The sequence below is a fragment of the Pseudomonas sp. NPDC087804 genome (genome assembly GCF_044742965.1).
Classification (GTDB): Bacteria; Pseudomonadota; Gammaproteobacteria; order Pseudomonadales; family Pseudomonadaceae; genus Aquipseudomonas; species Aquipseudomonas rustica.
On sequence record NZ_JBIUVN010000009.1, the window covers coordinates 1 to 57,671 of the forward strand.

At 55.9% G+C, this 57,671-nt stretch carries 49 protein-coding genes and 2 pseudogenes (1 of these 51 running past the window's edge); 30 read left to right on the forward strand and 21 right to left on the reverse strand.

Annotated features, from left to right (window positions below):
- The 10 genes and pseudogenes from ACIOMO_RS14415 to ACIOMO_RS14460 form a co-directional block, all read left to right on the forward strand.
- A pseudogene (locus ACIOMO_RS14415) lies at positions 1–377 on the forward strand (S1 RNA-binding domain-containing protein); the annotation flags it as partial.
- A 197-nt stretch (positions 378–574) separates the two neighbouring features.
- Positions 575–853: a hypothetical protein gene (locus ACIOMO_RS14420; RefSeq protein WP_212543750.1), complete on the forward strand. Its 279-nt coding sequence runs from the start codon at positions 575–577 to the stop codon at positions 851–853.
- Between the two features lie 145 nt (positions 854–998).
- Positions 999–1,295 carry an integration host factor subunit beta gene (gene ihfB / locus ACIOMO_RS14425; protein ID WP_003189779.1) on the forward strand — a complete coding sequence of 99 codons (297 nt, stop codon included), beginning with the start codon at positions 999–1,001 and terminating at the stop codon, positions 1,293–1,295.
- Positions 1,296–1,325: 30 nt separating this feature from the next.
- Positions 1,326–1,565 carry a LapA family protein gene (locus ACIOMO_RS14430; protein WP_401241503.1) on the forward strand — a complete coding sequence of 80 codons (240 nt, stop codon included), beginning with the start codon at positions 1,326–1,328 and terminating at the stop codon, positions 1,563–1,565.
- A 223-nt stretch (positions 1,566–1,788) separates the two neighbouring features.
- On the forward strand, positions 1,789–2,865 hold the full coding sequence (gene rfbB, locus ACIOMO_RS14435) for a dTDP-glucose 4,6-dehydratase (protein WP_401241702.1): 1,077 nt from the start codon (positions 1,789–1,791) through the stop codon (positions 2,863–2,865).
- Positions 2,862–3,755, forward strand: coding sequence for a dTDP-4-dehydrorhamnose reductase (gene rfbD / locus ACIOMO_RS14440; RefSeq protein ID WP_401241506.1), 894 nt, complete (start codon positions 2,862–2,864; stop codon positions 3,753–3,755). The genes rfbB and rfbD overlap by 4 nt, the downstream gene beginning before the upstream one ends.
- Complete coding sequence (gene rfbA, locus ACIOMO_RS14445) at positions 3,752–4,642, forward strand: glucose-1-phosphate thymidylyltransferase RfbA (RefSeq protein ID WP_401241508.1); 891 nt, start codon at positions 3,752–3,754, stop codon at positions 4,640–4,642. Before rfbD ends, rfbA begins: the two co-directional genes overlap by 4 nt.
- 55 nt (positions 4,643–4,697) lie before the next feature.
- Positions 4,698–5,621 carry a glycosyltransferase gene (locus ACIOMO_RS14450; protein WP_401241511.1) on the forward strand — a complete coding sequence of 308 codons (924 nt, stop codon included), beginning with the start codon at positions 4,698–4,700 and terminating at the stop codon, positions 5,619–5,621.
- A complete protein-coding gene (locus ACIOMO_RS14455) occupies positions 5,618–6,580 on the forward strand; it encodes a UDP-glucose 4-epimerase family protein (RefSeq protein WP_401241513.1) in 963 nt (320 codons plus the stop codon). The genes ACIOMO_RS14450 and ACIOMO_RS14455 overlap by 4 nt, the downstream gene beginning before the upstream one ends.
- Positions 6,577–7,575 carry a glycosyltransferase family 4 protein gene (locus ACIOMO_RS14460; RefSeq protein ID WP_401241705.1) on the forward strand — a complete coding sequence of 333 codons (999 nt, stop codon included), beginning with the start codon at positions 6,577–6,579 and terminating at the stop codon, positions 7,573–7,575. The genes ACIOMO_RS14455 and ACIOMO_RS14460 overlap by 4 nt, the downstream gene beginning before the upstream one ends.
- Positions 7,576–7,676: 101 nt before the next feature.
- Here ACIOMO_RS14460 and ACIOMO_RS14465 read toward each other — a convergent pair whose 3' ends face one another.
- The 10 genes from ACIOMO_RS14465 to ACIOMO_RS14510 all read right to left on the reverse strand — a co-directional run bounded on the left by ACIOMO_RS14465 (position 7,677) and on the right by ACIOMO_RS14510 (position 22,766).
- Positions 7,677–9,731, reverse strand: a complete 2,055-nt coding sequence (locus ACIOMO_RS14465) for a glycosyltransferase (RefSeq protein ID WP_401241516.1) — start codon at positions 9,729–9,731, stop codon at positions 7,677–7,679.
- Between the two features lie 13 nt (positions 9,732–9,744).
- Entirely contained in the window at positions 9,745–10,167 is a 423-nt protein-coding gene (locus tag ACIOMO_RS14470; protein WP_401241518.1) for a hypothetical protein, read from the reverse strand.
- A 74-nt stretch (positions 10,168–10,241) separates the two neighbouring features.
- Entirely contained in the window at positions 10,242–12,752 is a 2,511-nt protein-coding gene (locus tag ACIOMO_RS14475; protein ID WP_401241519.1) for a hypothetical protein, read from the reverse strand.
- A gap of 32 nt (positions 12,753–12,784) precedes the next feature.
- Positions 12,785–13,123 (reverse strand): EamA family transporter, encoded by a 339-nt coding sequence (locus tag ACIOMO_RS14480; RefSeq protein ID WP_401241522.1) that lies wholly within the window; start codon positions 13,121–13,123, stop codon positions 12,785–12,787.
- Entirely contained in the window at positions 13,120–14,112 is a 993-nt protein-coding gene (locus ACIOMO_RS14485; RefSeq protein WP_401241524.1) for a glycosyltransferase family 2 protein, read from the reverse strand. Before ACIOMO_RS14485 ends, ACIOMO_RS14480 begins: the two co-directional genes overlap by 4 nt.
- A gap of 59 nt (positions 14,113–14,171) precedes the next feature.
- Positions 14,172–18,509, reverse strand: a complete 4,338-nt coding sequence (locus tag ACIOMO_RS14490) for a glycosyltransferase (RefSeq protein ID WP_401241527.1) — start codon at positions 18,507–18,509, stop codon at positions 14,172–14,174.
- Positions 18,502–19,854 (reverse strand): ABC transporter ATP-binding protein, encoded by a 1,353-nt coding sequence (locus tag ACIOMO_RS14495; RefSeq protein WP_401241529.1) that lies wholly within the window; start codon positions 19,852–19,854, stop codon positions 18,502–18,504. The genes ACIOMO_RS14490 and ACIOMO_RS14495 overlap by 8 nt, the downstream gene beginning before the upstream one ends.
- The gene (locus ACIOMO_RS14500) at positions 19,844–20,671 is read right to left on the reverse strand and encodes an ABC transporter permease (protein ID WP_401241531.1); all 828 of its coding nucleotides are present in this window, start codon (positions 20,669–20,671) and stop codon (positions 19,844–19,846) included. Before ACIOMO_RS14500 ends, ACIOMO_RS14495 begins: the two co-directional genes overlap by 11 nt.
- Positions 20,671–21,168 (reverse strand): dTDP-4-dehydrorhamnose 3,5-epimerase, encoded by a 498-nt coding sequence (rfbC, locus tag ACIOMO_RS14505; RefSeq protein ID WP_401241707.1) that lies wholly within the window; start codon positions 21,166–21,168, stop codon positions 20,671–20,673. Before rfbC ends, ACIOMO_RS14500 begins: the two co-directional genes overlap by 1 nt.
- A gap of 611 nt (positions 21,169–21,779) precedes the next feature.
- The gene (locus tag ACIOMO_RS14510; protein WP_401241534.1) at positions 21,780–22,766 is read right to left on the reverse strand and encodes a glycosyltransferase family 2 protein; all 987 of its coding nucleotides are present in this window, start codon (positions 22,764–22,766) and stop codon (positions 21,780–21,782) included.
- 632 nt (positions 22,767–23,398) lie between these two features.
- Here ACIOMO_RS14510 and ACIOMO_RS14515 point away from each other — a divergent pair.
- From ACIOMO_RS14515 to fabF, 4 genes and pseudogenes are all read left to right on the forward strand, one after another.
- Positions 23,399–25,261 carry a polysaccharide biosynthesis protein gene (locus ACIOMO_RS14515; protein WP_401241709.1) on the forward strand — a complete coding sequence of 621 codons (1,863 nt, stop codon included), beginning with the start codon at positions 23,399–23,401 and terminating at the stop codon, positions 25,259–25,261.
- Positions 25,262–25,373: 112 nt separating this feature from the next.
- Positions 25,374–25,708, forward strand: a pseudogene (locus tag ACIOMO_RS14520) (ComEA family DNA-binding protein).
- A gap of 200 nt (positions 25,709–25,908) precedes the next feature.
- Entirely contained in the window at positions 25,909–26,703 is a 795-nt protein-coding gene (locus tag ACIOMO_RS14525; protein ID WP_400648852.1) for an SDR family NAD(P)-dependent oxidoreductase, read from the forward strand.
- A gap of 33 nt (positions 26,704–26,736) precedes the next feature.
- On the forward strand, positions 26,737–28,011 hold the full coding sequence (gene fabF, locus ACIOMO_RS14530; protein WP_401241536.1) for a beta-ketoacyl-ACP synthase II: 1,275 nt from the start codon (positions 26,737–26,739) through the stop codon (positions 28,009–28,011).
- Here the strand turns inward: fabF and ACIOMO_RS14535 are convergent.
- From ACIOMO_RS14535 to eat, 3 genes are all read right to left on the reverse strand, one after another.
- Positions 28,008–28,565 carry a TetR/AcrR family transcriptional regulator gene (locus ACIOMO_RS14535; RefSeq protein WP_212543728.1) on the reverse strand — a complete coding sequence of 186 codons (558 nt, stop codon included), beginning with the start codon at positions 28,563–28,565 and terminating at the stop codon, positions 28,008–28,010. The two genes, fabF and ACIOMO_RS14535, sit on opposite strands and share 4 nt — an antisense overlap.
- Positions 28,566–28,704: 139 nt before the next feature.
- Positions 28,705–28,872 (reverse strand): DUF2897 family protein, encoded by a 168-nt coding sequence (locus ACIOMO_RS14540; protein ID WP_080896048.1) that lies wholly within the window; start codon positions 28,870–28,872, stop codon positions 28,705–28,707.
- A gap of 222 nt (positions 28,873–29,094) precedes the next feature.
- The gene (gene eat, locus ACIOMO_RS14545) at positions 29,095–30,459 is read right to left on the reverse strand and encodes an ethanolamine permease (RefSeq protein WP_053122419.1); all 1,365 of its coding nucleotides are present in this window, start codon (positions 30,457–30,459) and stop codon (positions 29,095–29,097) included.
- A gap of 416 nt (positions 30,460–30,875) precedes the next feature.
- On the opposite strand from eat, the gene kdpF reads away from it, so the two are divergent.
- The 6 genes from kdpF (at position 30,876) to ACIOMO_RS14575 (ending at position 39,059) form a co-directional block, all read left to right on the forward strand.
- Positions 30,876–30,965, forward strand: a complete 90-nt coding sequence (kdpF, locus tag ACIOMO_RS14550) for a K(+)-transporting ATPase subunit F (RefSeq protein WP_007899818.1) — start codon at positions 30,876–30,878, stop codon at positions 30,963–30,965.
- Positions 30,966–30,973: 8 nt separating this feature from the next.
- Entirely contained in the window at positions 30,974–32,668 is a 1,695-nt protein-coding gene (kdpA, locus tag ACIOMO_RS14555; RefSeq protein WP_401241540.1) for a potassium-transporting ATPase subunit KdpA, read from the forward strand.
- Between the two features lie 10 nt (positions 32,669–32,678).
- The gene (gene kdpB, locus ACIOMO_RS14560) at positions 32,679–34,736 is read left to right on the forward strand and encodes a potassium-transporting ATPase subunit KdpB (RefSeq protein ID WP_212543727.1); all 2,058 of its coding nucleotides are present in this window, start codon (positions 32,679–32,681) and stop codon (positions 34,734–34,736) included.
- A gap of 230 nt (positions 34,737–34,966) precedes the next feature.
- A complete protein-coding gene (kdpC, locus tag ACIOMO_RS14565; protein WP_401241543.1) occupies positions 34,967–35,512 on the forward strand; it encodes a potassium-transporting ATPase subunit KdpC in 546 nt (181 codons plus the stop codon).
- A 151-nt stretch (positions 35,513–35,663) separates the two neighbouring features.
- Complete coding sequence (locus ACIOMO_RS14570; RefSeq protein WP_401241546.1) at positions 35,664–38,315, forward strand: DUF4118 domain-containing protein; 2,652 nt, start codon at positions 35,664–35,666, stop codon at positions 38,313–38,315.
- 48 nt (positions 38,316–38,363) lie between these two features.
- Positions 38,364–39,059, forward strand: coding sequence for a response regulator (locus ACIOMO_RS14575; RefSeq protein ID WP_053122408.1), 696 nt, complete (start codon positions 38,364–38,366; stop codon positions 39,057–39,059).
- Positions 39,060–39,142: 83 nt separating this feature from the next.
- On the opposite strand, the gene ACIOMO_RS14580 is transcribed toward ACIOMO_RS14575, so the two are convergent.
- On the reverse strand, positions 39,143–40,183 hold the full coding sequence (locus ACIOMO_RS14580; RefSeq protein ID WP_159811562.1) for a patatin-like phospholipase family protein: 1,041 nt from the start codon (positions 40,181–40,183) through the stop codon (positions 39,143–39,145).
- A gap of 217 nt (positions 40,184–40,400) precedes the next feature.
- Between ACIOMO_RS14580 and ACIOMO_RS14585 the strand changes: the two genes are divergently transcribed.
- From ACIOMO_RS14585 to ACIOMO_RS14595, 3 genes are all read left to right on the forward strand, one after another.
- Positions 40,401–40,679, forward strand: coding sequence for a hypothetical protein (locus tag ACIOMO_RS14585; RefSeq protein WP_053122404.1), 279 nt, complete (start codon positions 40,401–40,403; stop codon positions 40,677–40,679).
- 76 nt (positions 40,680–40,755) lie between these two features.
- Positions 40,756–41,523, forward strand: a complete 768-nt coding sequence (locus ACIOMO_RS14590) for a CHAD domain-containing protein (protein WP_282352601.1) — start codon at positions 40,756–40,758, stop codon at positions 41,521–41,523.
- A 202-nt stretch (positions 41,524–41,725) separates the two neighbouring features.
- Positions 41,726–42,520, forward strand: a complete 795-nt coding sequence (locus ACIOMO_RS14595; RefSeq protein WP_053122383.1) for an acyl-CoA thioesterase II — start codon at positions 41,726–41,728, stop codon at positions 42,518–42,520.
- Between the two features lies 1 nt (position 42,521).
- On the opposite strand, the gene ACIOMO_RS14600 is transcribed toward ACIOMO_RS14595, so the two are convergent.
- The 3 genes from ACIOMO_RS14600 to ACIOMO_RS14610 form a co-directional block, all read right to left on the reverse strand.
- On the reverse strand, positions 42,522–42,887 hold the full coding sequence (locus ACIOMO_RS14600) for an Mpo1-like protein (protein ID WP_053122382.1): 366 nt from the start codon (positions 42,885–42,887) through the stop codon (positions 42,522–42,524).
- A gap of 189 nt (positions 42,888–43,076) precedes the next feature.
- Entirely contained in the window at positions 43,077–44,558 is a 1,482-nt protein-coding gene (locus tag ACIOMO_RS14605; protein WP_053122380.1) for a methyl-accepting chemotaxis protein, read from the reverse strand.
- A gap of 209 nt (positions 44,559–44,767) precedes the next feature.
- On the reverse strand, positions 44,768–45,574 hold the full coding sequence (locus ACIOMO_RS14610) for a TatD family hydrolase (RefSeq protein ID WP_212543721.1): 807 nt from the start codon (positions 45,572–45,574) through the stop codon (positions 44,768–44,770).
- Positions 45,575–45,810: 236 nt separating this feature from the next.
- Between ACIOMO_RS14610 and ACIOMO_RS14615 the strand changes: the two genes are divergently transcribed.
- Positions 45,811–47,232, forward strand: a complete 1,422-nt coding sequence (locus tag ACIOMO_RS14615; protein WP_400648868.1) for a transglycosylase SLT domain-containing protein — start codon at positions 45,811–45,813, stop codon at positions 47,230–47,232.
- A gap of 109 nt (positions 47,233–47,341) precedes the next feature.
- Positions 47,342–47,776, forward strand: a complete 435-nt coding sequence (locus tag ACIOMO_RS14620; protein ID WP_053122374.1) for a DoxX family protein — start codon at positions 47,342–47,344, stop codon at positions 47,774–47,776.
- Between the two features lie 84 nt (positions 47,777–47,860).
- Here the strand turns inward: ACIOMO_RS14620 and htpX are convergent, their stop codons facing one another.
- Together htpX and ACIOMO_RS14630 are read right to left on the reverse strand one after the other, a co-directional pair.
- Complete coding sequence (gene htpX, locus ACIOMO_RS14625; protein ID WP_053122372.1) at positions 47,861–48,748, reverse strand: protease HtpX; 888 nt, start codon at positions 48,746–48,748, stop codon at positions 47,861–47,863.
- A 305-nt stretch (positions 48,749–49,053) separates the two neighbouring features.
- Entirely contained in the window at positions 49,054–50,265 is a 1,212-nt protein-coding gene (locus tag ACIOMO_RS14630; RefSeq protein ID WP_016770856.1) for a pyridoxal phosphate-dependent aminotransferase, read from the reverse strand.
- 226 nt (positions 50,266–50,491) lie between these two features.
- On the opposite strand from ACIOMO_RS14630, the gene msrB reads away from it, so the two are divergent.
- The 3 genes from msrB (at position 50,492) to ACIOMO_RS14645 (ending at position 52,014) form a co-directional block, all read left to right on the forward strand.
- Positions 50,492–50,887, forward strand: a complete 396-nt coding sequence (msrB, locus tag ACIOMO_RS14635; RefSeq protein ID WP_212549033.1) for a peptide-methionine (R)-S-oxide reductase MsrB — start codon at positions 50,492–50,494, stop codon at positions 50,885–50,887.
- A gap of 183 nt (positions 50,888–51,070) precedes the next feature.
- The gene (locus tag ACIOMO_RS14640) at positions 51,071–51,556 is read left to right on the forward strand and encodes a glutathione peroxidase (protein ID WP_053122369.1); all 486 of its coding nucleotides are present in this window, start codon (positions 51,071–51,073) and stop codon (positions 51,554–51,556) included.
- The gene (locus ACIOMO_RS14645; protein ID WP_401241556.1) at positions 51,553–52,014 is read left to right on the forward strand and encodes a MarR family winged helix-turn-helix transcriptional regulator; all 462 of its coding nucleotides are present in this window, start codon (positions 51,553–51,555) and stop codon (positions 52,012–52,014) included. The genes ACIOMO_RS14640 and ACIOMO_RS14645 overlap by 4 nt, the downstream gene beginning before the upstream one ends.
- Here the strand turns inward: ACIOMO_RS14645 and ACIOMO_RS14650 are convergent.
- Complete coding sequence (locus tag ACIOMO_RS14650) at positions 51,998–54,319, reverse strand: response regulator (RefSeq protein WP_400751747.1); 2,322 nt, start codon at positions 54,317–54,319, stop codon at positions 51,998–52,000. The genes ACIOMO_RS14645 and ACIOMO_RS14650 overlap by 17 nt on opposite strands.
- 166 nt (positions 54,320–54,485) lie before the next feature.
- Here ACIOMO_RS14650 and ACIOMO_RS14655 point away from each other — a divergent pair, with 166 nt between their 5' ends.
- Positions 54,486–55,376, forward strand: coding sequence for an ATP-binding protein (locus ACIOMO_RS14655; protein WP_159811570.1), 891 nt, complete (start codon positions 54,486–54,488; stop codon positions 55,374–55,376).
- The gene (locus tag ACIOMO_RS14660; RefSeq protein ID WP_159811571.1) at positions 55,373–55,855 is read left to right on the forward strand and encodes a GAF domain-containing protein; all 483 of its coding nucleotides are present in this window, start codon (positions 55,373–55,375) and stop codon (positions 55,853–55,855) included. The genes ACIOMO_RS14655 and ACIOMO_RS14660 overlap by 4 nt, the downstream gene beginning before the upstream one ends.
- Here ACIOMO_RS14660 and ACIOMO_RS14665 read toward each other — a convergent pair whose 3' ends face one another.
- Positions 55,856–57,671: the 3' portion of an HD domain-containing phosphohydrolase gene (locus ACIOMO_RS14665; RefSeq protein ID WP_401241560.1), read on the reverse strand. Its footprint extends 1,130 nt past the window's final position; only the last 1,816 of its 2,946 coding nucleotides appear in the window; its start codon lies off the right edge, out of view; the stop codon is at positions 55,856–55,858. It abuts the gene before it with no gap.

Below are 57,671 nucleotides of genomic sequence, written 5' to 3' on the forward strand. Positions count from 1 at the left end.
AGCAAGTGGAAAGCTATCGTTTATCCGAGTACGTTAAATTTAACGAAAATGGCGCCATCTTTAATGGCACTTTTAATTATTTTGACGCAAAAGGCGCAATAATGGTTCTGGCCTAATTTATCTAAGCGACTCTGAAAGCCTCCGAAATCAGCCGTGACCGCGTTGAAGACGCGCGCAACGTTCTGAAAGAAGGCCAAGAAGTAGAAGCCAAGATCATCAGCGTTGATCGCAAGAGCCGCGTAATCCAGCTCTCCATCAAGTCGAAAGACGATGCTGAAGAGAAAGAAGCTATCCAAAGCCTGAAAGCTGAAGAAGCTCCTACTGGCGACACCACCATGGCGGCACTGCTGCGCCAGGCAATGGCCAAACAGAACTAAGTTCTGCTTGATCATTAAAAAGGGCGACTTCGGTCGCCCTTTTTTGTGCCTGCGATTTGGTGGAGAGGCACCTCTCGCGTGAAACCAATCTTGTTACTCAATTGTCTGTTTCTTTATTCGGATCAATCGTCTATTCGCGACTAGGCTTAGGCTGAAGATCGCAGTAGTCGGGCAGATTGCCTGGCATAAGGAAGTGAATGAACAAGTTTATCGTGTTGGTCGGTGTGCTGATGTTGGCGGGCTGCGCCACGAGCGCCAAGACGCATGTGGTGCGCGGCGTCAGCGGCATCGAGGTCGATTGCTCGGGATTGGGCTCGAGTTGGGAGAAGTGTCAAAAGCGCGCCACAAAAGAATGCAAAGGCGCAGGCTACAAGGTCATTACCAGATCCGATGATGCCAAGGATGATGATCAGTATCCTTTTGGCTTCAATCCTGCGGGCTACCTGACGCGCACGATGTTGGTGATGTGTCGATAGGGTGGGCGTTTATAGAGCTTGTGCCCTGAAAACGGGCGTTTCAATGCGCAGGAAGATATGTCAATCCCTGGGCTGTTCAAAATCTTCCGGGCGTGCTAAAACCTTTCAAGCGCTGATCTAGCTGCTTGAAAAAGAAGGGAAAAATATGACGAAGTCGGAGTTGATCGAACGAATTGTCACCCATCAAGGGCTGCTCTCATCCAAGGATGTAGAGCTGGCCATCAAGACCATGCTTGAACAAATGTCTCAATGTCTGGCCACCGGTGATCGAATCGAGATCCGCGGTTTTGGCAGCTTCTCCTTGCACTATCGCGCGCCGCGCGTTGGGCGCAATCCTAAAACCGGTCAGTCGGTGAGTCTGGACGGAAAATTCGTTCCGCATTTCAAACCGGGCAAGGAATTGCGTGATCGGGTGAATGAGGAAGAGGAGGAGGGGGTTTGATCTTCGCTATTTCTATTCAAGGGGGCGCCAATGCGTAATCTTAAGCGTGTACTGCTTGGCGTTTTTGTTCTCTTGCTGGTGTTGGCTATCCTGGCTTTTATTCTCGAAAACCAGCAATCGGTTTCTCTGTTGTTTTTAGGGTGGGCTGGGCCAGAACTGCCAGTTTCCCTGCTTGTTGTGGCAGCGCTTCTCGTCGGTATGTTGATAGGGCCTATGCTCGCTTGGCTGCTTGGGCGTTCATCCAGAGCGGCGCGCAAACGCCTCGTCTAGCAAGCGGGGCTGTTACGTCCATCGAGTCGCCTCACTGCTTGTCTATATCCATTAGTAAAACGTTCATTAAGCTGTAAAATGCAGCCCTTGTTCGATAATGGAAAATTCCCAAAATCGATTCAGACTGACTCTGACAAATGCCCCATGTTAGGCGGCTTTTGCATCCATGGATCAGACGGTGCTCGTTGGTGACACTGTCAGCAACTCAAGGGTATGGTTTCGCGTGAAAATTTTAGTTACCGGCGGCGCCGGGTTTATCGGCTCGGCAGTCATCCGTCACATCATTTCCAATACTACTGACTCTGTCGTGAACGTCGACAAGTTGACTTATGCCGGTAACCTAGAGTCCTTGGCTGAAGTCAGTCCTGATCCGCGTTATGCGTTCGAGCGCGTTGATATCTGCGACCGTGAACAAATTGATCGCGTCCTGCGTGAGCACCAACCGGATGCAATCATGCATCTGGCTGCCGAATCGCACGTTGACCGTTCTATTACTGGCCCGTCCGAGTTCATCCAGACCAATATTATTGGTACCTACACCCTGCTGGAGGCCTCGCGCCACTATTGGGCTGCCATGGATGATGCACGCAAGGCCAATTTCCGCTTCCACCATATTTCCACTGACGAAGTTTATGGTGATCTCGAAGGCCCAGAAGATCTCTTCACTGAAACCACTCCGTATCAACCAAGCTCGCCGTATTCGGCGAGTAAGGCGAGTTCCGACCACTTGGTTCGTGCCTGGGCGCGCACTTACGGTCTGCCGACTTTGGTCACCAACTGCTCGAATAACTATGGCCCGTGCCACTTCCCTGAGAAATTGATTCCACTGATCATTCTTAATGCGCTGGAAGGCAAGCCGCTGCCGGTTTACGGGAAGGGCGATCAGATTCGCGACTGGTTGTATGTTGAAGATCACGCACGTGCTTTGTACAAAGTCGTCACCGAGGGTGTTCTGGGTGAGACCTACAACATTGGCGGTCATAACGAAAAGCAAAACATCGAGGTTGTGCACACACTTTGCGCGCTGCTGGATGAGTTGCGTCCTGATTCGGCTCACCGTCCACACGCAAGTTTGATCACTTACGTGCAAGATCGTCCAGGTCACGACCTGCGTTATGCGATCGACGCAAGCAAGATCGAGCGTGAGCTCGGATGGACGCCGGAAGAGACTTTCGAAACCGGTATTCGCAAGACAGTTGAGTGGTATCTGACCAACACTGAGTGGGTAGATCACGTGAAGAGCGGTAGCTACCAGCAGTGGATCGACCAGAATTACGCCGGTCGTTCGAATAAAGCATGAAAATTCTTCTTCTTGGAAAAAACGGCCAAGTAGGTTGGGAGTTACAACGCGCGCTCGCACCGCTCGGTGATCTAGTTGCACTGGATCGCCATTCGGCCAATGGTTTGAGCGGAGATTTGTCTGATCCTGAAGCATTGCGTGCTTCTATTCGTCAGATTAAACCTGACGTTATAGTCAATGCTGCTGCTTATACAGCGGTCGATAAGGCTGAGTCAGAAACCGAGCTGGCTGACCGTGTCAACGGCCTGGCCAGTCAGGTTATGGCTGAAGAGGCGCTAGCACTGGACGCGTGGCTGATTCACTACTCCACTGATTACGTTTTCAATGGAGAGGGGCAAACCCCTTGGCTTGAAACAGCTGCGGTGTCTCCGGTCAATCACTATGGTGCAAGCAAACTGGCGGGCGAGCAGGCTATCATTGCTTCGAGCTGTAAGTACCTGATCTTCAGAACTAGCTGGGTCTATGGCGCACGAGGTAATAACTTCGCCAAGACGATGCTACGCCTGGCGAAGGATCGCGAAACGCTGAGCGTTATCGCAGATCAAATCGGGGCGCCAACAGGGGCTGATCTGATCGCCGATGTCACCGCCTTGGCCATTCAGCGAGTTCAGCGTCAACCCGAACTGGCCGGCCTTTATCACTTGGCTGCGGCGGGTGAGGTGTCTTGGCACGGTTACGCCACCTATGTGATCGATTTTGCCAAGGCCAATGATGAGGAACTCGCTGTTACGGCGATCAACCCAATTGATACGTCAGCATATCCTACCCCTGCACGCCGCCCTCTCAATTCGCGATTGAGTACTCAAAAGCTCCGCGATAATTTTTCTCTACACTTGCCGGATTGGCAAAGTGGTGTAACCCGAATGCTTAGGGAAGTCCTGAACAAATGACCACGACAAATCGTAAAGGCATCATCCTCGCAGGTGGGTCGGGCACGCGCCTGCATCCGTTGACCCTTGGCGTGTCCAAGCAGATGTTGCCGATCTACGACAAGCCGATGATCTTTTATCCGCTGTCGGTATTGATGCTGGCAGGGATGCGCGAGATTCTTATCATCTCCACTCCAGAAGACCTGCCGCTGTTTCGCAAGTTGTTGGGCGATGGCAGTTTGTATGGCATTAAATTGACTTATGCAGAGCAGCCAACTCCGGATGGCTTGGCCCAGGCCTTCATTATCGGTGAGGAATTTATTGGTCAAGATCCGTGCTGTCTGATCCTCGGCGACAACATTTTCTACGGTCAGCATTTTTCTGACAACCTGCGTTCGGCCACTGAACAGAAAAGCGGCGCGACAGTGTTTGGCTATCACGTATCCGATCCAGAGCGTTTCGGTGTTGTAGAGTTCGACGCTTCGGGTCGAGCACTTAGCATCGAAGAGAAACCGGCCAAGCCGAAGTCTAATTACGCAGTCACTGGGTTGTACTTCTACGATAATGAAGTGGTTGAAATAGCCAAAAATATCAAACCTTCACAGCGGGGCGAGTTGGAAATTACGGATGTAAACCGTGTTTATCTTGAGCGCAAGTCACTTAATGTCGAGATGTTGGGCCGTGGCTTTGCGTGGCTCGATACTGGTACTCACGATTCGTTGCTTGAAGCCAGTCACTTCGTGCATACCATTGAGCAGCGTCAAGGCTTGAAAGTGGCTTGCTTGGAAGAGATCGCTTACCACAATGGCTGGATAACTGCCGAGCAGCTTGGCGCTCAAGCTGACGCTCTGAAGAAGACTGGGTACGGTCAGTACTTGCAGAAGTTGCTGGACTCGCCTTCTCACTGATTCAGAGGCTCAATCCTTCGAACAGCAGCGTTTAACCGGTTCAAGCAGGAATGGCATGTCAGTAAAACATCCCAAGGTTGCGGTTTTGCTGGCTGCCTACAATGGCATGCAATGGATCGAGGAGCAGTTGACCTCGATTCTCCATCAGTCAGCTGTTGACGTAACCGTCTATATCAGTGTTGACCCCTCAACCGACGGGACTGAGTCTTGGTGCTTGGTTTACGCCGATCAGCATCCAAGCGTCATTGTGCTGCCTGCCGCCGGATCCTTCGGTGGCGCGTCGCGCAATTTTTTTAGACTCATCCGTGATGTTGAATTCGAAGGTTACGATCTGGTTGCCTTCGCCGATCAGGATGACGTCTGGCACACGGATAAGCTCCAGCGTGCGGCCCATGCGATTCAAAGTCGTCAGGTCGATGCCTACTCCAGTAACGTCACGGCTTTCTGGCCAGACGGCAAAACCCATTTGCTGGATAAGGCGCAGCCTCAGGTCGAGTGGGATTATCTGTTCGAGGCGGCCGGGCCGGGCTGTACCTATGTGATGAGCAAAAGTCTCGTGGATGAGCTTAAGTCTTCGATGCTTGCCAATTGGCCGAAATTGCAGGAAGTCAGCCTGCACGACTGGTACTGCTACGCTTTTGCCCGTCGTCATGGTTACCGCTGGTACATCGACCCTGAGACATCCATGAATTATCGTCAGCACGAGCGTAATCAGGTAGGTGCCAACAAAGGTTTGAGTCCACTTATTGCCCGCTACAAAATCATTCATGACGGATGGTGGTTCAATCAGGTTCGATTAATTGCGCGCTTGGTGGGGCAGGGTGCAGATCCCTTCGTGCGGGCATGGCTGAGTTTACGCCGTATACAACTCATCAAACTTTCCTTCAGTGCTTGGCGTTGTCGAAGGCGGGTACGGGATAAAGTGTTTTTCTTTTGTATTTGCTGGGCGACCGCATTGATAGGAAGGAAAGCTAAATGACCGCCTCGAAGGTATTAGTGACGGGGGCTAGCGGTTTCGTTGGAGAGGCGTTGGTTTTTAGGTTGTTGGTCGATAAGCAGTTCTGCCCAATTGCGGCGGCACGCGGCGCAACCCGGCTGCGTGGATTGTGTCGCGTGGTGCCATTCGATCTCACCCACCCCAAGATCCAGCTTGTACTCGATGATGTTCAAGTAGTCGTTCATGCCGCTGCCCGAGTGCATGTCATGAATGAAGCCGCTGCGGATGCATTGGCAGAGTATCGCCAAATAAACGTAGAAGGGACGCTCAAACTAGCTCAGTGCGCTGCGGCGTCAGGGGTAAAGCGTTTTATATTCATAAGCTCGATCAAGGTGAACGGCGAAAGTACCCTCGCGGGTAAACCATTCAAAGCCGATGATCAGCCAAATCCGCTGGATTCTTATGGTGTGTCCAAGTACGAAGCGGAAGAAGCGCTGAAGCAACTAGGACGCGACACCGGCATGGAAGTGGTAATCATCCGTCCATCACTGGTCTACGGTCCTGGCGTGAAAGCCAACTTTCTGAGCATGCTGAGTTGGCTCAATAAAGGAATTCCTTTGCCACTTGGCTTGATTCGGAATCAGCGTAGCCTGGTAGCAATCGGAAATTTGGTGAGCCTTATAGTTACTTGCATTGATCATCCCGCCGCAGCCAATCAGATTTTTCTGGCGAGTGACGGCGAAGACCTGTCCACAACTCAACTGCTGCGTCGTCTATCCAACGCGTTAGGCAAACCTGTCCGACTCTTGCCTCTACCTGAGTGGCTGTTGAAACTCGTAGCCTCAACACTGGGCAAACAAGCTGTCGCTCAGCGCATATGTGGCTCGTTGAAAGTCGATATCAGCAAAAATCACGAATTATTGGGATGGATGCCTCCCATCAACCTGGACACAGCTATGCGTCAAACCGCTGGCCATTATCTGGAAAAGAAAACGAAATGACTGTTTGGTGGCTGCTGGTCGCGGTATTCGCTGTTTCTTGGGTGCTGACGTTTATTCTGCGTCGTTATGCCTTGATTAAGAGTTTGATGGATATACCTAACGCCCGTAGTTCGCACTCTGTTCCTACTCCGCGGGGGGGGGGGGTGGCCATAGTTGTCGCCTTTCTACTAGCGCTGCCAGTCTTGGCCGGCATGAAGATGTTAAGTCCCGCGGCACTGTATGGGCTGTTTGGCGCGGGACTGCTTGTTGCCGTTATCGGGTTTGCCGATGACCATAAGCATATTGCTGCCAGATGGCGGTTGCTAGGGCATTTCATCGTTGCGGCTTGGGCACTGTTCTGGCTGAACGGTCTTCCGTCTGTTGAGCTGTTCGGTATTAATATTGATTTGGGATGGTTCGGTAATGTCCTGGCGTTGGTTTATCTGGTCTGGATGCTCAATCTCTATAACTTCATGGACGGTATAGATGGATTGGCGAGTGCGGAGGCGATTAGTGTTTGCCTGGGGATGTGTCTTGTTTATTGGTTAAGTGGGAATCTTGAGCTGATCTGGGCTCCGTTGATTCTGACGGCGGCAGTGGCAGGGTTTCTTTGTTGGAATTTTCCACCTGCGCGTATTTTCATGGGGGATGCAGGCAGCGGATTTCTGGGAATTATCCTCGCCATTCTCGCTCTTTCATCGGCCGCCTACGGGGCCAATCTGCTTTGGTCCTGGCTGATCATGCTCGGCGTGTTCATTGTCGATGCTACTTTGACCTTGGTAATCCGTGCGCTGAAAGGCGAACGTCTTCATCAGGCACATAATCAACATGCTTATCAGCAGGCTGCGAGGCGATATGAAAGTCACTTGTTCATTTCTGGCTGGGTTGTATGCATCAATGTAGCTTGGTTGATGCCCATGGCCATTCTCGCCGGTTTGGGGATCTTGCCGGGGGCAGTGGCACTCGTAATATCGTATGCACTCTTGATTATTGTTGCTACGAAGGTAAAAATCTGAATTGGGTGCCACCGATGAGCCCGCAGCGTCATCTTTGTGAGCCGCTGTTCAGCGAGGGATGCTTGGTTTCAAGCAGCCCTTGTATTGAAAAGGCTCAGTGATTAATAGTTCTCACTTGTTCTCGGCGGAAAACCCAGAGAAAAGTCCTCGGCGGAAAGCGTCAGGTTTGGATTGTAAAATGGATCGTGCTTAATAACTTTACTCCAACGATTGACCATATAGCTTACTTCACTTTCAAATCTTTTTATTTTTTCCGGTGTGTCTTCGTAGCCTCGAGTTGCAGATTCATGATGATAAAGATCTGCATTCGGGGTCCAGATATTTTGATAACCTGCCTCCATAATCTTCAAGCATAAATCTATATCATTAAATGCGATTTTCAGTTGCGTCTCATTGAGCCCTTCCACCTCTTCGAAAATCGACTTTTTGACTATAAGACATGCTGCGGTGACGGCAGATAGTCCCTGAATAAGCGAGGCCCTGCCAAAGTACCCATGATGGCCCCTAGTTAGCATTTTGTGTGCATGTCCTGCTAGACCTAACGGCCCCATGATGACGCCACCGTGTTGCAAGCGATCGTCTGGGTACCATAGCCGAGCGCCGATCGCCCCTGCGTTGGGTTGAACGGCAAGCGAAACCATTTCATTGAGCCATTCTGGACTGATAACTTCGATATCGTTGTTTATTAATCCGATGTACTCCCCGTTCGCAAGCTTCACAGCCTTGTTATTAAGAGCCGAGTAGTTGAACTCCCCGTCATCACGAATAACGCGGATGCCTTCGATTCTAGATAGTGCTTCGAAGTATTCGAGCGATTGTTTATCGTCAGAGCCGTTATCGATCAGTATGATTTCGTAATTTTTGTAAATTGTTTTATGGTGGATGCTTTCAATGCATTGTTTTACTAGGTGGTGTGCATTGCGGGTGGGGATTATCAAGCTGACGAGAGGTTCGTTTTTTGGAAGATCGTAGTGTATGCGATACATGCCAAAATCGAGAAGCTCTGCATGACCGGCTATTCCAGATCGATGCAGGTGTTCATCAAGCGCTCTCTTACCGGCCGTTTGTGCATAAGGCTTTTCACTGCTAGACATTGCAGTACTGCCTGCATGCATGCGCCAATGATAGAGTACACGCGGAATGTGAATGATTTGGGTGGCGTCAACCTGCTCGATGCATCTTAGCGCCAAGTCGTAATCCTGAGAGCCCTCCATTCCAATTCTGAATCGTCCCACATTGTCGACCAGTTCTTTCCGGTAAACGCCTAAATGGCTGATCATATTGTGCGAGCGGAATAGATATGGGTTCCAGTCGGATTTGAAATACGGTGCAGACCTGTTGCCAAGCTCGTCTATCTTGTCCTCGTCCGAGTAAAGGATGGCAACGTTAGGATGAGCGTTGATTGTCTTTGCAACCCAAAATAAAGCATGCTCGGCAATTATATCGTCATTGTCCATGAGGACAATGAATTCGCCTGTAGCAATGTCAAGTGCTGAATTTGTGGCTTGGGATATATGGCCGTTTTCCTCGCGATAAATAACTTTTATTCTATGGTCGGATTCGACACTGTGCTCCAGAAAGCGTCTGACTCTATGGTCAGTCGATGAGTCGTCAGCAATGCAGAGTTCCCAGTTTGTATAAGTTTGAAATTTTATGCTGTCGATGGCTTCCCGCAACATGTCTATGGGGGGATTATAAACGGGCATTACTATGGAAAGGAGCGGCCTAGACCTCCACGTTCCAGCTTCCTCATGCATGCAAAGGCGGTCGACGTCATTGAGCGTGTCAAACTTATGAATCCACTGCGTGTAGGAGTTGTGTTCCAGATGGACTTCGCTGGTTATATCGTGGGACGGTTCTAGGCGTAAATTATCCTGCGTCACGATGGGTTGCACTTGATAAGTGCCTTTGGAACTACCAGTTACGATACGTTTTATAGCGCTCACTATTTTTCTGAGCGGGGAAGTGATTTTCCAACTCGTCGAGCCTTGAATTTCCCTGATTGTGAGATTCAAGTTGTGGATGTGTGTATCTCGTTGAGTGAGATCGTTCCTGTGGGCTTCTTCGTTGTCTTTAAGTTGTTTCTGAAGTCTGTCTATGACCTCTGATGACTCGTTTTTCTGGCGATAATTTTCTTGGCGTAAGCGCTTAATCATGATTCATAATCCTTCAGTTTCCAAAAACTCTTGCAGAATAAATACTATCCATTCCTAGGCAGTAGTTGCTCGCAACATTACTGACCTGACCGATATTACTCAGCGATGCGTTCGTAGCTTCGCGGCAAGCAAAATGATTAGCGTTGCTCGCCGAGGTATCGACCCTTGTAAAATTTATAGAATTGGTTTGTTGTCCGGCGTTCATCAGACGTGTTGGGACAGACCAGCGTACGCGGGGAATATCTAAATAATCGTCTGCAGATGTGTGAGTGAGGCAGCGCGTGACGAGGTTTTGATTTTCACAGTGAGTGCTCTGCACACTCCGGTAAAAGACTGCACGTTTGGCGAAGCGAGCGACTTGTTCAAGGCAGCGAGGTTTCATACTTGTCAACCGGTGCAGGCGCGTCATGTCGCCAGAATTACGCCATACTTCCATGTCGTTGTGTTCGCTCAATGTATACAGCTTGAAAATGCCAGTCAACATTGTTGACTGGCATTAGCTGTGGGGGGCTATTTCTCGGTGATATCGAACCAGCTCCATCCATCTGCGGTTCTTATGAAAGATAAGCTTGAGTTCCTATCTAGTGCCGATCGATCCGCGACAGGAGCGGCAACCGTGGTAGCACCGCTAAGCTTGAAGTCGAATTTTTCAAGATCCACTCTTATGACTACTACATCGGGTCTTGGTGTCTCAATGATATAAGTATCGTTACCGTTCAATTGCCCAGATAGGTACGTAAGGTGCTGGTAGCGATTGTAGGTGTTCGATTCTGTTCCCTTGATGTCTAGGCGTTTCCATAGCGACGACTGTGGATAATAATATATCCCGTTGGCAAGAGCGTTGCCACTTGCTACCAAATACATGGCTGGTGTCATATTTTCGAGCACAAGTATTCGTGAAGGCCGAGCCTCAGAAGTTTTCAAGGGGATGAACTTATTATTCAGCGCCTCAGGGGCAATATTTATGGGGTTGAAGGTGAGAGTGGTAGATATCGTGAGTCCCAAGCTGAGAGCGATGAAGTTTTTGAATTGTGTGACGGCGAGAAAGTAACCTGTTGCAAGGGTTACTAGCATGGTTGCAATTTGTACGTTTGGAGAAAAAGTAGCGAGGATTGAATCGTCGAGACTGTTAACCGCGCGGTAGATGATGTACGTCCATACTGCCGCAAACAACAAAGACAGCCCTCTGTGAAGATTGCTCGCGCTGACTTTATGTTTAAACAATAACCCTGTCAGGATAATACAGGAAAGCCCAAGCGCGAGATCCGCACGATTGGCTGGAACTCTTCCCCAAAAAGAATACTTGGCCAGCGCCGTCGGAACCCCCCAAAACATGAACACCAAGATAAAGACGATTGCCAGCGCTAGCGCACACTCTAGTGCATTGAGACTACGGCGGTAGGCATTGACCGCGAAAAGAAATGCCAAGGGCAGTAGGAGGTAGTAAAAAGAAGCGATTTCGCTTTCGTTGCTATACGGGCTCACAATGCCCTGCATTGTGGCCAGGTTCGTGAAGCCTCGCAACAAAGTGGAAAGCGACATGGTTCCACCAACCACTGTTGTCCGTTGGCCTGGATAAACAGTGTTTTCCATGGCTTGGATAGCGGTACGGGCATCCAGCCACCACGGTATGATTATGGCAGCTGACACGACGAGCGAAATAATAATACAGGCTATTACGGGCTTGTCGAAGTTCCTATACAGTTTCTCTTTGATCAAGAGGCCAATTATCAAAGCCAGGTAAATATACCCAAGTGAGACCTGCCAAGGTGGGTAAAGTACAAATACAAATCCGCTAAAAGCGATACCCATCAATACCGCTGCCGCTAGTTTGCCTGAGAGCGGGTTGTGGCGAATTATGTAGTTCGCACAGAGAAATACCACGGAGGGAAAAAAGACCGCGTAGGCCGGCCAGTTGGACCAGGCCACTACATAAGGCGATGTCGAAAACAGAAGTGAAAGCAGGAAGTTGGCGCGCCACTGGCCAGGTATCAGCACACACAGGACGGCCCACAGTGCAATCAGGCAGGAAAATACCGGAAATAACCAGTTCCAGGACAGCGCGCGTTTCAGGTCGAAAACGAAATAGCCCCATGTGGCGGGTTTGGCAATGGCCGATATGTGTGCAACCGGGACGCCGGCCATGCCCACGATCAACATGTTTTGCCCGTCTTCACCGTGGTTACTGTTTACCACCGGGTTGGCGGGCTGATGGTTGTACTGGGCGATTGCCAAAGGCGTGAGCACGAGCCACTCATCGCTGCGAATTCCACGATCTTGTCCAGCGATATTGAGAATTTTCGCCTCAACTGTCGGAGCTTGAGCAAGACCAAAGTTCAGTGAGGATCCCGTTATGCCTATCCCTACCAGACCGATGAAGGCCAGAATTAGGCTAAACCCGAACAGCTGGGGGGCTGTCACAACGCCCGACAACCTTGCTGTTAGTTTGGCAGAAAGATAATCGACTTTGATAAAGGTGATAACAAGCGTTAAAAATATCGAGAGCAGAAGCAATTTAACCAGCCGAACACTGGTTTTATCTTTATTGAAGTCCCTGGGGATGATAATGGATCGGGTCGACTCGTTTCCGGTAATCAGTTGATTTTTGCCAGTATCGAGTTTTGCAACAACCTTGATGGTGTGGGAGCCTGGCTCAATATCATCAGGGATTTTTATGTTCACTCGCCAACCTGAGCGGAGCCAATCGGCACGCGAAGTCGCTTGCACAACATCCGGCCGTTCGAAACGCTCAAAGGGACCTTCGGATATTTTCTGCTCATCTATCCAGACGGCAAGGGAGACGATCTGGATAGATGACTGGGTGGCACCTATCCATCCTTGGGCCGCAATGTGTTCATCCTTGATCACGAGCGCATCGATGAACCCCTCTGCATCGTTATGGGGTGCCGCTTGCGCAGCAGTAGCCCCAGCGATAAATAAATTAAAAATTAATACAATGAACAAAAAAAGCCGAAATGGGGCTTTTGAACTGTTGGTGAAAGTAGGCGGTAGATGAATCATAAGTACATCGGGCTCGTCATGGATTGTTGGTGTTATGCTTTTACCGCCAAGACGATGCCTGCCATTATCATGGCGACACCAACGAAGTACTGCGGCTGAAAGCGTTCGCCAAAAAAGAAATGGCTGCCTATTGGTACCAGTACAAAGGCCATCGCCATGAGCGGATAGACCTTGCCCAGTTCAATCTTTTGCAGAACCCATACCCAGGCGATGGTGGTAATGCCATACAGGGCGAATGCAAAAAATAAGGTTGTCAATGTGGAGAGGTCGAAGAGACTCCCGCTTTTCTGTAATGAGGTTGCACTCAGTTTGAACAGAATCTGACCAGCCGCAATACCCAGTACACAGATCAAGGCAATAAAATAGATCATGAGTTCACCGTAGGCTTGCTGGAGATTGTTCGTTGTTTGAGGTGAAAGGCTCGCTTGGGAACGGACTGCACATCATGGCCGATGAAGGCGAGCACAAATTGAGTTCCCAAAATAACCGGTAATGCCGAAAGCATGACCGTGCCGGCGGATGTCGCCACGCCCGATTGCATCGAACCTATCCAATGAGAAAGACCAAATAGACCACCAACGACGATCATCGAAATCCCGATCGGGAGCTCCAGAGAGGCCAGGGACATATCGCGCAGATAATAGTTATAGAAGATTCGCTTGCAGGTGTTGCGCATGTGTTTGATGAAAAACTCGCCGATGATTTTTGAAATCTTTAGGTTGCTTTCTTCGTCTGCATACTTGGCGTCCATGGGGATATCGACGACCACGGCGCGCAGCGTGTTCAAGCGAAAGAGCATGTCCGTTTCGAAGAAATAGCGTTTACTGATCTTCTCCATGGGCAAGTGCCGGGCCACGTCTCTATGTATAGCCGTATAACCATTAGTGGGATCGAAAAGATCCCAGTAACCGGACGACAATTTCGTCAGAAAAGACAGTGCAGCATTCCCGAACAAACGCATCTTCGGCATCTGTCGAATCTCTTCCAGATCGAAGAAACGGTTACCTTTGGCATAGTCGGCATCACCGTTGAGTATGGGCGATACAAAAGCCGGGATCAGGGTCGGGTCCATCTGCCCATCGCCGTCGACCTTGACGATGACTGTCATATCATCAGCAATTGCCTGACGATAGCCAGTCATCACTGCACCGCCTACACCCTGGTTGCTGGCACAGCGCAGCACCATCACTCGTGGGTCGGTACAGTGTGCCTCGACATGATCGCCCGATTTGTCCGGGCAGCAATCGTCCACTACGTAAATCTTGTCTATTTCCTCTGGCATCTCCGCAATTACCTGGAGAATATGCCGTACTACCTTAAAGGAGGGTATGACGACGGCAATATGTTGATTTGCGATCATAAATTTCTTTCCATTGATGTCTTGAAAGGCGATCGGCGCTGGACAAACCTTGGTTCGCCTCAGAATTCAACTCTGGGCGGCCAAGCCAGACTGAAGTCTTCATAGTTCAGGGTCAGGTTCGGACTGTAAGCCCGGTCATTTTGTATATCAGGCCAGCGGGACTTCATGTAATTCACCTCTTTCATGAATCGCTCTTGTTTCTGAGGTGTATTTTCCAAGCCACGAGTGGCTGACTCGTGGTGATACAGTTCGGCAAATGGCGTCCAAACGTTCTTGTAGCCGGCCTCCTGTACTCGCAGACAGAAATCCACATCGTTGAAGGCGACCTTCAGATTGACTTCGTCCAGACCGCCCACTTCATCAAATATCGATTTTTTAATGATCAGGCAGGCGGCGGTGACCGCCGAGAATTCCTGAATCAGCGCCGCGCGGCAGAAGTACCCCAAGTCACCTTTCGGCAGGTATTTATGGGAGTGGCCGGCCACTCCCCCAAGGCCGACCAGTACACCACCGTGCTGGAGGCGATCGTCCGGATACCATAATCGTGCGCCGACGGCACCCACGCTTGGCTGCAGTGCAATCGCAACCATCTCTTCAAGCCACTCCGGCGTGATGACTTCGATGTCGTTGTTGATCAAGCCGATCAGCTCGCCACGTGCCTCTCGGACAGCGCGGTTGTTCAGAGCTGAATAATTGAATGGTCCGTCATCGTGCAAAACAGTGATGTTGGGTTCGTTGCCCAGCTCCGAGAAATAGGCCAGAGACTCCGGATCATCCGATCCATTGTCGATCAGTATTATTTCGAAATTCCTATAGCTGGACAGCGTCTTGATACTGTCAATGCATTGCTTCACTAGCGCGTAGGCGTTCCGGGTCGGGATAATCAGGCTGACAAGAGGAAGCTGCGCCGGCAACGCGTAGTGGGTACGGTACATTCCCCTTGGCAGTAACTCTGTCTTGCCAATATTGCCTTTGCGTTGCAGGTGCTCGTCGAGGGCCTTGACCCCCGCGAGCGCCGCGTAGGGCTTTTCATCCCCCGCCATGGCGGTACTGCCGACGTGGATTCGCCAGTGATACAAGACTCTCGGGATATGAACAATCTGGTTTTCAGCAAGCTGCTCGGAGCACCGGAGCGCAAGATCGTAGTCTTGTGCGCCTTCAAATCCGACTCGAAATCCACCGACCTGTTCAATGAGATCGCGGCGGTAAACGCCAAGATGACAGATCATATTCTGTGAGCGGAACAGGAATTCGTTCCATTCAGACTTGAAATAGGGACTACTGCGTGTTCCCTGGTTGTCGATCTTGTCTTCATCGGAGTAGATCAGCCCAGCCCCCGGGTTTTCGATGATCGCCCGGGCTACCCAATACAGTGCATGCTCGGGTAGCAGGTCGTCGTTGTCCATGAGTGCGATGTAGCTGCCTAGGGCAGATTCCAATGCTGTGCTACTGGCTTGGGAAATGTGGCCGTTTTCCGAGCGCATTGTCACGTTGATCCGTTCGTCCTCGCTGGAGAGAGACTCCAAGTATTCGATGACTTGGGGATCGGTCGATGCATCGTCGGCGATACAGAGCTGCCAATTGGGATACAGCTGGGCAAGTACGCTCGTTACAGCCTCCTGAAGTAGTTCCAGGGGCGGGTTGTAGACCGGCATGATTATTGAAATAAGAGGCGCTTGGTTCCATGTTCTGATGTCTTCCTTGATACGCTCACGGCAATTATCATCCAGTGTGTCGTAGTATTTGACCCAGGTCAGATAATCATTCCGATCGGTAACTTCACGGGTTTCCTGTCCAACGAATTCGAATTGGCTGGATCTATTCAGCCAGCGCAAGCGTTCAATAAGTCCCCGGGTTCCTTGTTCACGCCATACGGCCATTGTTTTTTTAACCGTGCTCTTAAATCCGCCACCCTTCCGGATGACCGCGGGTAGTACTCGCAACGTTTTTCTCAATCGTTTCGCGATACGCAGGACGCGCCGTAGCGGAGCAGTTATTTTCCAGCTTGTTGAACTTTGCATTGAAATGATGTTTAAGTTCAGGTCATGGATATGGGTATCCTTTTGACTCTGTAGCAGCGCGAGCCGGCTCTCCAGTTCCTGGATATGGGTATCCTTTTGACACTGTAGCAGCGCGAGTCGGCTCTCCAGTTCTTGGGTATGGGTATCCTTTTGATGCTGTAGCAGCGCGAGCCGGTTTTCCAGTTCCTGGATACGAGCCTGTTGTTGATTCAGAAGCTCTTCGTTCAGTTGCGCTTTTTCCGCTGCCATCATACTGGATGAGCTGATGGAGGTCAGAATCTCAGTGGACGTTGAGGTTTTCGTTAAGAGTGTGAGGTCAACAATGAGACTGACAGGCTCGAGATCTTGGAGGGTGTCTAGACGCACGGGCAGGAGGATGTTGGGATCGTCGTTGAGCGATACGAAGAGTAAACCGTCGTGATCGCCTGGCACGAAGCTCACGCCTGAGAAGTTGATAAAGTCATTCTGAGAAGCCCAGATCGTTTCAGAGGATGAAATTATCGTGATGCTGTGAATGATGAACGCTTCTTTAGCGTTTACTGGATCGAACCGCAGCAAACATTGATTTTCCGACCGATGAGTCAAGTCGAATGAAATGCTCTGGCGCCCGTGTTGGAGGACTTGTGTGGATTTGGCTGTTTCGACGAAGTCTCCTTCGGCAGTTCCGAAATACAATATGGCAAGCATTTCTATCGGCACGGATGCTTGTACTTCACCAATCGTTTCCTCTGGATGCCAGTTCAGGAAGAGCTCCGCTTGCCGACCTGTAACTTCTTGCTGGAACCTCGCTTCAGACTGGACGTAGCGATCAATGTCATCGGGATTCAGGTGTATTGCGACACTTTCAAGCAAGGACGATACAAAAGATTGACGAGTCAGCTGGGTCGCTGCATGGGATTGAGGGTTCAGCGAAGGCATCAGCAAAAGAAGCCCACGCAGCAGCAGGTGACCAAGCTCTACCCCATCGGTCAACTGCCATTCGATATCAATCAGCGTGGCTGATCCCGTTGCGTCAATGATGATGTTTTGTGGAACGGCATCGATGAAGTGACCTGGCAGGCGGGTGTTTGCACAGGTCATCGACTCACTGGAATTTTTATCTGATAGTGCCAGGAGAATACTGACATAGCGCGCCATTAAAGGATGGAAATCCTTTGCACTCCAGTCCGGCCTGGCGGCGAGTAACAAGAAATCCCGGCTGAGAACGTCCCCCTTTACATAGCGATCGGAAGAAGGAAGGACATGTTTGAAATTCACATTGTCGTCTGCGTCTGCGTCTGCGTTATCGGCGAAGCGGTTGTAATGGACCTCAATGCCCTGCTCGGTTGCTCGAAAGACCGACGCTTTACAGTACACAGATCTGCGACCGGTACTGTAATGATACGCTAGGATGTTTTCATCGACAGGCGACTCTCTGGTGTTGGATGCCGCCACCAGAAACGAGTTCGCCAGCGTCATGCCCAAATCGTTTTCGATGACAACCGGCCAACTCTTTTCTAGATCGAAATGGGTCGAGTTGGGTAGCTGTCGATCCTTGCGTACATTTTGACAGGAGAGCGCCGCCGCATCGAACAACTGCGACGCGTAGCCGGCCTCGGTGATGATGGAGTTTGGCATTTTATAGTCCGGCAGCGGCGACATGAATGTCGTTGTAGAGAAGCCTGCGCGTTCAATCAATCGCTCCAATTCGTTACGTCCGTAGGTTTTCGGCTGCCCTTGGGTATAGCGTCCCTCAATACCGTACATGGGGATGTTTAGATGGTCTTCCGGTGCGCCGGCAAAGTATTTGAGCCCTAATTGGTTTTCGATGGCGATGAACAGGTGGCCGTCAGGCTTGAGCAGTTCCCGAATCCGTCGGAGCATGGTGTAGGCTGGGTCAGCATCTTTGCTAAACATGCTCGCGTATTCCAATACGCCGATGAGCGTGATCGTGTCGAATTGTTCGTCGGTCTTGAAATCGTCAAAGCGTTCCGCGAGAACGGTTACGTTCTCCAGTCCACGTGTACGGCTCGCAGCAATCGAGGCGCGTCGAGGGCTGCCTTCGAGACTCAGCAGTTGGGCACCGCATTCGCCTAGGAATCGGCTTATCGCCCCACACCCCGCGCCGATTTCTAGGACCTTGCCTTTGAGCAGGTGTTCGAAAGGACGCAGGATGTTGCCGCGAATGGAGCTTAGATGGTAAAGCGTCGCCCAATCGGTGCAATGTTGAGGAAGCTCTTCAGATAGAACTGAAACATCCTCGGCGTCGCGAACAATTGCGGCGAGTTTGTTTTCAGTTTTGTCACCGTCACTGTAAGCGATACCTTGATAATCTGAGCGTACCCATATACCGGTTTGTTCGTCGCGGGTATACCCGTAGCGATCAAGTTCAAACATTTTCAGTTACCAATTTGATTTCCATGGAGGCACCTAGATCTATCAAGCCCAACACTTTTGGGGTGGGCGCTACGACAAAGTGAATAGAGTCGTAGCGTCGGTCGTGAGGCAAGATATCTTCACCGGATCTTGACGCGATACCTACGGAAATAAAGTAATCACCTGTTGCAAGTCGGTTAACAAACTTCAGGCACGCCGTGGCTTGGGTGCCCGGCGCACCGATCGTTTGATCCGATTCGCAATCCAGTAGATATGAGTTAGTACCGTAAACCGTTACCCCTTCTTTGGTTTTAATGGTGAAGCCAAGAATCGGATTGACGATCATATGATTAAATTGAATCGCAAGATTAAGGGTAATGTCCTCACCCGATTCAATCGTATTGGGGTACTCGCGACCTGCCGCACTCAAATGAAAATCCAGTAAGGTTGCGGCATCGTCTCCCCAGCGATATTCATGGGTGTTGTACCCCGGCCGACTCGCATAAGCGTTTTGTTCGAAACTGAGCTTTATAGTCTCAGGAGTGTGGACTGGCAGAGGTGTATCGGATTCTTGCGCATCCTTTTTTTCCGGACGTTTTTCGCGGCCAAAAAGAATATCCATGTAGCGATTGACGACCGGCCGGGATTCGCCGATGAGCTCGATTCTGCTTTGGTTGATCAGAATCGCACGAGAGCAGTGAGTGACCACCTGTTCGCTGGCATGGGTAACCAGCAAAATGCTGGTCCCGTTGTCTTTGAGTTGTCGCAGCCGTTCAAAGCACTTGGCCTGGAATCGGGCGTCGCCAACGGAAAGGGCTTCATCAACGATTAGAATTTCCGGATCAACCTGGGCCTGTACAGCAAATGCCAGTCGCACCGCCATACCGCTTGAATAAGCCTTGACAGGCTGATCTATGAATTCTCCGATATCTGCGAAGCCTGCGATCGCGTCAAAACGCTCGTTCACTTCTTCCCGAGTCAAGCCCAGTACAGCTGCGTTGAGATAGATATTCTCGCGCCCCGTAAACTCCGGATTGAATCCGGAGCCAAGCTCCAGGAGTGCTGCAATGCGCCCTTGAGTCTCGATTGAACCGGTAGTAGGGGTCAAAGTGCCACAGATGATTTGCAGAAGCGTGGATTTGCCGGAGCCATTACGACCAACGATTCCGACGGTTTCTCCTTTTTTTACGTCGAAGCTGATATCGCGTAGTGCCCAGAACTCCTTGCCGTATGTCGTGACCTCGTCACCCGCCCAGCGTTGAAGGCGGGGCATGATGGCCTGCATTAGTCGGTCCCGAGGCTTTTCGTAGGTATAAAAACACTTGGAGATATTTTTTACGCTGATTGCGACATTTTCAGAGGACATCAGCGAACCCTTTGCGTGTTTTTTGGAAGAACCAGAATCCAACTACGGCAATGAATGCGCCGATAAGCATTGCTATGGCCAAGCTATCCCACTGAGGTAAATGCCCGAAAAGCAGAACATTTCGGCTTTCTTCAATGATATAGGTCAGTGGGTTTAGCCGGAGCCAAGGCTGATATATCTCGGGCAGCGCCGCAACGGGGTATAGGACAGGTGACAAAAACAGCAGCACGGTGGTGAGAACCGCGATGACGTGCCCCACATCTCGTAAATACACTCCGAGCGATGCCAAAAGCCAACTGAATCCCAAAGTCGCTAATAGAAGTGGCACTAGAATCAGTGGGAATAGTAATGCCGTCCATTCCATTGTATGCGTCAAGGCCACTTGGGCGATCAACAGAACCACCAGGCTGATGCTGCTATGGAACAAGGCTGAGCCCAGGGTAATGACAGGAAGTATTTCCAGAGGAAAAACTACCTTTTTTACGTAATTTCCATTTGTCAGGATCAGTGAAGGTGCCCGGTTCGCACATTCGGCGAACAGTCCATGAACGATCATGCCCACGAAAAGCAAAATCGCAAAGCCTCCCTTGCCGGTATCCATGCCTACCCATCGAGCTTTGAATATCTCAGAAAAAACAAAGGTATAAACAGCCAGCATCAAAATAGGATTGAAGAAGGACCATGCCAGACCCATTACTGAACCGCGGTAGCGCCCGACTACCTCACGTTTGGTCATTTGTGCAATAAGTTGGCGATTCTGCCACAAGCTTTTGATCAGGCTGACAGGTCCGCCCGCTGGAGATAGATGGGGATTCATTAGGCAAACACCTCTGCGTATTCGAGCAGGGCTGCTGCCTGATCTTTGACGGACATGGTCGGTGCTCCCTCAATTGGCCAGTCGATACCGATGGCAGGATCGTTCCATGCCAGGCTGCGCTCATAGGAAGGCGCGTAATAGTCGGTGGTTTTGTACGAGAACTCGGCACTAGACGACAGAACAACGAAGCCGTGAGCGACCCCTTCAGGTATCCATAGCTGATGCTTGTTTTCAGCACTGAGGTAGGCGTCGACCCTTTCGCCGAAAGTGGGCGAGCTTTTACACAGGTCAACCGCGACGTCGAAGACTTCACCGGCCGTTACGCGAACCAATTTGCCCTGAGGTTGCTGGGTCTGATAGTGAAGTCCGCGTAGCACACGTTTCACCGAGCGTGAATGATTGTCTTGGACGAACTGGATTTCACACCCTGCTGCATCACCAAAGATTTTTGGCTCAAAAAGGATTACCTCTGGGATAGTCAGCGGTGTTGTTTTTATCGTCATTGATTCATAACCAGAAGATAGGGTGATGTCATTGCGATTGCCATTTTCATGAGGCGCTTGGCAGAGTCATCAAAACTCTGAGATGCGCAGCTAGACCTAGGGATACAGGTTCTGGCAGGTAGACGCTTATCGGCCCTTTTGGGCGCGCTGATGGAAAGTTGAAGAGGCTGATCTCACGCATAGTTTTATCGTCACCTGACTCTGCAGTGGAAATCGTTCCATCTCGTTTCATTTCGTTCCTTCAGTCATTACAAAAACTTTTAATATCGTGTCTTTTTAACGCTAGATCGCGGCTATTTCGAAGAATCTGTTCTAAATGTTGCCAAGGGTCGAACTGAGTCCAACGTCTGGTTTACAGAGAAACCGGGGCCATCGACCGCCGATCGAAAAGGCGAAATCTGAAGATAAAATTGGGCAAACCCAGTGCTTGATGTCGGTTGCACTGAGTGAGCAGCGCCATCATTTTGCTAGGCTTGGGGAACCCTCGACAAGCCTTCGCCGTTGGCGGGCGGCACCTTACCATATGTGAAGCGCAGAGGCATCCATGCCCTATGGTGCTTACCTGACAGAAGAGTCGCCCAAGCGCTTGTTCTCGAGTACTTTGCTTAAATTCTGTTTAGGCAAACCGCGACGAACAGGCTGATGTTTCCTGGCAGCGTTTGACGATAAATTCCCGATTTCTGCATCAGGTAAAGCCGCGTAAAAAACGAGCTTCGGCGAGCTTGTTCAAATTGCTCCATCGTCTGTTGGCTTTGAGGGGTCAGCCTGAGGCGGAAGCTCTTCAGAATTCGCAGGTTATGGGTGTTCCATTCACTAAATCTCCCCGTGCACATTTTTGCCAGGCGGACCAATCGATTCCGCAACCCGTTATTTGCGCCGATGAGGTTCTCGTTGTGTTGGCGATAATCAAGAGTCGGCTGCGGGTCGTAGAAGACTTTTCCGCCGGATCCAGTGACGAGCAGATAGGTCAGCCAGTCGTGGGCGACGATCACTGCGTCATCCGGCGTTTCAGAAAGCAATTCGCGTGCTTGGGTGTTAATGAGCATGGTATTTGCCCCGGCGATACTCTGAACCAAGGCATTGGCGAATTCAGGCGCAGCGGAAAAGAGGGGCGAGTAGCCCTGTACCTGTTTGTCAGCCGAAATCAGGCGTGTCCTGGAGCAATAAAGGGCAGGAGTGCTTTGGGGAATAGCAGCTTTGGCGATACTTCGTTCAAGCTTGTCCTCGAACCAAATATCGTCTTGATCACTGAATGCGAAGTAGTCGGCGATGATTGCCCGATTTTTAATCAGTGATAGAAAGTTTCTGGCAAAACCTTGGCGCGGTCCGCTCAACAGGATCAGACGGTTCTTTCCTAAGACCTGTTGGTAGTTATTCAGCACGGCCAACGTGTCATCGTTCGAGCCATCGTCGGACGCATAAATAACCCAATTTTTATGCGTTTGCCTGACAAACGACTCTAGTTGCTCGCCAAGAAATCTTGACCCGTTATAGGTGCAAAGCAAAATAGCGACTGTCGCCCTGGATGTCTCGACCTCTGAAGAATCATGAGTCATCAGGCTTGAGTTAGAGCGTTGTGGCTGCGTGTTCATTTTTAAATCTCAAGCATTGCCGAGTCGTACTAGCCTCAACAGGAGATCAGACTTCTAATTCTGTTGAGTTCGGTGTGGATGCGCAATTTGGCTGCTGGGCTTTTTGAGGTGGGGCGTTCAACTCATCGAGTTTTATCCATGGAAAAAGTGGAGCGTCGGGCATTTTAAGGTGAATTGCTAAAAATGTCTGTGTCAGTGGCACTTTGCGCTTTTTGCATAATCACACCTCTGCGCTCTTCAACATTTGTGACCGCTGCGCACAAAGGATCAGGTGGTGAGGGTCTTGATACGCATGCTGCTGAGGCCAATGGCTTTCAAGCGACAACAGGATGCCCACTGATGCTCGTGAATGAAATTTTGGCATTCGCCTTGCGTTGTATTAATTTGAAATTATTCGTGTTGTTGGGTGAGGCTGGCATTTCCATGTGATCGAAGTAGCTCGCGCAGGTACACTGTAACAACGTCCGGGAGAGGGAGCGGGAATAGTGTTCGATGACGTTACGGATAAACTCAGAGTTTTTTTGGTTGGTCTTCCTCGCCGGAAAAAGCGACTGATTCAGGTCGCAACCGACGTTGTCTTGGTGTGGGTGGCACTTTGGCTAGCTTTCATCGTCCGCCTCGGCATCGACGACATGTACAACCCCTTGAAGGTCCATTTCTGGCTTTTCGCCTGCGCGCCGGTTGTAGCCATTCCCTTGTTCATCCGCTTCGGCATGTACCGAGCGGTCATGCGCTATTTTGGTAACGATGCCCTGATAGCCATCATTAAGGCTGTCAGTCTTTCGTCGCTGATCCTGGCGGTTGTTGTTTATTGGTACAGCAACCACCAGACCGTCGTCCCACGCTCCATCATCTTCAACTACTGGTGGCTTAGTCTCGTCATCATTGGTGGTCTGCGCCTGTGCATGCGCCAATACTTTATGGGCGACTGGTTCACCGCCGCCCAGCATGTTCCGTTTACCAGCCGCGATGACGGCCTCACGAAAGTTGCTATCTATGGTGCTGGGGTGGCGGGCAATCAATTGGTCGCGGCGCTGCGCATGGGGCGAGTCATGCGCCCAGTCGCATTCATCGACGACGATTCCAGCATTGCCGATCGCTCTATCTCAGGTCTCCAGGTATACAAACCCAAACACATTCAGCAGATGATCGACGTCACCGGCGCCCAGGAAATTCTCCTTGCGTTGCCGTCATCTACCCGCGCACGACGCCGGGAAATTCTCAATTTGCTAGAGGGTTATCCGCTTCACATACGAAGCGTCCCGAACTTCACTGACCTGGCCAGCGGCCGCGTAAAAGTCGAAGACATTCAGGAAGTAGATATCGCTGATTTGCTGGGTCGTGATGCTGTGCCAGCCCAGGCCGATTTGCTTGAGCGCTGTATCAAAGGTAAGACAGTGATGGTCACTGGTGCTGGCGGGTCGATCGGTTCGGAGCTGTGCCGGCAGATATTCTCACTTGGTCCGACCACGCTTTTACTGTTTGAGCACAGTGAGTTCAACCTTTACAGCATCCTGTCGGAATTGGAGCAGCGCGGCTGTCGTGAGTCGGTGTCGGTCAAGTTGCTGCCGATTCTCGGTTCAATTCGTCATCCGCACAAACTGCTGGATGTGATGAGGATCTGGCGGGTAGATACCGTTTATCACGCGGCTGCTTACAAACATGTGCCGATGGTCGAGCACAATATCGCTGAAGGTGTGCTCAACAATGTTATCGGTACGTTGAACACCGCCCAAGCTGCCTTGCAGTCGGGTGTGGCCAACTTCGTGCTGATTTCCACCGATAAAGCCGTGCGTCCTACCAATGTAATGGGTAGCACCAAGCGTCTCGCGGAACTGACGCTTCAAGCGCTCAGTCGTGAAATCGCCCCGGTACTGTTTGGCGACAAGGCCAATGTATCCCGGGTCAATAAAACCCGTTTTACCATGGTGCGTTTTGGGAATGTGTTGGGTTCCTCCGGCTCGGTCATTCCGTTATTTCACAGCCAGATTAAATCTGGCGGGCCTCTGACAGTTACCCATCCGAAAATCACGCGGTATTTCATGACCATTCCAGAGGCCGCGCAACTGGTTATTCAAGCCGGTTCAATGGGGCAGGGGGGCGACGTGTTCGTGCTGGACATGGGCGAGCCGGTGAAAATTGTCGAGCTCGCGGAAAAAATGATTCATCTGTCCGGTTTGAGCATCCGCTCGGAGCGCAATCCCCAGGGCGATTTGTCTATCGAGTTCACTGGCTTGCGCCCTGGTGAAAAGCTCTACGAAGAACTCCTGATCGGCGATAACGTTGCGGCGACCTCACACCCGATGATCATGACGGCCAGCGAAGATCATTTGCCTTGGGATGTTTTGAAGGGGCGCTTGAGCGAGCTGTTGGTTGCTGTCGAGAAGGACGACTATTCCCGAGTTCGCCTGTTGCTGCGTGAAACCGTCAGCGGCTACACCCCCGACGGCGAGATCGTTGACTGGATCTACCAGCAACGCCGCCTCGAGCCCTGATTGTTTCACATCCTGTAACGCTCGCATTTTTGACATGTACTCACCATGACCTAGGGTTGAAGAGCAGCTTGGAAAAAGCTGCTTCTCAATTCGATGTCATGGAGCTTCAACTATGCGTACCGGTTACTTCTATCTTTGATTTTTGCTCTGTTTGCCAGCGTCTCGATCGCCGCAGTTGCGGCGCCTGCGACGCCTACAGAGTCTTCAATAGCGCCTCACTCAGTTGAGGTGTCAGCATCGGCAGCGCATCCAAAACTCAATCTCAATGACGCTGATGCGGCGACGCTGCAGAAGGAGCTGTCCGGCGTCGGCGAAGCCAAGGCTAAAGCTATTGTTACTTACCGTGAAACAAATGGCCCGTTTGCATCGATTGATGAGTTGCTCGAAGTGAAAGGCATCGGCAAAGCGATTCTTGATCGTAATCGTGAAAAGCTGGAAGTGAACTAAGCTGATTGTTCAACGCCAAGGGGCCGGTCATTGACCGGCCTTTCTGTTTTCTGGCGGGCAGATCCAGCAGGGGATTTCGCGAGCGTTCGTCGGACAGCTAAAAATTACGGCTATCATATTGCGTTTAAATTATGCCTATAATAATTTCGCGATCAATGATCGAGACCCTTTTTCCCTTTGTGAATTTCAGGAGCACCGTCATGAATGCTGTTAAGCCCCAAGGTACCGCTCTCGTCACCGGCGCATCGTCCGGCATTGGTGCGATTTACGCAGAAAGGTTGGCTACCCGCGGGTTCGATTTGCTGCTGGTGGCTCGTGACAAGGAGCGTTTGGAAACCACCGCGAGCCATTTGCGCGAGGCCCACGGCATTCAGGTTGAAGTGCTCAAAGCGGATCTGACGCAAAAGGATGATGTGCTCAAACTTGAGCAGCGCCTGCGCAGCGACTCAAGCATCAGCCTGTTGGTGAACAATGCCGGGGTTGCCGCTGATGGTCTGTTGGCCAATGCCGATATGGATAAGCTCGAGCGTCTGATTCAGCTTAACGTCACCACAGTGACTCGTTTGGCTTCGGCTGCGGCAGCGAGTTTTGCCAAAGCCGGACGCGGCACGATTATTAATATCGCCTCAGTAGTGGCGCTGTTCCCCGAGCGTTTCAACGCCACGTACAGTGCGAGCAAGGCTTATGTGTTGAGCCTGACTCAATCGCTGCATGCCGAACTCGACGGCACGGGCGTCAAGATTCAAGCCGTGCTGCCTGGCGTGACCCGTACCGAAATCTGGGAACGTTCCGGAATCGATGCCAGCGGCATTCCTGCAGAAATGGTCATGGACGCGGGCGAGATGGTCGACGCCGCGCTGGCCGGTCTCGATCAGGGCGAATTGATCACCATTCCTTCCCTGCCTGATGCGGGCGAATGGCAAGCCTTCGTTGCGGCCCGGCATGTCATGGCGCCGAACCTGTCCCGCAGTGCTGCGGCCAGTCGTTATAAGTAAGTCCCTTGCAAGTTGGTCAGAGGAAAGCGCGGTATGAATCAGCGTCGAATTGTAGTTACCGGGATGGGTCTGGTTTCGCCTTTGGGCAGTGATGTCGAAGTCGTTTGGCAGCGGTTACTGGGCGCGCGATCTGGTTTGCGCACTCTACCGGAAGCGGTGAGCGCTGATTTGCCCACCCGCGTCGGCGGCATAGTGCCAACGCTGGCGGAGGACGCCGAAGGCGGTTTCGATCCCGATCGCGCCACGCCACCGAAAGAACAGAAGAAAATGGATCGCTTCATTCTGTTCGCCATGGAGGCGGCGCGGCAGGCATTGGAGCAGGCAGGATGGCATCCGACCGACGCTGCGGATCAGGAACGCACGGCGACGATCATCGGTTCCGGAGTAGGTGGCTTCGGTGCGATCGCCGATGCAGTGCGCACCACGGACAGCCGTGGCCCACGACGTTTGTCGCCGTTCACCATTCCGTCATTTCTGGTGAATCTGGCGGCGGGTCATGTGTCGATCCAGCATGGTTTGAAAGGCCCCTTGGGTGCACCGGTAACGGCATGTGCCGCTGGCGTTCAGGCAATCGGCGATGCGGCCAGATTGATTCGAGTCGGCGAAGCGGACATTGCTGTGTGCGGCGGGGCGGAGGCGGCGATTGATCGGGTCAGCCTCGCTGGTTTTGCGGCAGCCCGAGCCCTGTCCAGCGGCTACAACGACACGCCGGAACGTGCCTCGCGTCCATTCGACAGTGGTCGTGACGGTTTTGTGATGGGCGAGGGCGCTGGGTTGCTGGTCATTGAGTCACTGGAGCATGCGCTTGCGCGCGGGGCAAAACCGCTGGCCGAATTGGTCGGTTACGGTACCAGCGCTGATGCGTATCACCTGACTGCCGGGCCTGAAGACGGTAGCGGTGCGCGACGGGCGATGGAACTGGCACTGGCTCAGGCCGGCATTAAAGCCGCTGAGGTGCAGCATCTCAACGCCCACGCCACTTCAACGCCGGTCGGGGATCTGGGCGAGTTGGCGGCGATCAAAAGTGTGTTCGGTACAGAAAACAAAATCGCCGTAACGTCGACGAAATCGGCAACCGGACATCTACTCGGTGCGGCAGGTGGGCTGGAGGCGATCTTCACGCTGTTGGCGATTCGTGATCAGGTGGTGCCGCCGACGCTCAATTTTGAAAATCCGGATCCGGCGAGTGAAGGCGTGGACATCGTGCACGGCAAGGCACGTTCGATGCCAATCGAATATGCATTGTCCAACGGCTTCGGCTTCGGTGGGGTCAATGCCAGCGTGTTGTTCAAACGCTGGAAAGACTAGTCCTGCTGATTTTTCAGATGCGCGCGCGTAACGCCGAGGATGCGCTGGGCCAGCTCCGGATCTTCGACGCTGCGCGCGAGTACCAGCGCTCCCAACAGAGTGGCCATGATCACGATGCTGCGATCAGCGGCACTCTCGCCACCGAGGGTGTTCTGCACTTGCTCGAGTCGCGCATTAAGCACAGCGTCGGTGGTCGGGCTTGGCTGTCCGCGCAAACCGAGCTCCGAAGACATGGTCGGTAACGGGCAGCCTTCATGGGGCGAGGTGTAGTGCCATTCGGACAGGTAACTGTCGATGAAGGCTTCCAGAGGTTGCTCTTCAGAAAACAACATGGCGCAGTGCGCATCGAGCTGAGCGCCGGCTTCTTGCAGGGCCTTCTCCACCAATTCGTCCTTGGATTTGAAGTGCGAGTAGAAGCCACCGTGGGTCAACCCCAGTGCCTTCATCAAGGGTTGCAAGCCTGTGGCGCCGATTCCGTCCTTGCGAAATCGTGCCGAGGCTTCCTTGATGATGCGCTGATGGGTCTGGGCTTTATGGTCCTGCGAGTAACGCATCTGAAACTCTCTCCGCAACAATGCCCCCATCTTAACCACACAAAATTAAATGGTGACTGTACTTCTACTTCTAAAAAGCATGCAGATAAGTCCAAAGCGTGTAAAAAACACAAACCCCGCCGATTGGGCGGGGTCTGGTTCAGCGGTCTTGCGCTTCTTTGGCGTCCGCTTCGGCGTTGCGTGCAGCCACGCGTTTGCGTTCTTCATCAGTCAGTTCGACCTTGTTGGCGGTGTCTCGCAACATCATCAAACCGCCAACGATCGAGCCGATTGCAACGACCAGAATCAACCAGGCATACCAGGGCATAACGGCTCTCCTTAATGGCAGATCGATCGACGAGGATTTCGCCGTGCGACGCTGCTTACCACTTTTGAGCGAAGCGACTTCGCAGTGGTTCCATTCTAGGCCTGATATCCCCGCAGCACCTTAATTCCCTGTAGGAGCTGCCGAAGGCTGCGATCTGTTGATCTTTTGTTTTTAACAAGCAAAGTCAAAAGATCGCAGCGTGCCGCAGCTCCTACAGGGGACTTATTGGCCCGTGAGCATGGCGTCGGCCGGCGCATTGGCGCGCAACTGGCCGGTGAGCAGGAAGTAGCCGAAGCCCACGGCCATGAAGCCGAGGAAAATCAGCCCGATCAACGCGTTGAACCACGCCATCGCCACCAGGCACACCACCGCCAAAACCAGCGCGATCATCGGGATCAGCGGATAGCACGGCGCGCGGAAAGTACGCTCCAGGTTCGGCTCCGATTTGCGCAGTTTGAACAGGCTGAGCATGCTCATGATGTACATCACGATCGCGCCGAATACGGCCATGGTGATCATCGCGGCGGTGAGGGTCATGCCGCCGAGGTTGATCAGGCCGTCGCTGTAGATCGCCGCGATGCCGATGATGCCGCCGACAATGATCGCGCGGTGCGGCGTCTGGAAGCGCGAGAGTTTTGCCAGCGAAGCGGGCAGGTAGCCGGCGCGGGCGAGTGCGAAGAACTGCCGCGAGTAGCCGAGGATGATCCCGTGGAAACTCGCCACCAGCCCGAACAGGCCGATCCAGACCAGCATGTGCAGCCAGCCCGAATTGTCGCCGACCACGGTTTTCATGGCTTGCGGCAGTGGGTCGTTGATGTTGGCCAAGGTGCGCCAGTCACCGACGCCGCCAGCAAAGAACATCACGCCCATCGCCAATAAAACCAAAGTCAGAATGCCGCTGATATAGGCCTTGGGAATCGTGCGTTTCGGATCCTTGGCTTCTTCGGCGGCCATCGCCGCGCCTTCGATGGCGAGGAAAAACCAGATCGCAAACGGAATCGCCGCGAACATGCCGGCAATCGCTGGCGCACCGAATACGTCTGAACCGGCCCAGCCATTTAGAGCGAAGTTGCTGAAGCTGAAGGCCGGCGCGACCACGCCCATGAACACCAGCAATTCGGCGACGGCCAGCACGCAGACGATCAATTCAAACGTCGCCGCCAGTTTCACCCCGAGAATGTTTAAGCCCATAAAGACGATATACGCGCCGACTGCTGCGTGTTTCGGATCAAGCGCCGGAAACTGCACATTCAAATAAGCGCCGATGGCCAGCGCAATCGCCGGTGGCGCGAAGACGAATTCGATCAGCGTCGCCAACCCTGCGATCAGCCCACCTTTCTCACCGAAGGCTCGACGGCTGTAGGCAAACGGCCCGCCAGCATGGGGAATCGCGGTGGTCAGTTCGGTGAAGCTGAAGATAAAGCAGGTGTACATGGTCGCGACCATGAACGAAGTCACCAGAAAACCCAGCGTGCCAGCGACGCCCCAGCCGTAACTCCAGCCGAAATATTCCCCGGAAATCACCAGGCCGACGGCGATGCCCCACAGGTGCAACGTGCCCAGCGTGGGTTTGAGTTGTGTGTTCATGCGCTTGCTCCCTGAACGGTTTGGAAAGCTCGGGGGAGGGCGCGTGCAGTGGGCGTGCCATTGCGGTGAAACAAGTCGTAATAAGTTGAATGGGGTCGTATCGGGGATGTTCGCAGCTGGATGGCCCGTATTTGTGCGCCAGTTGGGTGCAGTGGTGCCTGTTATGCCGTTTTCGCGAGCAAGCTCGCTCCCACAGGTTTCAGCGGTGTCTGGACGCGCGCATTTCAAAATGTGGGAGCGAGCTTGCTCGCGAAGAGGCCTGGCCTGATGACGCAAATGCCTGCTGTAACGCCCGCATAAACCCACTCTTTACGCTTTCTTTATGCCCAGCCAACCCCCTCGGTCTCGTTCCTTTACACCCTCCTTTCCGACAATCACCCCACACGCGGCAATACGCCGTAACACGGAGATCTTCCATGAGCGTTCTGGACGGGGTGTCACTGCTACTGGCAGTGGGGCTGTTCATTTATCTGTTGGTTGCGCTGTTGCGCGCGGATCGGAACTAGGAGCGGCTATGCACAGTTATGACTATTGGCTGATCCTCGCGTTTTTTGCGTTGGTCTTGCTGCCGGCGCCGTTCCTCGGGCGCTTCTACTACAAAGTGATGGAAGGTCAGCGCACCTGGCTGACGCCGATTCTTGGCCCGGTCGAGCGCGGTTGCTATCGCGTTGCGGGTGTCGATCCCGAGGCTGAACAGAGCTGGCAGAAGTACACGCTGGCGCTGCTGGCGTTCAACCTTGCCGGTTTCCTGCTGCTGTTCGCGATTCTGTTGTTCCAGGATCACTTGCCGCTGAACCCACAGAACCTGCCGGGCCAGGAATGGACGCAGGCGTTCAACACCGCGATCAGTTTCATGACCAACACCAACTGGCAGTCCTACAGCGGCGAAGCGACCCTCAGCTACCTGAGCCAGATGGTCGGCCTCACCGTGCAGAACTTCGTCAGCGCCGCCACCGGCCTCGCCGTACTGGTCGCGCTGTGCCGTGGCATCGGTCGCAAATCGACGAAAACCCTCGGCAACTTCTGGGTCGACATGACCCGCGCCACCCTCTATGGCCTGCTGCCGCTGTGCCTGCTGCTGGCGTTGTATCTGGTCTGGCAAGGCGTGCCGCAAACCTTCGCGCAGTATGTGCATGCGGTGACGATGCAGGGCGTTGATCAAGTGATTCCGCTGGGTCCGGCCGCCAGTCAGATTGCGATCAAGCAACTGGGCACCAACGGTGGCGGCTTCTTCGGTGTCAACTCGGCGCATCCGTTCGAGAACCCGACCGCGTGGAGCAACCTGTTCGAAGTCACCTCGATCATTCTGATCCCGGTGGCGCTGGTGTTCACCTTCGGTCATTACGTCAAAGACCTGCGTCAGAGCCGCGCGATCATCGCCTGCATGCTGGCGCTGTTTCTGATCGGCGGCGCGACCTCGTTGTGGGCCGAGTACCAACCGAACCCGACCCTGAACAACGCCGCCATCGAACAGACCGCGCCGCTGGAAGGCAAGGAAGCACGTTTCGGCACCACCGCCACCGTGCTCTGGTCGGTGACCACCACGGCCGCGTCGAACGGTTCGGTCAACGGCATGCACGACAGCCTCAACCCACTCAGCGGTATGGTCGCGCTGGTCAACATGATGGTCGGTGAAGTGATCTTCGGCGGCGTCGGTGCCGGGCTCTACGGCATGTTGCTCAACGTACTGATCGCAGTGTTCCTCGCCGGTTTGATGATCGGCCGAACCCCGGAATACCTCGGCAAAAAACTCCAGGCCCGGGAAGTGCAATTGCTGGTGGTGACCTTGCTGGTGATGCCGGTCGGCGTGCTGGTGCTCGGTGCGATTGCCGCAGCGGTGCCCAGTGCTGCGGCGACCATCAGCAACCCCGGCCCGCACGGTTTCAGCCAGTTGCTCTACGCCTACACCTCGGCGAGTGCCAACAACGGTTCGGCGTTCGGTGGCCTCAGCGCGAACACGCCGTTCCACAACTTGATGTTGGGTCTGGGCATGTTGATCGGTCGCTTCGGTTACATCCTTCCGGTTCTGGCCTTGGCTGGCAGTCTAGCGATGAAGAAAACCGCCCCGATCGGCCAGAACAGCTTCCCGACCCACGGCCCGCTGTTCGTGACCCTGTTGACCGTGACCATTTTGCTGGTGGGCGGCCTGACCTTCCTGCCAACCCTGGCGCTCGGCCCAATCGCCGAACACCTGAGCATGGGCTTCTGAGGACTGAATGATGAATATGCCCGCAATCAAACCCGCCGCCGTCAAGGCGCCGGAACAAGCGAAAACCGCGATCTCGGCCCTGTGGCGTCCGGCGCTGGTGCAAGCTTTCGTCAAGCTCGACCCTCGGCAGTTGAAGCGTTCGCCGGTGATGCTGGTGGTCGAACTGACCGCGATTTTCACCACCGTGCTGTGCTTCCTCCCGGATGCCGACGTGCCGACCTTTGTCGCCGCACAAATCGCGCTGTGGCTGTGGTTCACCGTGCTGTTCGCCAACTTCGCCGAGGCCTTGGCCGAAGGTCGCGGCAAGGCCCGCGCCGACAGCCTCAAGGCCGGCAGCGAAGGCCTCAGCGCTCGGCGCAAACAGGCCAATGGCAGCTTTCAAGTGGTGCCGGCGGCGAGTCTGCGCAAGGGCGATGTGGTGCGCGTCGAAGCCGGGGAAATGATCCCCGGTGACGGCGAAGTCATCGAAGGCATCGCGGCGGTCAACGAAGCAGCGATCACCGGTGAATCGGCGCCAGTGATTCGTGAGTCCGGCGGCGACCGTTCGGCTGTCACCGGCAACACCCGACTGGTGTCCGACTGGTTGCTGGTGAAGATCACCGTCAACCCGGGCGAGTCGACCCTCGATCGCATGATCGCCCTGGTCGAAGGCGCCAAACGCCAGAAAACCCCGAACGAAGTGGCGCTGGATATTCTGCTGATCGGCCTGACGTTGATCTTCCTGTTGGTGGTCGTGACCCTGCAACCGTTCGCCCATTTCGCTAACGGCAGCTTGCCGCTGGTGTTTCTGGTGGCGCTGCTGGTCACACTGATTCCGACCACCATTGGCGGTCTGCTGTCGGCCATCGGTATTGCCGGGATGGATCGTCTGGTGCGCCTCAACGTCATCGCCAAGTCTGGCCGCGCGGTGGAAGCGGCGGGCGATGTGCACGTGCTGCTGCTCGACAAGACCGGCACCATCACCTTCGGCAATCGTCGTTGCAGCGCGGTGTATGCCGCGCCGGGTGTGAATGGTCGTGAGTTGGCCGAGGGCGCGCTGTTTGCTTCGCTGGCCGACGACACCGCTGAAGGCAAGTCGATCGTCGAGTACCTGCGCGGTCTGCATCCGCAAGCTGAACCGGCGCCGGAAACCCTGACGGGCGTGCCGTTCAGCGCCGAGACGCGTTTATCCGGCGTCGACTATCAGGGCCGCGTGTATCGCAAAGGCGCGGTGGATTCGCTGCTGAGTTTCCTCGGTCAGAAACGCGCGGATCTGGCCCCGGCGCTGGCGCGGGAAATCGACAAGATCGCGCAGAGCGGTGGCACGCCGTTGCTGGTTTGCGCGGACGGTAAATTGCTCGGTGCGATCCACCTCAAGGACGTGGTTAAACCAGGGATTCGTGAGCGCTTTGCTGAGCTGCGCAAACTCGGGATTCGCACCGTCATGGTCACCGGCGACAACCCGCTGACCGCTGCCGCAATTGCTGCTGAAGCAGGTGTCGATGACGTTCTCGCTGAGGCCACGCCGGAGAAAAAACTCGCGCGTATTCGTCACGAGCAAAACGACGGTCGTCTGGTTGCGATGTGCGGCGACGGCGCCAACGATGCCCCGGCGCTGGCCCAGGCTGACGTTGGTATGGCGATGAACGACGGCACACAAGCGGCGCGTGAAGCGGCGAACATGGTCGATCTCGACAGCGACCCGACCAAGCTGCTCGACGTGGTGCAGATCGGCAAGGAATTGCTGGTGACCCGTGGTGCGCTGACGACCTTTTCCATCGCCAACGACGTGGCCAAATACTTCGCCATTCTGCCAGCGCTGTTTGCCTCGATTTATCCGCAACTGGGCGTGCTGAACATCATGCAGTTGACCAGTCCGCAGAGCGCGATTCTCTCGGCGATTGTGTTTAACGCATTGATCATCGTTGTGCTGATTCCGTTGGCATTGCGCGGTGTGCGCGTGCAGGCAGCGAGTGCGGCGGCGTTGTTGCGGCGCAATCTGTTGATCTATGGATTGGGCGGGATTCTGGTGCCGTTTGTGGGGATCAAGGCGATCGACATGCTGCTCACGGCGTTGCATTTGGTTTGAGGCTGGAAGAGCCCCTCACCCTAGCCCTCTCCCGGAGGGAGAGGGGACTGACCGAGGTGTTTTTGAGAGGTATACCGACTTGCGATTTCGGAGTTGAACGCAAGTTTTGAGTCCAATAAAGATCGGCTCCCTTTCCCCTCGCCCCCTTGGGGGAGAGGGCTGGGGTGAGGGGGAAACGATCCCCCTGACACCCCACAAAAAGTTTGCCCAACGAATTCGAGGATTTTGAAATGTCCACAATGATACGTCCCGCCCTCAGCCTGCTGGTGCTGATGACCCTGGTCACCGGCGTCGCTTACCCGCTGGTGGTCACCGGCATCGCCCAGGTCGCTTTCCCCGAGCAAGCCAACGGCAGCCTCGTCCACGATGCCACCGGCAAAGTCCGCGGCTCGTCCCTGATCGCTCAGGATTTCGTCGGCGATGCCTGGTTCCATCCACGTCCTTCCGCCGGCGCCTTCGCCACGGTTTCCAGCAGCGCCAGCAACCTCGCGCCGAGCAACCCGGCACTCGCCACGCGGGTGATCGACGACGCCAACAAATTGCAGGTGCCAGGCCAGGGCCCGGTGCCGTTGGCGCTATTGACCACCTCCGGCAGCGGCCTCGATCCGCACTTGCCTCCGGCGGCAATTGCCTATCAACTGGCGCGAGTCGCGGCAGCGCGCAACCTGCCGGTCGCGACCTTGCAGCAACTGCTCGATGCGCACATCGAACAGCCGCTGGTGGGGCCGCCGGTGGTCAATGTGCTGGAGCTGAACATGGCACTGGAAAAGCTGTAGATCAAAAGATCGCAGCCTGCGGCAGCTCCTACACTGGATCGGCGTACACCCGCCGATCATGTCCCGGATTGACAGGCCCATGTAGGAGCTGCCGCAGGCTGCGATCTTTTAACGCTTCACCCCAATGATAAACTGAACAAGGCAACCTCAGATGAGCGACTCCGGCCGCGCCGACGCACTGTTAGCAGACCTGCCCCGCGACGGCCGGGGCCGGCTCAAGGTTTTCCTCGGCGCCGCCCCCGGTGTCGGCAAAACCTACGCCATGCTCCAGGCCGCGCACACGCAACTCCGTCAGGGCGTAAAAGTCCTCGCCGGCGTCGTCGAAACCCATGGCCGCGCCGAAACCGAAGCGCTCCTTGGCGGCTTGCCGCAACAACCGCTGCTGCGCTCGGAATACCGTGGCGTGATGCTCGAAGAGATGGATCTCGACGGCATCCTCGCGGCCAAACCGAAACTGGTGCTGGTCGATGAACTGGCCCACAGCAACGCCCCCGGCAGTCGCCACGACAAACGCTGGCAAGACATTCAGGAATTGCTCGCCGCCGGCATCGACGTGTTCACCACGGTCAACGTCCAGCACCTTGAAAGTCTTAACGATCAGGTACGCGGCATCACCGGTGTGCAGGTGCGCGAAACCCTGCCGGACTGGGTGCTGCAAGAAGCCTACGAACTGCTGCTGATCGACCTGCCGCCGCGCGAATTGCTTGAGCGTCTGCGCGAAGGCAAGGTCTACGTGCCGGAGCAGGCGCGTGCGGCGATCGATGCGTTTTTCACCCAGACCAACCTCACTGCATTGCGCGAACTGGCGATGCAAACCGCCGCCGCGCAAGTCGATAACGATCTTGCGCAAGGTTATCGCCAACTCGGTCAAGCCGCGCCGGCGGTGCGTGGCAGATTGTTGGTCGGAGTCGATGGCGATGCGCAGGCCGAACGCCTTGTGCGCCACGCCAGCCGGGTCGCGCAGCGTCGGCATTTGCCGTGGAGTCTGGTGCACGTCGACAACGGCAGCGTGCGCGACGAGCAATCGCGGCTGCGTCTGCAAAGCGCTCAGCAGTTGGCCGAACGCCTCGGCGGTGAAGTGGTTTTATTGCGCGCCGGTGAGGTGGCGAAAACCCTGATCCAGCATGCCGCCGAACGTCGCGCGAGTCTGGTGCTGGTCGGCCAGTCGCGACCGCGTTTGCGTCGTCGACTGTTCGGTGGCGGTCTCGCAGCGCGCTTACTGCGCCAAGCCCACGGTCTGGAAATCAACGTCCTCGACAGCGATCACCAACAGCATCAACCGCGCCAACGCAACCCGCTGACGCTGGTGTGGTTCGATTACGCGCTGGCGCTGGTCGCCACGCTTTTGGCCAGTGCTTTGGCGTGGGCGGTGTCGAGTGTGTTGCCGTTGCCGAACATCTCGCTCGTGTTCCTCGCGGCGGTGTTGCTGGTGGCGGTGCGCAGCAGCCTCGGCCCGGCGCTGGCCTGTGCAGCGCTGTCGTTTCTGACCTACGATTTTTTATTCATTCCGCCGAATTTTTCCTTCAGCATCCAGCGCGAAGAAGACGTGCTGACCCTGTTGTTTTTCCTGTTGATGGCGGCGCTCACCGGCAACCTTGCGGCGCGTCAGCGTCGACAATTGCAGGCGTTGCGCGACACCCAGGAAGAGACCACCGAGCTGCTCGATCTGTCACGCAAACTGACGGCCGCAACTGATCGTCAAGCCGTGGTCAGCGCCGCCGCGCAACACCTCAACGGCTGGAGCGATCTGCAACTCTGCCTGCTCAATCGTGACGGCCAGGGCGGCTGGAAAATCGAGACCGGCGGGCCGCTGCAATTCACTGAATCCGAACGCGCCGCCGCCGATTGGGCCTGGCAACACGATCAACCGGCGGGTATGGGCACCGGCACGTTGCCATTCGGGCGTTGGTGGTGGTGGCCGTTGTCGGTCGAGGATGGGCCGCTGGCGCTGCTCGGTGTTTGCGCCAAAGAAGGCCAGACCTTGAGCGGTCAGCGCCGACGTCTGCTGACAGCATTGAGCCAGCCGCTGGCGCAGGCACTGGCCCGCGCGCAACTGGCCGACGATCTCGAAGCCGCACGCCTGCATGGCGAAACCGAGCAATTGCGCAGTGCGCTACTGGCCTCGGTTTCACATGATTTGCGCACGCCGCTGACCGCCATGCGCGGCAGCATCGACAGCCTGTTGGCACTCGGCGAAGCGATCCCGTTGGAGGATCGTCGCGAGCTGCTCGAAGGCACGCGCGACGAAGCCGAGCGTCTTGATCGCTACATCCAGAATCTGCTCGACATGACCCGCCTCGGCCACGGCGCGCTGAAACTGGCGCGGGACTGGGTGTCGCCGGCGGATATCGTCGGCAGTTCGCTCAATCGCCTGCGCGCGGTGCTGGCGCCGTTGCAGGTCAGCACCGAGGTGCCGGCCGAGTTGCCGTTGCTGTTCGTGCATGCTGCGCTGATCGAGCAGGCGTTGGTCAACGTGATGGAAAACGCCGCACGGTTTTCGCCAAATCACGGTCGTCTGGAGCTGCGTGCTGGCGCCGATGACAGCGAGATTTTCTTCTCGGTCAGTGACGAAGGCCCGGGGATTCCCGAAGACGAGCGCGCGAAGATTTTCGACATGTTCTACACCGCTGCACGCGGCGATCGCGGTGGGCAGGGCACCGGTCTCGGGCTGGCAATCTGTCAGGGCATGGTCGGTGCACATGGCGGACGCATCACCGTCGCTGACGGCATCGAAGGGCGCGGCACTTGCATGACCCTGCACTTGCCGTTGCATACGCAACCGGGGATGGACAATGAAGCCTGATGCCGACTGCGCTACTCTCTCGCCCATCTTTTCTGTTGATGTGAATTCATGAGCCAGACCGCGACCATTTTGGTCATCGACGACGAACCGCAGATCCGCAAATTCCTGCGCATCAGCCTCGCCTCACAAGGCTACAAAGTGCTCGAGGCTGGCACTGGCGCCGAGGGCTTGGCGCAAGCGGCGCTGAACAAACCGGACTTGCTGGTGCTCGACCTCGGCCTGCCGGACATGGACGGCCAGCAAGTGCTCCGTGAGTTTCGCGAATGGGCCACGGCGCCAGTGCTGGTGCTGTCGGTGCGTGCCAGCGAAGGGCAGAAAGTCGAGGCACTGGATGGCGGCGCCAACGACTACGTGACCAAGCCGTTCGGCATTCAGGAATTTCTTGCGCGAGTGCGGGCGTTGTTGCGTCAGGCGCCGGCGGGGGAGGCGCAACAGGCAGCGCTGAGTTTTGGCCCGCTGACCGTGGATCTGGCCTATCGGCGGGTGCTGCTCGACGGCGTTGAAGTGGCACTGACCCGTAAGGAATACGCAGTGTTGGCGCAACTGGCGCGGCATCCGGGAAGGGTGATCACCCAGCAGCAATTGCTCAAGGATATCTGGGGGCCGACGCACACCGAGGACAGTCATTATCTGCGGATCGTGGTGGGGCATTTGCGGCAGAAACTGGCGGATGATCCGACGCGGCCACGGTTTATTGTGACGGAGGCGGGGGTTGGGTATCGGCTTATGGAGTTTGTGGGATAGCTAAAAGATCGCAGCCTTCGGCAGCTCCTACATTGCAATGCGTCCTCCTGTAGGAGCTGCCGAAGGCTGCGATCTTTTGATCTTTACTGCTGTTGCTCACTCTCATACCGATCCATAGTATCCCGCGCAATCTCCCGCCCCAGCGCGATCAATTCCGGCGCTTTGTAAAACTCGAAAAACCGGCAAACCCGCTTCGGTACGTTGATCAAAATATCCGGCGGATACCCGGCAATCTTGTACTGCGCCAGCGAGGTCTGCATCACCTCGAAACTCTGGTTGATCAGATCCAGCAATGACGCCGGTCCAACGTTATCGATGATGAATGAACCCGTCGCCGATTTCGGTGCGCCTTCACGCTCAGGCGCGGCGGCCGGTTGCTGATTGTCGGGGTCGGCGCCTTCCAGCCACGGATTGATATCCGCCGCTTCCGCACGCAACGCTTCCTGTTCCAGCTTCAACAACTGTTCAGCCTGGGTGCGGCGAAACGGCATCTTCGAGCCCAACGAACTGATCAGACTGTCGAAGCGTGAGCGAAACGCCGGCGGACGCTGGATCACCGGCAGTTTGTAATGCCGCTGGTTGGTCGAGTTGAGATTGACCGCGATGATCAAATCACAGTGGCTGGACACCACCGGCACGATCGGCAGCGGGTTGAGAATGCCGCCATCGACCAGCATGCGGTTGCCTTGCATTACCGGGGTGAACAGGCTGGGAATCGCCGCCGAAGCGCGCATGGCCTGGTGCAGACAGCCTTCCTGAAACCAGATTTCCTGTTGATTGGTGAGGTCGGCGGCGACGGCGGTGTAGGGGATGCGCAGGTCTTCGATATTGATCTCGCCGACGATTTTGCGGATCTGCCCGAAGACTTTTTCACCACGAATTGCGCCGAGGCGGAAGCTCACATCGACCAGGCGCAGCACGTCGAGGTAGTCGAGGCTTTCGATCCAGTTGCGGTATTCATCAAGTTTGCCGGCGGCGTAGATACCGCCAACCACCGCGCCCATCGAACAACCGGCAATGCAGGCGATTTCGTAACCGCGTTTTTCGATTTCTTCAATGACTCCGATATGGGCATAGCCCCGGGCGCCACCGGAGCCCAGTACCAGCGCGACACGCTTTTTCATCCAGCTTCCTCCCGACAAGGTTGCACAATGCACCCATCGGGCAAGCGGCTCAATCGCCGAGGTCGCTCAACGGCGCGGTCGCGTCGTTTTTTCGATACTTCATGGCCGCGCGGGGCTATCCTTTTCGCCACCGCAGAATCACGGCCGCATAAGGCACTTTTTCGCCGCCGAACCGTCTTACCTGCACGACTGTTGACCTATTTTTGAGGTGTAAGTGATGAAAGCCTGGATCTGTGTGCCCTTGATCGCCCTGGCATTGGCCGGTTGCGCCGGCAAGACTGCGTACCGCGACAGTTGCGGCAGCCAGCTCGACACGGCGTGGCATGAGCTGGATCTGGCCAAGGCCGAAGGCTTTGCCGGCACCGTCAGTTATTCCAAAGCGTTGTCGTTGCTGACGGCGGCCAAAACCCAGCAGCAATTCGAAGGTTTCGAAGGTTGCGCGAGCAAGGCCGAGAAGGCGCGTTTCTACATTCGCGAATCCCGCGCCGGCCGTTAAGCGGCTGACCTGAAGCAAGGATGCTGCGCTGACGAGGCGCCAGACTCCTCCCCAAGACGTTCTGAAGGAGCAAGTGATGTCTGCGTTGGTTGATCGGTTGGTGGCTCATATCCTGAGCATTGAAGTGCGATTGCTCAGTTGCCAGGCGCGGCTGACGGCGCGTACTGATCCTGAGGCGCTGCATGATCTGCGCACTACGGTGCGCCGCTTGCGCAGTCTGTTGCGGCCATTGCGCGGCTTGCCCGGGGTTGAGCAACTGGAGGACGCGGCCTCGGCAGTCGGTCAATTGACCACGCCGTGGCGCGATCGTGAAGTGCTCGCGGCTTACTTGCTCGAACACGATCAACCCGAGGCGGCGCAACGGCGCATGGCGCAGATGGCGGAGGCGTATCCGGCACTGGCGGCGAGTGCCGAGGTGGCCTCGCTGCTGATGATTCTCGACGCTTTTCCACGGTTTATTCGTGCGTCTCAGCGTCAGGGCTTGCTCAAAGGCCTGGCTAAACGCATCGAAAAACGCCTCGGCAAACAATGGAAGAATCTCGATCAGGCACTGCATGATCCGGCGCATGATCGCCATCGTCTGCGTCTGTTGATCAAGCGTGTGCGTTACGGCATCGAGGCGTATCCAGAACTGGATCGTCTGCCGGAAGCGGCGCTGCCACGCTTGAAGTCCGCGCAAGGGGCTCTGGGCGATTGGCACGATTGCTGGCAGTGGCTGGCGAAAGCCGAACTGGAAACCGATCTGCAACCGTGTGTCGCCACCTGGCAGGCAGGTTTGATCCAAGCCGAGACCAAGGCCGATCGTGTGCTCGAAAAACTCAGCCGCACCTGCTTCAAATCCTGAACACACCGCGTCACCCCCTGTAGGAGCTGCCGCAGGCTGCGATCTTTTGATCTTGATTTTTCAACATCAAAAGATCGCAGCCTGCGGCAGCTCCTACAGGGAATGGTGTCTGATCTGTCAGCGCATTTGACCGGAATAGACGCTGCGGTGCTCTCCGGCTGTGGTTAAGATCCCTGCATTCATTTTCGTTTCTGAGGTTGCCATGCGCTTTTGTGATCTGCTCGATGCGGTGCGCCGCCAGCCGGAACTGTCGATCCCCGCCGAATGGGCTCAGGGCCGCGCCAGTTTTGGTGGCCTCGTCGCCGCGCTGCAATACGAAGCCATGCGCGCCAAGGTGCCGGCGGATCGACCAGTGCGTTCGCTGGCGATCACCTTCGTCGGCCCGGTCGAGCCGGAAGTCCCGGTGAGTTTTGAAGTGGATGTGCTGCGTGAAGGCAAAGCCGTCAGCCAGGTGCTGGGCCGGGCGATGCAGAACGGTCAGGTGGTCACGCTGGTGCAAGGCAGTTTTGGCGCCTCGCGTCCTTCGGAAGTGGCGATTGCCGCTGAGCCTGCGCCGGACATGAAGCACTGGGACGAATGTCAGGAACTGCCGTACATCAAAGGTGTGTTGCCGGAATTCATGCGCCACCTGGCGATGCGCTGGACGATTGGCGGTTTGCCGTTTACCGGTAATTCTTCGCGGGACATGGGCGGTTGGGTGCGTTTACGAGGTGACGTAAAAGAAGAGCCAGTGACCGAGGCGCACATTCTTGCGCTGGTCGACGCATGGCCGCCGTCGCTGCTGCCGCATCTGAAGAAGCCGGCCATGGGCAGCACGCTGACCTGGACTATCGAATTCGTCCAGCCGTTACGTGAATTGAGCACGCTGGACTGGTGCAAGTACCGCGTGGAAACCGAGTACGCCGCCGACGGCTACGGGCATGCCGCCGCGAAACTGTGGAGTGCGGAGGGCGAGTTGATTGCCATGAGTCGGCAGACCGTCACGATCTTCGCCTGACTTAATGCCGACGGTGACGCTCCCGCCAGGCGCGCCACCAGCCGCCGCTGAGAAAGAACCGTGGAAAAGTCAGAAACTGCTCGACCAGCAAACGTGAAATCGCGTCTTTGCGATCACTGAATGGCTCGGAGGCTTGCGCCTCCAAGCGGTGACCGTGGCGCTGCAAGCCCAGCGCCGCGACGATGCCAATCACACCGATGGCGACACTGGCCAGGCTCAGGCTGAACACGCCAGAGACGATCAACAAAAACGCCACGATGAACAGCGGCACGGCAATCAGGTGCAACACCAGATTGGTCGGGTGCTGATGATTGCCCGGGTACGCGCGCCATTGCCACGCGGGAAGGTTGGGGTGTCGTTTGCCCATGATGTGGCTACTCCTCGATCCATGTTGAACACATGGATGAAGAATAGGCCGGGCCGGGAAGGGCGGCGAATCGAGGTTGGCTATTGGCTTCATAGGCATGATGGACAAAAAAGATCGCAGCCTTCGGCAGCTCCTATATTGAAAGGTGTACACCTGTAGGAGCTGCCGAAGGCTGCGATCTTTTGATCCTCAGAGTTTCAACTGCCCAATCGCCTTGCTCAATTCCCCAGCCAACGTCGCCAACTCATTACTGGTCGTCGCCGAATCCACCGTCTGCTGCACGGTGTTCTCGGTCACATCGCGAATGCTCACCACCGCCCGATTCATCTCCTCGGCAACCTGACTCTGCTGCTCAGCCGCCACGGCGATCTGCGTATTGCTCTCGCGCATCTGCGCCACCGCGCCGGTGATCTCGGCCAGCGCCGCGCCAGCTTCCTGCGCCTGCTGCACACAATCGTCGGCCTTATACGAACTCTCCTGCATGAAATCCACCGCATCGCGCGTGCCGGCCTGCAAAGCCGACACCATCGTGGTGATCTCATCAGTCGAAGCCTGCACACGTTTCGCGAGGTGGCGCACTTCATCAGCGACCACCGCAAAACCACGGCCCATTTCCCCCGCACGCGCAGCCTCGATGGCAGCATTGAGAGCAAGCAGATTGGTCTGCTCGGCGATGCTGTGAATCACGCTGACCACACCGTTGATCTTCTGACTGTCCTCAGCCAAGCGTTGAATCATTTCGGCAGTCTGCTGTACGCCGCTGGACAGACCGGCGATCGAATGCTGCACGCGCGCAACCACTTGCTGACCACTGCCGGCCAGACCGTCAGCGGTCTGCGACAAATCGCGGGTGGCGCCCGCGTGCTGGGCGATGTGATAGACCGTGGCGGTCATTTCATTGATCGCCGTGGCCGCTTGATCGGTTTCACTCTGCTGGCCGAGCATGCCATGACGCACTTCGTCCATACTCGCCGCCAGACGCGCCGCACCGACGTCCAGTTGCCGCGCGGTGTTGGCAACGGTGGTGACCACACGCTGATAACCTGCCTGCATCGCGTTGAAGGCACTGGCCATCTGCCCGACTTCATCTGTGCAGGCCAATGGCACGCGGGCCGAGAGGTCGCCGCTTTTCTCGACGTGCAGCATCACGTCTTTCAGGGTGTTGAGTTGGCTGAGCAGGAAGCGGATCAACAGTTGTGAAGCGCCGAGCATGGCCAGCATCAGAATCAATACGGCCACGGCGAAGTTGGCGAAACGCTCATCGAATACCTGCGCCAGGCTCGGGCCATAAGCGATCACGGCGACGCGTTGACCGTCGGCACGGCTGAACACCTCGGCGCCCATCAACGGGTTTTTGCCGAACAATGGCATCGGGTTGATCTCGATCCAGCCGTTGCTGTCGGCGATTTCCAATAACGGTTGATCGTTGAGACGCGGCGCTTCACCGCGTTTGAAGGTCAGCACTTGATCGGCTTTGGGTAGCGCTTGCCCGACCGGCCAGGCCTTGAGCAACTGCGCCTGGGCCTGCGCGGAGGCCTTTGATGCATGACTGCGCGCCTGTTGTTCGAGGTGTACGGCGTACAACACCAACAACAACGTGGTGACGAAGGCGACCGCATTGACCGCCCAGAATTTATATTTCAGCGAGATATTGCTAAGCCAGGCACCCATGGAGGTCTTCTCTGATAGCGGAAACAGCATTGGCAAGGTGCCAGTATTGTGCCGCTATGCAGATCTGCAGAACTTGATGCACATCAAAAGACCACACAGTCCCCTGTGGGAGCGGGCTTGCTCGCGAATGCGGTGTGTCATTTAAATCATTTTTGCCTGACACAGCGCTTTCGCGAGCAAGCCCGCTCCCACAGGAGGAATTTGGTGGGTCAGGGGAGGGTGGGGAGATTGAAAAACGCGCGGGCGCACGCGGTGGTGTGCGCAGCCAGGTCTTCCTCGGTCTCGCCACGATGCAACGCCACTTCGCGCAACACCTCCGTCAGATACGCCGGCTCATTACGCCCGTTCTTCGGTTTCGGTCGCAACGTACGCGGTAACAAATAAGGCGCATCGCTTTCCAGCATCAGCCGTCCGCGTTTGATTTCTTTTACCAGCGGATGCAGATGCGTGCCCCGACGCTCGTCGCAGATCCAGCCGGTAATACCGATGTGCAGATCCATGTCGAGATAACTGAACAGCGCCTTTTGCTCACCGGTGAAGCAATGCACCACTGCGGCAGGCAACTGATCGCGGAAGCCTTTCAGTATCTCCAGTAGTCGCTGACTGGCATCGCGCTCGTGTAAAAACACCGGCAACTGCAGCTCAACGGCCAGCGCCAGATGTTCTTCCAACACCTTCTCCTGCTGCGGGCGCGGGGAGAAATCGCGATTGAAATCCAGCCCGCATTCGCCCACCGCGACCACGTTCGATTCCTTCAGCAAACTGCGCAAACGCCCCGCGCTGTCAGCGCTCCAGTCACTGGCCGAATGTGGGTGAATGCCGGCGGTGGCGAACAGCCGTTGACCGCTCTCATCCAGTTGCTGACACAGCTCCAGCGCCTGTTCGCTACCCTCGACGCTGGTGCCGGTCAGCACCAGTTGGCAGACCCCGGCGGCGTAGGCGCGGTCGAGTACGGCCTGGTGTTTGTCGGCGAAACTTGGGTTGGTCAGGTTGACGCCGATATCGATGAGTTGCATGGTTGCTACCTCGGGCCGAAGGCCGGAAAGCATACCAGAGCTGTAGATTCATAAGAAAAGCCAAGAACTACAACGAGTTAAAGCTGTCTTTTGATGCCGCGAGACCCGTCTGATTGGCAGCAATGCCAACGCTGTGCCAGTCTCTCGCACCTTGCCAGCGCTCCAGGCGCTCTGTTTTCGTCGGTGATTTCGACCGTTCAGCGGTGAAATTGCCCCGTATTCTTTCCGGAGAGTGGATGGTTCGTCCCTCGGTTTTGTTGCTGTTGTGTGGATCGCTGCTGCTGCCGATGACGGCGGTTGCGCGCCTGCCCGGGCCGCTGCAAGCCGTGCCGGCCGCCAAAGTGCGCGATCTCTCGGAGATCCGCAGCAGTCGCGTGTTGCGGGTGCTGGTCAATCAGAGCCGCAACAGCTCCGGCGAAGTCCAGGGCCAGGCCATCGGCGTCGAATACCATCGGCTGCGCGCCTTCGAGCAATACCTCAACGGTCACGCCCGTGACGGTCAGGAAATCACCCTCAAGATCATCCCCAAATCCAAGGATCAATTGCTCGGCGCCTTACAGCGTGGCGAAGGTGATCTGGTGGCGCCGGGAGAATTGCTCGACCTGCAACCAGGTCACGCGGTGGCCAGCAGCGAACCGATCGCCAGCAACGTGCCGCTGATCCTGGTCGGCATCAAGGGCGAGCGACGCTACACCAAGGTTGAACAGCTCTCCGGTAAAACCCTCGCCTTGCCGACCGGCAGCGCAGCGGGGGAGGCCGTCAGCCAGCTGAATCAGAAACTGGCGCTGCACAAACTGGCGCCGATCAAGATCGAATGGGTCGACCCGACACTGGCGGTCGAAGATGTGCTGGAAATGGTGCAGGGCGGGATTTTCCACCTGACCATCGTCGAGCAACCCATCGCCGAGCGTTGGGGCAAGATCCTGCCGAAATTGCGTTTTGATCGGCAGTTGATGATCAGCGAGCCTGGCGAAGAGTACTGGTTCGTCCGCCGCGATGCCTCGATGTTGCGGGCAAGCATTGATCGCTTTTTGATCGGTTACAAAAAACCGTCCAACGAAGATGCGGCGTTTCTGCGCATTTACCGTCGCCTCTATCAAGTTCACTATCCATTGGCCAAGGCTGACCGCCAGCGTCTGGAAAAACTGCGCCCGACCCTGCAAAAACACGCTGACGCGCAAAAAATGGATTGGCTGAACCTGGCGGCGCTGGCGTTCAAGGAGTCCGCGCTGCAACCCAATGCCCGCAGCGGCAGTGGCCCGACCGGGCTGATGCAGATCACCCCGTCCGCCGCGCAACGCGTCGGCGTCGACAATATTCAGAATCTTGATGCCAACGTGCAGGCCGGGGCCAAGTACCTCGCGATGATCCGGCGCAAGTTCTTCAACAGTCCCAAGCTCAACGAGCGCGAGCGCATGGCCTTTACGCTCGCGGCTTACAACATCGGCCCGGAGCGGGTGCAAGGCATGCGCGCCGAAGCGCGGCGGCGTGGCTTGAACCCCAATCAATGGTTCTTCCAGGTCGAGCGCATTGCCATGGAGCAGGTGGGAATGGGGCCGGTCAGCTATGTTAATAGCGTGAACAAGTATTACTTGGCGTTCGACCGGGAGCGGGAGTCGTTGGAGCCCGGAGGACAAAAAGTAGCCTCACGCAAATGATCTAATAATTTGATTGTTATGGCGGAATAATTGCGCTTTTATCATGAAATTAACTGATTAATATAGCGGCCAACCAACACACACTTCTCGCAAAACAAGGAATGCTTCCATGAGCTCACTGATCAACAAAGTCCTGTTCACCCGCGCCGGTTACGGTCTGACCATCCTGCGCATCGCTGTCGGTGTGATCTTCGCGGCTCACGGTTCGCAAAAGCTGTTTGGACTGTTCGGTGGTTACGGTTTGTCCGGCACCGCGCAATACATGGACAGCATCGGTCTGCACCCGGGTTACCTGATGGCAACCTTGGCGGGTGGTACCGAGTTCTTCGCCGGTCTGGCGCTGATCATCGGTTTGCTGGTTCGTCCGGCGGCGCTGGGCCTGACCTTCCTGTCGCTGGTGGCGATCTTCACCGTACACATCAGCAACGGTTTGTTCATGGCCAACAACGGTTACGAATTTGCCCTGGCCCTGCTCGGTGGCAGCCTCGCAGTACTGATCGAAGGCGCCGGCAAACTCTCGGTGGATCGCGCCATCGCTGGCTGATCGCAAAACCCGGACAAAAAAAGGCCCGTATCGTGAGATACGGGCCTTTTTGTTTGTTACTGCGACTGGCTTGCTGCGCCGGGTTTAACCGCGACGGCGCAGGGCGTCGATACGCTCTTCCAGCGGCGGGTGGCTCATGAACATGCGCGCGAAGCCCTGCTTGATGCCACCGTTGATGCCGAAGGCATTCAGGGTGTCCGGCATATGCACTGGCAGGCCCTGTTCGGCGCGCAGACGCTGCAGGGCACCGATCATTGCGCTGGTACCGGCCAGACGTGCACCGGCTTCGTCTGCACGGAATTCACGTTTACGCGAGAACCACATGACGATCGAGCTGGCCAGAATGCCCAGCACCAGTTCGGCGAAGATGGTCGCCACGTAGTAGGCGATGCCTTGGCCTTCTTCGTTTTTAAAGATCACTTTGTCGACGAAGTTACCGATGATCCGTGCAAAGAACATCACGAAGGTGTTCACCACGCCTTGGATCAGCGCCAGCGTGACCATGTCACCGTTGGCCACGTGGCCGATTTCGTGAGCCAGCACGGCCTTCACTTCGTCGGGCGAAAAACGCTCGAGCAAACCCTGACTGACCGCGACCAGCGCGTCGTTCTTGTTCCAGCCAGTGGCGAAGGCGTTCGCCTCGTAGGCCGGGAAAATACCGACTTCGGGCATCTTGATCCCGGCTTCGCGGGACAATTGCTCGACGGTTTGCAGCAGCCATTGCTCATGCCGGGTGCGTGGCTGGCTGATGATCTGGGTGCTGGTGCTCATCTTCGCCATCCACTTGGAGATGAACAGCGAGAACAGCGAACCGGCAAAACCAAAGACCGCACAGAAAACCAGCAGCTGACTAAGGTTGAGATCAACCCCGTTGGCCGCCATGAACCCGTTGAAGCCGAACAGGCTCAGGGTGATGCTGGCTATCAGCACGACCGCCAGGTTAGTGGCCAAAAACAGCAGGATGCGCATCATGGTTGTAGAAATCTCCTCAAGCTAAAGATGTAGCGTACTGCGGGGTATATAAGGTGCTGCAGCGGGCTATTCAACTGAGTGACTATTTCAAACTGTGTCCTACAGTGAATTCTTCGGTGCAAGGTTCATTTCCCACAACGTAAACCGACAGGGATGACCAACAGCCGCGACCCGTCGCGACTACGTCAGACGCACGTGATCGGTACGAGTCGCAAGTGTAGAAGGCGTACGCAAAGGGTGGGGCGCAGAAGTGTTGCCGAATCAGACAGTGCGCAACGTTCGGGGCGTTGCGCACTGCTGGCCTATTACTGGCGGTAGGACTTGAGGAAGTTGCCGATGCGGCCGATGGCCATTTCCAGATCATCGACGCGCGGGAGGGTGACCACACGGAAGTGATCCGGCCACGGCCAGTTGAACGCCGTGCCTTGCACCACCAGCAGCTTCTCGGAGAGCAGCAGATCGAGAACGAATTTTTCGTCGTTATGGATCGGACAGACTTTCGGATCGATTTTCGGGAACGCGTACAGCGCGCCCATCGGCTTGACGCAACTCACGCCCGGAATGTCGTTGAGCAATTCCCACGTACGGTTGCGTTGTTCCAGCAGACGCCCTTGCGGCAGCACCAGATCATTGATGCTCTGATAGCCGCCGAGTGCGGTCTGAATCGCGTGCTGGCTCGGCACGTTGGCGCACAGACGCATGTTCGCCAGCATGTCGATGCCTTCTATGTAGCTCTGCGCGTTGTGTTTCGGCCCGGAGATGGCGATCCAGCCCGAGCGGAACCCGGCCACGCGGTAGGACTTCGACAGACCGTTGAAGGTCAGGCACAGCAGATCTGGGGCCAGCGAAGCGGTGCAGATGTGCACCGCGTCGTCATACAGAATCTTGTCGTAGATTTCGTCGGAGAACACCACCAGGTTGTGTGCGCGGGCGATTTCCAGCATGCCCAGCAACACTTCCTTGGAATACACCGCGCCGGTCGGGTTGTTCGGGTTGATGATCACCATTGCTTTGGTATTCGGGGTGATCTTGGCCTTGATGTCGGCCAGATCCGGGAACCAGTCGGCGCCTTCGTCGCACAGGTAATGCACGGCGTTACCACCCGCCAGGCTCACGGCCGCCGTCCACAGTGGATAGTCCGGGGCCGGCACCAGCACTTCGTCGCCGTTGTTGAGCAGCGCCTGCAGCGACATCACGATCAGCTCGGACACGCCGTTGCCCAGGTAGATGTCTTCGATGCCGACACCTTCAACCTGCTTCTGCTGGTAGTACTGCATCACCGCTTTGCGCGCGCTGAACAGGCCTTTGGAATCGCTGTAGCCTTGCGCGGTCGGCAGGTTGCGGATCACATCCTGAAGAATTTCGTCCGGCGCCTCGAAACCAAACGGTGCCGGGTTGCCGATATTCAGCTTGAGGATGCGCTGGCCTTCCTCTTCCAGACGTTTGGCGTGCTTGAGCACCGGGCCGCGAATGTCGTAGCAGACGTTGGCGAGCTTGTTCGATTTGCTGAACTGCATGGCGATGTGATCCCGAAAATGAACGATCCAGACGCTGTATGAACTACCGTACTGGGATTCCTGCGTTTGCATGCCAATCGGGTGCCGGAACGTGACGCTGCAAAAAATCCGTTTGAGTGCATGTAACGCGGCTGCCAGACTGGCATCAAATGAGGCGCAATCATACGTGCCGCTCGATCCGTGGAAAAGGTACAGATCGGGCTTTTTCAGCCGCTGAGGTGTGATGATGGAAAAGTTGGAAAAAACCCTGGAAGAATGGCGTGAGATGCTTGACCCCGAGCAGTACAACGTTTGCCGTCTCAGTGCGACCGAACGACCGTTCTCCGGCAAGTACAATGCGACCAAAACCGACGGTGTTTATCATTGCGTGTGCTGCAATGAGCCACTGTTCGATTCCAAGACCAAATTCGACTCCGGCTGCGGCTGGCCGAGCTTCTACGCGCCCATCGGCGAAAGCGCGATGACCGAAATCCGTGACACCACTCACGGCATGATTCGCACGGAAGTGAAATGCGCGCGCTGTGACGCTCACCTGGGCCACGTGTTCCCGGACGGCCCGCCGCCGACGGGTCTGCGTTATTGCATCAATTCGGTGTGCCTGAACCTCGAACCACGCGTTTAATTTCACGATAAAACCCTGTAGGAGCTGCCGAAGGCTGCGATCTTTTGATCTTGCTTTAAAAAACAACGTCAAAAGATCGCAGCCTTCGGCAGCTCCTACAGGGGGGAATCCGATAAATTAAATTGCACACAATTTAATTGCTCGCTATGTTTGCCCTTTGCCACTTCCTGCGGAGCCCGACCCATGAGCGACAACCTGCTGAATATCCCGTGCACCACCATCAAGGGTGAGCAAAAGACCTTGGCCGACTACGCCGGCAAAGCGGTGCTGGTGGTCAACACAGCGAGCAAGTGCGGTTTCACCCCGCAATACAAAGGCCTCGAAGAACTGTGGCAGACCTACAAGGATCAAGGCCTGGTGGTGCTGGGCTTTCCGTGCAATCAGTTCGGCAAGCAGGAGCCGGGCAACGAGGGCGCGATCAGTGAGTTCTGCGAGCTGAATTTCGGCGTGAGTTTCCCGCTGTTCAAGAAGATTGATGTCAACGGTGCCGATGCGCACCCGCTGTTCGTGCAATTGAAAAAGCGTGCGCCGGGTCTGCTGGGTTCGCAGGGCATCAAGTGGAATTTCACCAAGTTCCTGATCGGCAAGGACGGTCAACTGGTCAAGCGTTTCGCCCCGACCACCAAACCACAGGATCTGAACGGCGAGATCGAAGCGCTGCTGAAATGAACAGCCTGTCCGTCGATTCGATGCAGCTCGACAACCAGTTGTGTTTCAAGCTGTACGCCGCATCTCGCGCAGTGATTCGCGCCTACAAGCCGATGCTCGATCAGCTCGGCCTGACCTACCCGCAATATCTGGTGATGCTGGTGTTGTGGGAGTGGCAGGAAAACGCTCCGGAGCAACCGACGGTGAAAGCGCTGGGCGAACGTCTGGCACTGGATTCCGGGACGCTGACGCCGTTGCTCAAGCGTCTGGAGCAAATGCAATGGGTGCAGCGCCAGCGTTCGGCTCGCGATGAGCGTGAGGTGCATTTGAGCCTGACGCCCGCCGGGCAAGCATTGCGCGAGCAGGTCGGGCCGCTCAAGGCGAAATTGTTGTGCGACAGCGGCGTCGATCTCGATCGACTCAGCGAATTGCGCAACGGCCTCGATCACTTGCTCGGGCAGATCAAGGCTTTGGCGTAACCGGCACCCATTGATCAAGCAGCGCTGCCAGTTCTTCGCGGCGAAACGGTTTGGCCAGATAGTCGCTCATGCCCGCCGCGCGGCAGCGTTCTCGTTCTTCGGACATGGCGTTGGCGGTCAGGGCGACGATCGGCAATTGCGGCCAGCGCCCGCTCTGGCGAATTTGCCGACTCGCTTCGTAGCCGTCCATCACCGGCATGTTGCAGTCCATCAGCACCATGTCGAAATCATGGAATTCCAGTTGATCCAACGCCTCGGCACCGTGAGCCGCGACCACCACTTCGCAGCCAAGCTTGCCGAGCATGCCTTTGGCCACCAGTTGATTGACCGGGTTGTCCTCGACCAACAAAACCCGAGCGCGCCGAAGCGAGGGTGCAGCCTCCAGAGGTGTGTCACCAACGTCGGCGATGTCCGCTTGCAAGGTTCTGCGCAGATTCTGATACAGCGCGTTGCGAGCCAGCGGTCGCGCCTGCTGCTGCAGTGGCGCCAGCGCCGCGGCTTCTTCGCTGGGCAGAAAGCTGCCATAAGCGGTGACCAGTAAAATCGGCGCCTTAATGGTGGGGCGCAGGCCGAACAGGCATTCCGGGCAATCGGTGATCAATACGTCAGGCGTGCGGCCCAGCAATGAATCATCAATCGTGCACTGGTCGTATTCGATGCCCCAGCCCGGCAGCAAACTTTTCAGCAGTTCTGCCAGGCCACTACTGCCAGCGGTGATGGCGAGGACTTTGCCATGCAGCGGTGCCGGAGCGATCGCGCGGGTATGGCTGGGCAACGGCAATTCGGCACAGAACTGGCTGCCGAAACCGGCCTCCGAACTGATCGTCAGACGGCCCTGCATGGCTTCGCACAGGTTGTAGGTCAGCGCCAGACCAAGCCCGGTGCCGCCATATTGCCGGGTGATGCCAGCGCCAGCCTGAGTGAACGGCTGGAAGATTTTCACCTGCGCTTCCTGCGCGATGCCGATCCCGGTGTCACAGACTTCGATGCGCACGCCATCCTTATAGGCCGACAAGCGCACATCGACGCGACCGAAACGGGTGAACTTCAGCGCGTTCGACAGCAGGTTGCTGACAATCTGCCGAACCCGGGTCGGGTCGCCGAGTACCAGCGCGGGGAAGTGCGGATCGATCAGGCAGGTCAGTTCGACGCTCGGCGCAGCATTCTGCGAGAGCAGATTGGCGGTGTCCTCGACCAGCGCACCGAGGTCGAACGGAATGTGTTCGAGCTCCAGTTGCCCGGCATCGAATTTCGACAGATCGAGAATATCGTTGAGCAACTCCACCAGCACTTTGCCCGAGTCGTGGGCGATCGCCAGTTGTTGTTGCTGTTCGGCGTTCAGCGGGCCGTCCAGCGATAGCGCGATCATCCCCAGCAAGCCGTTGAGCGGCGTGCGGATTTCATGGCTCATATTGGCGAGAAACGCCGAGCGTGCCTCGGCCATGTCCAACGCGGTGCTGCGGGCGACTTCGAGTTCCTGATTGGATTGGCTGAGCCGCGTGTTGATCGCCTTGAGTTCAGCGGTGCGCGAGGAAACGATGGTTTCCAGTTGGCTGAGGTAATCGGTCAGGCGGTTTTCCGCGTTGCGGCGCTGCTGGATTTCCGTGGCGATGTTTTCGAATTGCTGATTGGCGACTTTGACCAGCACACCAATTTCGTCATTGGCATGCCCGGCGGGGCATTCCAGGGTTGTCGGTTCTGCGCTGCGCGGGTCGCGACTGCTGAGTTCACGAATCACCCGCACCAGTGGCTTGGTCAGCATCACGTAGAACAACGCCAGCAGAATGCCGGTAAGAATCAGGCTGCGGGCGAAACCGTTGAGCAAGGTGATTTCCGCCCGGCGCAGAAAGCGGCTGCCAAAGGCGTAGGTGTCGACTTCAAGGCTCAGCACCCCTAGCGATTCGGTGGGCAGGTGGTCGAGGTAGAGGCGGTCTTCGAACTGGCGTTTGGCGCCGAACAGGGCATCGCTGATCATCCGGTAGCCGCTTTGCAGCTCGGGACGTTTGACGCTGGCCAGCACCGTATCGTTGTTATCGGTCAGTTGCGCGGAAATGATGGCCGGCGAACGCAGCAGGCCGAGGGTGAGCTCCTGGGCCAGTTCGGCGTCGATGTTGTAAGCGATGCGAGACGCCGGATTGTGGCTGATTTCCAGCAAAGACAGGATTTCACGGTTGATGGAAGCGTCTTCACTGGCATAATCGATGCCGATTTGCAGCAGGCTGAGCAGCGTGCCCAGAATGAACCCGACCAGCACAGTAAGCTTGGCTTGCTTGTACGACAGCCGTTGGGTGAATTTGATATCCATGGGGTGTTGAACCACTTCCGTTTCCCTTCGCTGCTCAAGCATAGTCGATCATGTATGGATACCGAGGTTCCCGAATCGCCTTGTAACAAGGCTGGGTGCGGGACTTTAAGTCTGTGTGTCGTGGCTGGATCGCCATCATCACTGTGAACGAGCCCGAGGAAAAGACGTGGATTCCCGATTGAATGCTTTTCTTGAACGCGCCGAGTCGGTTCTGGCGCGGATCGAACCCTTGTTGCCGGCACCGCGTCCGGTGATCGACTGGAACACTTGCCTGGCCGCGCGCTGGCAGCGTGACGGGCGCAGCGGTTATTTGCTGCCGCTGGAAGTCAGCCTCGACATGCGTCTGTCCGACCTGATCGGCGTCGACCGTCAGCTCGATCAACTGGGCCGCAACACCCAGCAATTTCTCGACGGCATGCCGGCCAACCACGCCTTGTTGTGGGGCTCGCGTGGCACTGGTAAATCGTCGCTGGTGCGCGCACTGCTGGCGGAACACGCCGCAGCCGGCCTGCGTTTGATCGAGATCGAACGCGATCATCTGGCCGACCTGCCGCGCGTGGTCGAGCAGATCGGCAAGCTGCCACAGCGCTTTGTGTTGTTCTGCGATGACTTGTCGTTCGAGTCCGGCGAAGGCGATTACCGCGTGCTGAAAAGCGTGCTGGACGGCTCGCTGGAACAGGCGCCGGACAACGTTTTGCTGTACGCCACCTCCAACCGTCGCCACCTGGTGCCGGAGAAGGAAAGCGACAACGAAAACTGGAAACGCGTCGATGGCGAGTTGCACCCAAGCGAAGCGGTGGAGGACAAGATTGCTCTGTCGGATCGCTTTGGCCTGTGGCTGTCTTTCTACCCATTCACCCAAGAACACTTCCTCGACGTCGTTGAACACTGGATCGGCCAGTTGGCAGCCAAGGCCAATCTGAGCTGGCAGCGCGACGAAGAGCTGGACATCCTCGCCGTGCGTTGGGCCACCGGCCGCGGCAATCGCAACGGACGTTGCGCGTACCAATTCGCCCGCTACTGGGTGGGACTGAAATTGTTGGAGCACAAGGCATGATTGATTTGCAACAAAGCGGCCAGGGTCTCGAAGGCTATGGCATGTTGGCCGCGCAACTGGAATCGCTGCTGGCGGACGAACGCGATTTCATCGCCAACGCCGCGCAGTTTTCGGCGTTCCTGTTTAACCAGCTCGATGACCTGAACTGGGCGGGTTTCTACCTCAACCGCAACGAAGAGCTGGTGCTCGGCCCGTTTCAAGGGCAGATCGCTTGCGTGCGCATTCCGTTTGGTCGCGGTGTCTGCGGTGCAGCGGCGGCAACCTTGCAGACGCAGCGAGTCGAAGACGTTCACGCGTTTCCCGGCCATATCGCTTGCGACAGTGCGTCGAACAGTGAACTGGTCGTGCCGTTGGTCAAGGACGGCCGCCTGATTGGCGTGCTTGACCTCGACAGCCCGAAGCTGGCGCGTTTTGGCGCTGACGATCAGGCTGGCATCGAGCAACTGGCGGCGATTTTCCTGCGCCTGACCGACTGCTGATCATGCGCTGACGCCAGCCTTGCGGAGCAGGCTGGCGGGATCCACCGCATCGATCTGCTGCGGATCAAGAAAGCGCGTGGCGTACTGCAAATACACGCCTTCGTTGATGAACAGGCCGAACAGCTCAGGATCAATGTGCGACTCGTGGCTCATCGTCGCCATGATATTCAGCGCCTCGCTCAAGGATTTGGCCTTTTTGTAAGGCCTATCTGCCGCCGTCAGTGCCTCGAAAATATCGGCAATCGCCATCATCCGTGCCGGCAGGCTCATTTCTTCGCGTTTCAGACGTTTCGGGTAACCGGTGCCGTCCATTTTTTCATGATGGCCGCCGGCGATTTCGGCGACGCTGTCCAGGTGCCCGGGGAAGGGCAGGTGGCTGAGCATCAGGATCGTCTGCACCATGTGATGGTTGATGATGTAGCGTTCTTCGCGGGTCAGCGTGCCGCGGGTGATGCTCAGGTTATATAACTCGCCACGATTGTATTTGTAGCGCGGCACGTCGAGTTTGAACCCCCACGGATTGTCTTCCGGAATCAGTTCGCTGTCGGCGCGTTCGAGCAAGTGTTCGGGCTTGTCCGCCAGCAGTTTTTCCCGCACGGGCAGAGTCGGCGCCGAGGTTCGCGACTGGCGACGGTTTTCTTCCCATGACACACCCAAACGATCGTCGAGCGTGCGCATCCATGTGCGCTGGCCCAGCTCATTCAGTCGTTGCAGATCCGCTTCGGCCATCGCCTCACTGCCCAGATTACAGCGGGCGACGAAGGCGAAATCTTCATCGAGTGCCAACAACGTGGTGTCGCGCAAAACGCTGAGCTGTTCTTCGTTACCACCCATGGCCAGTGCTTGCCAGTAGCTGATCCAGGCATCGCGTTTGAGCACCTCAAAGCGCGTGCGAATCTCATGGATACGGTCGTTGATGGTCTCCAGTTTGGTGGCCTTGTCGACTACGTATTCAGGCGTGGTGACCTTGCCGCAATCGTGCAGCCACGCGGCAATGTGCAGCGCCTCCCATTCATCTTCGCTGGGTTGATAGGCCTTGAAGGCTGGGGCGTGACTGGCTGCCGCCGCATGAGCGAGCATCAGAGTCAGTTCCGGCACGCGCTGGCAATGGCCGCCGGTGTAGGGACTTTTTGCATCGATGGCGCCGGCCAGCAATTGAATGAAGGCGTCCAGCAGTTGTTTCTGTTTGGCCTGCAACCGTTGGCTTTCGATGCTCACCGCGGCGGCGCCGGACACGGCCTGGAGAAAGGCGATGCGATCCGGTCGCAGTTTTTCCAGGTCGGCGGACGTGCCGCTGTCGTTCACCAGCAAGATCAGCAGGCCGATGGTTTCGTTGTGGCGGTTGCGCAGGCGAATGCCGATCAGGTGCACGCGCGGCGAAGCCATCGCGAGCAAGACTTTTTGCAGGTCGCCGGCCTGTTCGAAACCGAGGTTGCTCACCACGTTGTCGGCGTGTGCCAGTTGCTGAAACCATGCCGGACCTTGATGTGCCTGCAGGTCGTGGCCCTGAATAGCGAAATCTTCGAGGGTTTGCGCAGTGCCGTCGATGACCACCCCGTAAGGTTCCATGCGGTTGCCGTCGCTTTCGCGCAGGTAGATCAGGCCTGCCTGAGCCTGGGCGATCTGCACGGTTTCGAACAGCACTCGCTGTAACAGCGGCGCGAATCGGGTTTCGGCACAAAGGCTGTCGGTGATGCGGAAGAAACTCGCCAGCGTGTCTTTCATTCGCGCCATCGACACACTCAACTGATCGACTTCCAGCACCGGTGAGCGTCGGGTCAGGGGGAAATTGAAATCAAAACTGCGGATCGCGTCA

Bases quoted from the DNA above. Each gene is read 5' to 3' on its own strand.
- ACIOMO_RS14420 (WP_212543750.1), top strand. From the start codon at position 575: ATGAACAAGTTTATCGTGTTGGTCGGTGTGCTGATGTTGGCGGGCTGC.
- ihfB (WP_003189779.1), top strand. From the start codon at position 999: ATGACGAAGTCGGAGTTGATCGAACGAATTGTCACCCATCAAGGGCTG.
- ACIOMO_RS14430 (WP_401241503.1), top strand. From the start codon at position 1,326: ATGCGTAATCTTAAGCGTGTACTGCTTGGCGTTTTTGTTCTCTTGCTG.
- rfbD (WP_401241506.1), top strand. From the start codon at position 2,862: ATGAAAATTCTTCTTCTTGGAAAAAACGGCCAAGTAGGTTGGGAGTTA.
- rfbA (WP_401241508.1), top strand. From the start codon at position 3,752: ATGACCACGACAAATCGTAAAGGCATCATCCTCGCAGGTGGGTCGGGC.
- ACIOMO_RS14450 (WP_401241511.1), top strand. From the start codon at position 4,698: ATGTCAGTAAAACATCCCAAGGTTGCGGTTTTGCTGGCTGCCTACAAT.
- ACIOMO_RS14455 (WP_401241513.1), top strand. From the start codon at position 5,618: ATGACCGCCTCGAAGGTATTAGTGACGGGGGCTAGCGGTTTCGTTGGA.
- ACIOMO_RS14460 (WP_401241705.1), top strand. From the start codon at position 6,577: ATGACTGTTTGGTGGCTGCTGGTCGCGGTATTCGCTGTTTCTTGGGTG.
- ACIOMO_RS14465 (WP_401241516.1), bottom strand. From the start codon at position 9,731: ATGATTAAGCGCTTACGCCAAGAAAATTATCGCCAGAAAAACGAGTCA.
- ACIOMO_RS14470 (WP_401241518.1), bottom strand. From the start codon at position 10,167: ATGGAAGTATGGCGTAATTCTGGCGACATGACGCGCCTGCACCGGTTG.
- ACIOMO_RS14475 (WP_401241519.1), bottom strand. From the start codon at position 12,752: ATGATTCATCTACCGCCTACTTTCACCAACAGTTCAAAAGCCCCATTT.
- ACIOMO_RS14480 (WP_401241522.1), bottom strand. From the start codon at position 13,123: ATGATCTATTTTATTGCCTTGATCTGTGTACTGGGTATTGCGGCTGGT.
- ACIOMO_RS14485 (WP_401241524.1), bottom strand. From the start codon at position 14,112: ATGATCGCAAATCAACATATTGCCGTCGTCATACCCTCCTTTAAGGTA.
- ACIOMO_RS14490 (WP_401241527.1), bottom strand. From the start codon at position 18,509: ATGTTTGAACTTGATCGCTACGGGTATACCCGCGACGAACAAACCGGT.
- ACIOMO_RS14495 (WP_401241529.1), bottom strand. From the start codon at position 19,854: ATGTCCTCTGAAAATGTCGCAATCAGCGTAAAAAATATCTCCAAGTGT.
- ACIOMO_RS14500 (WP_401241531.1), bottom strand. From the start codon at position 20,671: ATGAATCCCCATCTATCTCCAGCGGGCGGACCTGTCAGCCTGATCAAA.
- ACIOMO_RS14510 (WP_401241534.1), bottom strand. From the start codon at position 22,766: ATGAACACGCAGCCACAACGCTCTAACTCAAGCCTGATGACTCATGAT.
- ACIOMO_RS14515 (WP_401241709.1), top strand. From the start codon at position 23,399: ATGTACAACCCCTTGAAGGTCCATTTCTGGCTTTTCGCCTGCGCGCCG.
- ACIOMO_RS14525 (WP_400648852.1), top strand. From the start codon at position 25,909: ATGAATGCTGTTAAGCCCCAAGGTACCGCTCTCGTCACCGGCGCATCG.
- fabF (WP_401241536.1), top strand. From the start codon at position 26,737: ATGAATCAGCGTCGAATTGTAGTTACCGGGATGGGTCTGGTTTCGCCT.
- ACIOMO_RS14535 (WP_212543728.1), bottom strand. From the start codon at position 28,565: ATGCGTTACTCGCAGGACCATAAAGCCCAGACCCATCAGCGCATCATC.
- ACIOMO_RS14540 (WP_080896048.1), bottom strand. From the start codon at position 28,872: ATGCCCTGGTATGCCTGGTTGATTCTGGTCGTTGCAATCGGCTCGATC.
- eat (WP_053122419.1), bottom strand. From the start codon at position 30,459: ATGAACACACAACTCAAACCCACGCTGGGCACGTTGCACCTGTGGGGC.
- kdpF (WP_007899818.1), top strand. From the start codon at position 30,876: ATGAGCGTTCTGGACGGGGTGTCACTGCTACTGGCAGTGGGGCTGTTC.
- kdpA (WP_401241540.1), top strand. From the start codon at position 30,974: ATGCACAGTTATGACTATTGGCTGATCCTCGCGTTTTTTGCGTTGGTC.
- kdpB (WP_212543727.1), top strand. From the start codon at position 32,679: ATGAATATGCCCGCAATCAAACCCGCCGCCGTCAAGGCGCCGGAACAA.
- kdpC (WP_401241543.1), top strand. From the start codon at position 34,967: ATGTCCACAATGATACGTCCCGCCCTCAGCCTGCTGGTGCTGATGACC.
- ACIOMO_RS14570 (WP_401241546.1), top strand. From the start codon at position 35,664: ATGAGCGACTCCGGCCGCGCCGACGCACTGTTAGCAGACCTGCCCCGC.
- ACIOMO_RS14575 (WP_053122408.1), top strand. From the start codon at position 38,364: ATGAGCCAGACCGCGACCATTTTGGTCATCGACGACGAACCGCAGATC.
- ACIOMO_RS14580 (WP_159811562.1), bottom strand. From the start codon at position 40,183: ATGAAAAAGCGTGTCGCGCTGGTACTGGGCTCCGGTGGCGCCCGGGGC.
- ACIOMO_RS14585 (WP_053122404.1), top strand. From the start codon at position 40,401: ATGAAAGCCTGGATCTGTGTGCCCTTGATCGCCCTGGCATTGGCCGGT.
- ACIOMO_RS14590 (WP_282352601.1), top strand. From the start codon at position 40,756: ATGTCTGCGTTGGTTGATCGGTTGGTGGCTCATATCCTGAGCATTGAA.
- ACIOMO_RS14595 (WP_053122383.1), top strand. From the start codon at position 41,726: ATGCGCTTTTGTGATCTGCTCGATGCGGTGCGCCGCCAGCCGGAACTG.
- ACIOMO_RS14600 (WP_053122382.1), bottom strand. From the start codon at position 42,887: ATGGGCAAACGACACCCCAACCTTCCCGCGTGGCAATGGCGCGCGTAC.
- ACIOMO_RS14605 (WP_053122380.1), bottom strand. From the start codon at position 44,558: ATGGGTGCCTGGCTTAGCAATATCTCGCTGAAATATAAATTCTGGGCG.
- ACIOMO_RS14610 (WP_212543721.1), bottom strand. From the start codon at position 45,574: ATGCAACTCATCGATATCGGCGTCAACCTGACCAACCCAAGTTTCGCC.
- ACIOMO_RS14615 (WP_400648868.1), top strand. From the start codon at position 45,811: ATGGTTCGTCCCTCGGTTTTGTTGCTGTTGTGTGGATCGCTGCTGCTG.
- ACIOMO_RS14620 (WP_053122374.1), top strand. From the start codon at position 47,342: ATGAGCTCACTGATCAACAAAGTCCTGTTCACCCGCGCCGGTTACGGT.
- htpX (WP_053122372.1), bottom strand. From the start codon at position 48,748: ATGATGCGCATCCTGCTGTTTTTGGCCACTAACCTGGCGGTCGTGCTG.
- ACIOMO_RS14630 (WP_016770856.1), bottom strand. From the start codon at position 50,265: ATGCAGTTCAGCAAATCGAACAAGCTCGCCAACGTCTGCTACGACATT.
- msrB (WP_212549033.1), top strand. From the start codon at position 50,492: ATGGAAAAGTTGGAAAAAACCCTGGAAGAATGGCGTGAGATGCTTGAC.
- ACIOMO_RS14640 (WP_053122369.1), top strand. From the start codon at position 51,071: ATGAGCGACAACCTGCTGAATATCCCGTGCACCACCATCAAGGGTGAG.
- ACIOMO_RS14645 (WP_401241556.1), top strand. From the start codon at position 51,553: ATGAACAGCCTGTCCGTCGATTCGATGCAGCTCGACAACCAGTTGTGT.
- ACIOMO_RS14650 (WP_400751747.1), bottom strand. From the start codon at position 54,319: ATGGATATCAAATTCACCCAACGGCTGTCGTACAAGCAAGCCAAGCTT.
- ACIOMO_RS14660 (WP_159811571.1), top strand. From the start codon at position 55,373: ATGATTGATTTGCAACAAAGCGGCCAGGGTCTCGAAGGCTATGGCATG.